General features: G+C 49.5%; 56 protein-coding genes, 1 tRNA gene, 1 pseudogene and 1 other annotated feature (1 of these 59 cut by a window edge). Of the genes and pseudogenes, 21 read left to right on the forward strand and 37 right to left on the reverse strand.

Annotation, left to right across the window (positions count from 1 at the left end):
* From ACX1DY_RS19425 to ACX1DY_RS19435, 3 genes are all read right to left on the reverse strand, one after another.
* Nucleotides 1–312, reverse strand: partial view of an aminopeptidase gene (locus tag ACX1DY_RS19425; protein WP_458965845.1) — the 5' end (the start) only. The gene continues 804 nt to the left of window position 1, outside the view; only the first 312 of its 1,116 coding nucleotides appear in the window; it begins with the start codon at nt 310–312; its stop codon lies off the left edge, out of view.
* Nucleotides 313–404: 92 nt separating this feature from the next.
* Entirely contained in the window at nt 405–1,262 is an 858-nt protein-coding gene (locus tag ACX1DY_RS19430; RefSeq protein ID WP_458965846.1) for a hypothetical protein, read from the reverse strand.
* A 109-nt stretch (nt 1,263–1,371) separates the two neighbouring features.
* Nucleotides 1,372–3,372 carry a sensor domain-containing diguanylate cyclase gene (locus ACX1DY_RS19435; protein ID WP_458965847.1) on the reverse strand — a complete coding sequence of 667 codons (2,001 nt, stop codon included), beginning with the start codon at nt 3,370–3,372 and terminating at the stop codon, nt 1,372–1,374.
* Nucleotides 3,373–3,765: 393 nt separating this feature from the next.
* Between ACX1DY_RS19435 and rpsD the strand changes: the two genes are divergently transcribed.
* On the forward strand, nt 3,766–4,365 hold the full coding sequence (gene rpsD / locus ACX1DY_RS19440) for a 30S ribosomal protein S4 (RefSeq protein ID WP_458965848.1): 600 nt from the start codon (nt 3,766–3,768) through the stop codon (nt 4,363–4,365).
* Between the two features lie 82 nt (nt 4,366–4,447).
* Here the strand turns inward: rpsD and tyrS are convergent, their stop codons facing one another.
* Nucleotides 4,448–5,710, reverse strand: coding sequence for a tyrosine--tRNA ligase (gene tyrS / locus ACX1DY_RS19445; RefSeq protein ID WP_458965849.1), 1,263 nt, complete (start codon nt 5,708–5,710; stop codon nt 4,448–4,450).
* A gap of 51 nt (nt 5,711–5,761) precedes the next feature.
* Nucleotides 5,762–6,020 (reverse strand) — a binding site (T-box leader).
* Between the two features lie 139 nt (nt 6,021–6,159).
* Here tyrS and ACX1DY_RS19450 point away from each other — a divergent pair.
* Complete coding sequence (locus tag ACX1DY_RS19450) at nt 6,160–9,171, forward strand: transglycosylase domain-containing protein (RefSeq protein WP_458965850.1); 3,012 nt, start codon at nt 6,160–6,162, stop codon at nt 9,169–9,171.
* 106 nt (nt 9,172–9,277) lie between these two features.
* Here the strand turns inward: ACX1DY_RS19450 and acsA are convergent, their stop codons facing one another.
* Nucleotides 9,278–11,002: an acetate--CoA ligase gene (gene acsA, locus ACX1DY_RS19455; protein WP_458965851.1), complete on the reverse strand. Its 1,725-nt coding sequence runs from the start codon at nt 11,000–11,002 to the stop codon at nt 9,278–9,280.
* Nucleotides 11,003–11,163: 161 nt separating this feature from the next.
* On the opposite strand from acsA, the gene ACX1DY_RS19460 reads away from it, so the two are divergent.
* Nucleotides 11,164–11,796: a GNAT family N-acetyltransferase gene (locus ACX1DY_RS19460; RefSeq protein WP_458965852.1), complete on the forward strand. Its 633-nt coding sequence runs from the start codon at nt 11,164–11,166 to the stop codon at nt 11,794–11,796.
* On the opposite strand, the gene ACX1DY_RS19465 is transcribed toward ACX1DY_RS19460, so the two are convergent.
* The 3 genes from ACX1DY_RS19465 to ACX1DY_RS19475 form a co-directional block, all read right to left on the reverse strand.
* The gene (locus ACX1DY_RS19465) at nt 11,797–12,492 is read right to left on the reverse strand and encodes a 5'-methylthioadenosine/adenosylhomocysteine nucleosidase (protein ID WP_458965853.1); all 696 of its coding nucleotides are present in this window, start codon (nt 12,490–12,492) and stop codon (nt 11,797–11,799) included.
* Nucleotides 12,493–12,585: 93 nt separating this feature from the next.
* On the reverse strand, nt 12,586–13,596 hold the full coding sequence (gene ccpA, locus ACX1DY_RS19470) for a catabolite control protein A (protein WP_028530825.1): 1,011 nt from the start codon (nt 13,594–13,596) through the stop codon (nt 12,586–12,588).
* A gap of 221 nt (nt 13,597–13,817) precedes the next feature.
* Nucleotides 13,818–14,270, reverse strand: coding sequence for a hypothetical protein (locus ACX1DY_RS19475; RefSeq protein ID WP_458965854.1), 453 nt, complete (start codon nt 14,268–14,270; stop codon nt 13,818–13,820).
* 206 nt (nt 14,271–14,476) lie between these two features.
* On the opposite strand from ACX1DY_RS19475, the gene ACX1DY_RS19480 reads away from it, so the two are divergent.
* A complete protein-coding gene (locus ACX1DY_RS19480; RefSeq protein ID WP_458965855.1) occupies nt 14,477–15,004 on the forward strand; it encodes a type 1 glutamine amidotransferase domain-containing protein in 528 nt (175 codons plus the stop codon).
* 74 nt (nt 15,005–15,078) lie between these two features.
* Here the strand turns inward: ACX1DY_RS19480 and ACX1DY_RS19485 are convergent, their stop codons facing one another.
* From ACX1DY_RS19485 to aroA, 15 genes are all read right to left on the reverse strand, one after another.
* Nucleotides 15,079–16,488, reverse strand: a complete 1,410-nt coding sequence (locus ACX1DY_RS19485; RefSeq protein WP_458965856.1) for a DUF4179 domain-containing protein — start codon at nt 16,486–16,488, stop codon at nt 15,079–15,081.
* The gene (locus tag ACX1DY_RS19490) at nt 16,475–17,014 is read right to left on the reverse strand and encodes a sigma-70 family RNA polymerase sigma factor (RefSeq protein ID WP_458965857.1); all 540 of its coding nucleotides are present in this window, start codon (nt 17,012–17,014) and stop codon (nt 16,475–16,477) included. Before ACX1DY_RS19490 ends, ACX1DY_RS19485 begins: the two co-directional genes overlap by 14 nt.
* 166 nt (nt 17,015–17,180) lie before the next feature.
* Nucleotides 17,181–17,399 (reverse strand): helix-turn-helix domain-containing protein, encoded by a 219-nt coding sequence (locus ACX1DY_RS19495; RefSeq protein WP_458965858.1) that lies wholly within the window; start codon nt 17,397–17,399, stop codon nt 17,181–17,183.
* Nucleotides 17,400–17,409: 10 nt separating this feature from the next.
* Nucleotides 17,410–17,895 carry a DUF2975 domain-containing protein gene (locus tag ACX1DY_RS19500; RefSeq protein ID WP_458965859.1) on the reverse strand — a complete coding sequence of 162 codons (486 nt, stop codon included), beginning with the start codon at nt 17,893–17,895 and terminating at the stop codon, nt 17,410–17,412.
* 169 nt (nt 17,896–18,064) lie between these two features.
* Nucleotides 18,065–19,828: a phosphoenolpyruvate--protein phosphotransferase gene (gene ptsP / locus ACX1DY_RS19505; RefSeq protein ID WP_458965860.1), complete on the reverse strand. Its 1,764-nt coding sequence runs from the start codon at nt 19,826–19,828 to the stop codon at nt 18,065–18,067.
* A complete protein-coding gene (locus ACX1DY_RS19510) occupies nt 19,825–21,711 on the reverse strand; it encodes a glucose PTS transporter subunit IIA (RefSeq protein ID WP_458965861.1) in 1,887 nt (628 codons plus the stop codon). The genes ptsP and ACX1DY_RS19510 overlap by 4 nt, the downstream gene beginning before the upstream one ends.
* A 415-nt stretch (nt 21,712–22,126) precedes the next feature.
* A complete protein-coding gene (locus tag ACX1DY_RS19515; protein WP_458965862.1) occupies nt 22,127–22,795 on the reverse strand; it encodes a hypothetical protein in 669 nt (222 codons plus the stop codon).
* Nucleotides 22,796–22,920: 125 nt separating this feature from the next.
* Entirely contained in the window at nt 22,921–23,355 is a 435-nt protein-coding gene (locus ACX1DY_RS19520) for a CoA-binding protein (protein WP_458965863.1), read from the reverse strand.
* Between the two features lie 121 nt (nt 23,356–23,476).
* Complete coding sequence (locus ACX1DY_RS19525; protein ID WP_458965864.1) at nt 23,477–24,349, reverse strand: DUF4097 family beta strand repeat-containing protein; 873 nt, start codon at nt 24,347–24,349, stop codon at nt 23,477–23,479.
* Between the two features lie 3 nt (nt 24,350–24,352).
* Entirely contained in the window at nt 24,353–25,057 is a 705-nt protein-coding gene (locus tag ACX1DY_RS19530) for an ABC transporter permease (RefSeq protein WP_458965865.1), read from the reverse strand.
* A 1-nt stretch (nt 25,058) separates the two neighbouring features.
* A complete protein-coding gene (locus ACX1DY_RS19535) occupies nt 25,059–25,973 on the reverse strand; it encodes an ABC transporter ATP-binding protein (RefSeq protein WP_458965866.1) in 915 nt (304 codons plus the stop codon).
* A 182-nt stretch (nt 25,974–26,155) separates the two neighbouring features.
* Complete coding sequence (locus tag ACX1DY_RS19540) at nt 26,156–26,899, reverse strand: response regulator transcription factor (RefSeq protein WP_458965867.1); 744 nt, start codon at nt 26,897–26,899, stop codon at nt 26,156–26,158.
* Nucleotides 26,896–28,221, reverse strand: a complete 1,326-nt coding sequence (locus ACX1DY_RS19545; protein ID WP_458965868.1) for a sensor histidine kinase — start codon at nt 28,219–28,221, stop codon at nt 26,896–26,898. The genes ACX1DY_RS19540 and ACX1DY_RS19545 overlap by 4 nt, the downstream gene beginning before the upstream one ends.
* 13 nt (nt 28,222–28,234) lie before the next feature.
* The gene (locus ACX1DY_RS19550; RefSeq protein WP_458965869.1) at nt 28,235–28,789 is read right to left on the reverse strand and encodes a GNAT family N-acetyltransferase; all 555 of its coding nucleotides are present in this window, start codon (nt 28,787–28,789) and stop codon (nt 28,235–28,237) included.
* Between the two features lie 123 nt (nt 28,790–28,912).
* Complete coding sequence (gene aroA, locus ACX1DY_RS19555) at nt 28,913–30,205, reverse strand: 3-phosphoshikimate 1-carboxyvinyltransferase (RefSeq protein ID WP_458965870.1); 1,293 nt, start codon at nt 30,203–30,205, stop codon at nt 28,913–28,915.
* A 116-nt stretch (nt 30,206–30,321) separates the two neighbouring features.
* On the opposite strand from aroA, the gene ACX1DY_RS19560 reads away from it, so the two are divergent.
* Nucleotides 30,322–30,636, forward strand: a complete 315-nt coding sequence (locus ACX1DY_RS19560) for a rhodanese-like domain-containing protein (protein ID WP_458965871.1) — start codon at nt 30,322–30,324, stop codon at nt 30,634–30,636.
* A gap of 25 nt (nt 30,637–30,661) precedes the next feature.
* Here ACX1DY_RS19560 and ACX1DY_RS19565 read toward each other — a convergent pair whose 3' ends face one another.
* The 3 genes from ACX1DY_RS19565 to ACX1DY_RS19575 all read right to left on the reverse strand — a co-directional run bounded on the left by ACX1DY_RS19565 (nt 30,662) and on the right by ACX1DY_RS19575 (nt 33,599).
* Nucleotides 30,662–31,174: a shikimate kinase gene (locus ACX1DY_RS19565; protein ID WP_458965872.1), complete on the reverse strand. Its 513-nt coding sequence runs from the start codon at nt 31,172–31,174 to the stop codon at nt 30,662–30,664.
* Nucleotides 31,175–31,324: 150 nt separating this feature from the next.
* Nucleotides 31,325–32,737: an NADP-dependent phosphogluconate dehydrogenase gene (gene gndA / locus ACX1DY_RS19570; protein ID WP_458965873.1), complete on the reverse strand. Its 1,413-nt coding sequence runs from the start codon at nt 32,735–32,737 to the stop codon at nt 31,325–31,327.
* Between the two features lie 265 nt (nt 32,738–33,002).
* Nucleotides 33,003–33,599: a hypothetical protein gene (locus ACX1DY_RS19575; protein WP_458965874.1), complete on the reverse strand. Its 597-nt coding sequence runs from the start codon at nt 33,597–33,599 to the stop codon at nt 33,003–33,005.
* 259 nt (nt 33,600–33,858) lie between these two features.
* On the opposite strand from ACX1DY_RS19575, the gene ACX1DY_RS19580 reads away from it, so the two are divergent.
* Complete coding sequence (locus tag ACX1DY_RS19580; protein ID WP_458965875.1) at nt 33,859–34,482, forward strand: DUF1054 domain-containing protein; 624 nt, start codon at nt 33,859–33,861, stop codon at nt 34,480–34,482.
* 86 nt (nt 34,483–34,568) lie between these two features.
* Here ACX1DY_RS19580 and ACX1DY_RS19585 read toward each other — a convergent pair whose 3' ends face one another.
* Nucleotides 34,569–35,864, reverse strand: coding sequence for an MFS transporter (locus ACX1DY_RS19585; RefSeq protein WP_458965876.1), 1,296 nt, complete (start codon nt 35,862–35,864; stop codon nt 34,569–34,571).
* Between the two features lie 91 nt (nt 35,865–35,955).
* Between ACX1DY_RS19585 and ACX1DY_RS19590 the strand changes: the two genes are divergently transcribed.
* Nucleotides 35,956–37,431: an aminotransferase class I/II-fold pyridoxal phosphate-dependent enzyme gene (locus ACX1DY_RS19590; RefSeq protein WP_458965877.1), complete on the forward strand. Its 1,476-nt coding sequence runs from the start codon at nt 35,956–35,958 to the stop codon at nt 37,429–37,431.
* 127 nt (nt 37,432–37,558) lie between these two features.
* On the opposite strand, the gene ACX1DY_RS19595 is transcribed toward ACX1DY_RS19590, so the two are convergent.
* The 6 genes from ACX1DY_RS19595 to ACX1DY_RS19620 all read right to left on the reverse strand — a co-directional run bounded on the left by ACX1DY_RS19595 (nt 37,559) and on the right by ACX1DY_RS19620 (nt 40,936).
* Nucleotides 37,559–37,882, reverse strand: coding sequence for a DUF1292 domain-containing protein (locus ACX1DY_RS19595; RefSeq protein WP_019911532.1), 324 nt, complete (start codon nt 37,880–37,882; stop codon nt 37,559–37,561).
* Nucleotides 37,883–37,973: 91 nt separating this feature from the next.
* Nucleotides 37,974–38,525 carry a copper amine oxidase gene (locus ACX1DY_RS19600; protein WP_458965878.1) on the reverse strand — a complete coding sequence of 184 codons (552 nt, stop codon included), beginning with the start codon at nt 38,523–38,525 and terminating at the stop codon, nt 37,974–37,976.
* A 154-nt stretch (nt 38,526–38,679) separates the two neighbouring features.
* Complete coding sequence (locus ACX1DY_RS19605; protein ID WP_458965931.1) at nt 38,680–38,913, reverse strand: DUF3892 domain-containing protein; 234 nt, start codon at nt 38,911–38,913, stop codon at nt 38,680–38,682.
* A gap of 98 nt (nt 38,914–39,011) precedes the next feature.
* Complete coding sequence (locus tag ACX1DY_RS19610; RefSeq protein ID WP_458965879.1) at nt 39,012–39,455, reverse strand: GNAT family N-acetyltransferase; 444 nt, start codon at nt 39,453–39,455, stop codon at nt 39,012–39,014.
* Between the two features lie 117 nt (nt 39,456–39,572).
* On the reverse strand, nt 39,573–39,788 hold the full coding sequence (locus ACX1DY_RS19615; protein WP_458965880.1) for a hypothetical protein: 216 nt from the start codon (nt 39,786–39,788) through the stop codon (nt 39,573–39,575).
* A gap of 68 nt (nt 39,789–39,856) precedes the next feature.
* Complete coding sequence (locus ACX1DY_RS19620; protein ID WP_458965881.1) at nt 39,857–40,936, reverse strand: site-2 protease family protein; 1,080 nt, start codon at nt 40,934–40,936, stop codon at nt 39,857–39,859.
* Between the two features lie 465 nt (nt 40,937–41,401).
* On the opposite strand from ACX1DY_RS19620, the gene ACX1DY_RS19625 reads away from it, so the two are divergent.
* Nucleotides 41,402–42,457 carry a glycosyltransferase WbsX family protein gene (locus ACX1DY_RS19625; RefSeq protein WP_458965882.1) on the forward strand — a complete coding sequence of 352 codons (1,056 nt, stop codon included), beginning with the start codon at nt 41,402–41,404 and terminating at the stop codon, nt 42,455–42,457.
* A gap of 76 nt (nt 42,458–42,533) precedes the next feature.
* Nucleotides 42,534–43,052: a class I SAM-dependent methyltransferase gene (locus ACX1DY_RS19630; protein WP_458965883.1), complete on the forward strand. Its 519-nt coding sequence runs from the start codon at nt 42,534–42,536 to the stop codon at nt 43,050–43,052.
* Between the two features lie 52 nt (nt 43,053–43,104).
* On the opposite strand, the gene ACX1DY_RS19635 is transcribed toward ACX1DY_RS19630, so the two are convergent.
* Nucleotides 43,105–43,176, reverse strand: a tRNA-Val gene (locus tag ACX1DY_RS19635).
* A 212-nt stretch (nt 43,177–43,388) separates the two neighbouring features.
* Between ACX1DY_RS19635 and ACX1DY_RS19640 the strand changes: the two genes are divergently transcribed.
* Together ACX1DY_RS19640 and ACX1DY_RS19645 are read left to right on the forward strand one after the other, a co-directional pair.
* Nucleotides 43,389–43,727, forward strand: coding sequence for a MazG nucleotide pyrophosphohydrolase domain-containing protein (locus tag ACX1DY_RS19640; protein ID WP_458965884.1), 339 nt, complete (start codon nt 43,389–43,391; stop codon nt 43,725–43,727).
* Nucleotides 43,724–43,884 (forward strand): annotated as a pseudogene (locus tag ACX1DY_RS19645) (TIGR00730 family Rossman fold protein); the annotation flags it as partial. The gene ACX1DY_RS19640 and the pseudogene ACX1DY_RS19645, both read left to right, overlap by 4 nt.
* A gap of 178 nt (nt 43,885–44,062) precedes the next feature.
* On the opposite strand, the gene ACX1DY_RS19650 reads toward ACX1DY_RS19645, so the two are convergent.
* Nucleotides 44,063–44,296: a DUF6199 family natural product biosynthesis protein gene (locus tag ACX1DY_RS19650; RefSeq protein ID WP_458965885.1), complete on the reverse strand. Its 234-nt coding sequence runs from the start codon at nt 44,294–44,296 to the stop codon at nt 44,063–44,065.
* A 263-nt stretch (nt 44,297–44,559) separates the two neighbouring features.
* Here ACX1DY_RS19650 and ACX1DY_RS19655 point away from each other — a divergent pair, with 263 nt between their 5' ends.
* Both ACX1DY_RS19655 and ACX1DY_RS19660 read left to right on the forward strand, forming a co-directional pair.
* A complete protein-coding gene (locus ACX1DY_RS19655; RefSeq protein ID WP_458965886.1) occupies nt 44,560–45,669 on the forward strand; it encodes a LacI family DNA-binding transcriptional regulator in 1,110 nt (369 codons plus the stop codon).
* 178 nt (nt 45,670–45,847) lie between these two features.
* Nucleotides 45,848–48,283, forward strand: a complete 2,436-nt coding sequence (locus ACX1DY_RS19660) for a GH36-type glycosyl hydrolase domain-containing protein (RefSeq protein ID WP_458965887.1) — start codon at nt 45,848–45,850, stop codon at nt 48,281–48,283.
* Nucleotides 48,284–48,498: 215 nt separating this feature from the next.
* Here the strand turns inward: ACX1DY_RS19660 and ACX1DY_RS19665 are convergent, their stop codons facing one another.
* Complete coding sequence (locus tag ACX1DY_RS19665) at nt 48,499–50,472, reverse strand: glycoside hydrolase family 127 protein (protein ID WP_458965888.1); 1,974 nt, start codon at nt 50,470–50,472, stop codon at nt 48,499–48,501.
* Nucleotides 50,473–50,602: 130 nt separating this feature from the next.
* Here ACX1DY_RS19665 and ACX1DY_RS19670 point away from each other — a divergent pair, with 130 nt between their 5' ends.
* Nucleotides 50,603–51,475 carry a helix-turn-helix transcriptional regulator gene (locus ACX1DY_RS19670; protein ID WP_458965889.1) on the forward strand — a complete coding sequence of 291 codons (873 nt, stop codon included), beginning with the start codon at nt 50,603–50,605 and terminating at the stop codon, nt 51,473–51,475.
* Nucleotides 51,476–51,510: 35 nt separating this feature from the next.
* On the opposite strand, the gene ACX1DY_RS19675 is transcribed toward ACX1DY_RS19670, so the two are convergent.
* Nucleotides 51,511–51,723, reverse strand: coding sequence for a hypothetical protein (locus ACX1DY_RS19675; protein ID WP_458965890.1), 213 nt, complete (start codon nt 51,721–51,723; stop codon nt 51,511–51,513).
* A 138-nt stretch (nt 51,724–51,861) separates the two neighbouring features.
* Between ACX1DY_RS19675 and ACX1DY_RS19680 the strand changes: the two genes are divergently transcribed.
* The 7 genes from ACX1DY_RS19680 (at nt 51,862) to ACX1DY_RS19710 (ending at nt 56,879) form a co-directional block, all read left to right on the forward strand.
* Nucleotides 51,862–52,443: a YitT family protein gene (locus ACX1DY_RS19680; RefSeq protein WP_458965891.1), complete on the forward strand. Its 582-nt coding sequence runs from the start codon at nt 51,862–51,864 to the stop codon at nt 52,441–52,443.
* A gap of 147 nt (nt 52,444–52,590) precedes the next feature.
* Nucleotides 52,591–53,844, forward strand: a complete 1,254-nt coding sequence (locus tag ACX1DY_RS19685; protein WP_458965892.1) for a DNA polymerase IV — start codon at nt 52,591–52,593, stop codon at nt 53,842–53,844.
* Entirely contained in the window at nt 53,841–54,317 is a 477-nt protein-coding gene (locus ACX1DY_RS19690; RefSeq protein WP_458965893.1) for a hypothetical protein, read from the forward strand. The genes ACX1DY_RS19685 and ACX1DY_RS19690 overlap by 4 nt, the downstream gene beginning before the upstream one ends.
* A 137-nt stretch (nt 54,318–54,454) precedes the next feature.
* A complete protein-coding gene (locus ACX1DY_RS19695; protein ID WP_458965894.1) occupies nt 54,455–54,796 on the forward strand; it encodes an ArsR/SmtB family transcription factor in 342 nt (113 codons plus the stop codon).
* A gap of 57 nt (nt 54,797–54,853) precedes the next feature.
* The gene (gene arsB, locus ACX1DY_RS19700; protein ID WP_458965895.1) at nt 54,854–55,912 is read left to right on the forward strand and encodes an ACR3 family arsenite efflux transporter; all 1,059 of its coding nucleotides are present in this window, start codon (nt 54,854–54,856) and stop codon (nt 55,910–55,912) included.
* 55 nt (nt 55,913–55,967) lie between these two features.
* A complete protein-coding gene (gene arsC / locus ACX1DY_RS19705) occupies nt 55,968–56,372 on the forward strand; it encodes an arsenate reductase (thioredoxin) (RefSeq protein ID WP_458965932.1) in 405 nt (134 codons plus the stop codon).
* Between the two features lie 69 nt (nt 56,373–56,441).
* The gene (locus tag ACX1DY_RS19710) at nt 56,442–56,879 is read left to right on the forward strand and encodes a protein-tyrosine phosphatase family protein (RefSeq protein WP_458965896.1); all 438 of its coding nucleotides are present in this window, start codon (nt 56,442–56,444) and stop codon (nt 56,877–56,879) included.
* Nucleotides 56,880–56,966: the final 87 nt, after the last annotated feature.

Consider the following 56,966-nt stretch of genomic DNA (forward strand, 5'->3'; position numbering starts at 1 on the left):
AGCCAGATCGTTGACATTCTCTCCGGCGCGGATTCCGATGTAGCAATCCATTTGCTTCATCCGGTTCAAATCAATCTCCGCCCAGGCTTCAAGACCCTCGCGGGTTGCATATTTAAGCATGCTGCGCAGAACAGTCCGGTCGGTAAGCTGCACAAATGCACGGCCTCCGGCTTTGCCCACTTCCTCCACCACAGCTTTGATCAAATCTCTTTCGCTGCCGATCATTTCAACAAGCACATTCTCGCCAGGCTGGACGTTTACGGAATAGCCGACAAGGTTTTCCGCAAGCTTTTGAATCCTTGGGTCCTTCATTTCTCTCTCTTCCTTCCTCATACTGAAAATGAACATACCGTTCTATTGTAGCACGCCCGCTATAGAGCGCAAGGCATTCGGCATACTAAAAGTCAGCGGTACCCATAAAAATTGACCTGTGTTAGATAAGTTTCATCCGCGGGTGTACGGAGTGTACCCTTTGTTCCGGGATAGCTGATCGTCCGGGCCCATGTTAATTGTTTCGGCAAATTGCTTTTCGTATCTACCTTCAGATAATATACCGCCTTGACGGACACCTGTTTCAGCTTCTGCTGCAGCTCATGGTCCTTCTGCTCCCATAATGACAGCATGGCTGCCGAGACCTTACCAGTCTTGTCAGCGGTCTTCCCGGCCGAACTGGACACGGCAGGACGAATCGCCTGCATCTCCTGTGCAAGCTCTCTGGACAGTTGGCTGCGGGCCTCATCGTTTGTAAGCTCAATACGCAGTACCCTGGTCCCTTTCACGGCCCCTGCTTCCTCAGTAACCGTTTTCTCCAGGCGCTCCAGCTCTTCCAGTTGGCGAATGGGGTTTAAGGCGGGCAGCGGGTTATTCTCACGGGTGGGCACAGACTGCGGCAGCAGCATCCACTCACCGTCTTTTTTCTCCAGACTTGCATGGTACGCAGGAGCGGCTGCACGTTCCGCTGCGGTCTCCGCCGCCGCTTTTGGCTGGCTTCCATCCGGTAAAAGGCTGTAGAGACTCACCTTGTTGTGGTCTGCCACATTCCCGCCGAAGTAAAGTGCGGATTCCTTAGCCGCCTTTCCTCCAAGCTGCAGGGACGACGCCCCTTCAAAGGATACCGCATCGCTTCCGTCCATTCCGGCCAGGGCCAGATTCAGGTCTTTGGCAGCCGGTCTGTCAGCGATGGCGGCACATCCGCTGCCAAGCACAGAATATAGCAGCAGGCCTGCTGTTATCATCATTTCACGCAGTTTAACTATCCTCATGGCCTTCAAATCCTTCCCAGTCGATAGATTGAATATTTATTTTAGGGTAACCCATCGGCCTGGGCTTATACGCATATATGTAAGCAAAAAGAACCCTCACGGCTTAGGCCTAAGGATTCTTTACGCTGGCTTCGTCTTTTTTATGATCAATCACGACCTGGTTACGGCCGTTGTTCTTCGCTTCATAGAGGGCCATGTCTGCCCGGTAGAACAGCGATTCTACGCTGACCCGCTCATCTGTCCAGCTCCACTCCGCGATGCCGCAAGAGACGGTAACACAGGGCTCTGTCTCCCCCATTACCCGCTTGCGAATACGTTCAGCTACATAAATAGCCTGCTGCACTCCAAGCTGCGGCAAGTATACCGCCAGCTCCTCCCCGCCCCATCTGGCTGCGATGTCCCCCTGCCGGATAGAAGCTTTCACAATCTCGCTTACCTGCTTCAGAATTATATCACCTTGCTGGTGGCCGTACGTATCGTTGACCATCTTGAACTGATCAATATCCACAACGATTAAAGAACCGCAGAAATCCGTGGACTGCCTCTCTTTAATCTCTTCATCCAGATAGTGGCGCGCATACAGGCCTGTCAGACTGTCCCGGTTCGCGAGCCGCCGCACTTCCGCATGCAGCCTGGCATTGCCCACAGCCAATCCGATATGGCCGGCCATCGCCTGCAGCAGCCTGTAGCTGTCGTAAGAGAAGAAATGAGGGACCCGGTGGGCGAGCATAATTGCTCCGCGAACCTCCCCGCCCACACTAAGCGGAGTAGCGATCAGTGAGAGCGACTGCGTAGCTTCCATCAGCCTCGACTTCTCTCCGGCAGCATTCCGGTAATCCGACAGAATAACCGGCTCTCCCGAGCTATAGATCTTGCCGCCAATCCCTTGACTTGCATCCATAATTTCACCCAGCAGCGGAGTATGGTTGCAGGCAATCGCCTCAAGCCCGCCTTTTTCTTCATTCAAATGCAGGATGCAGCAATAATCGGCATCGAACATCTCCAGCAGCTCTTCAAAGGCAAATTGAAAAATATCGCCAAGGCGCAAGCTTTGATTTAGCCGCTGTGTAAGCTCATTGCTCATCCTCAGCTCACGGATCAGTTGATTGGACCGGTCGTAGAGCTTCGCATTCTCAAAAGCCGTTCCGGCGGTGTCAGCCACCATAGAGAGAAAACGCAAATCCACCTCATGGAAGATGAGCTTGTCGATAATCATATGAAACACACCGTATACCCCCTGCTTGCCGCCAAGCGGAAGTCCTATTTCCACAAAAGGGAAGTCTTCGCGTCCGGCATGGAGTGCAACCTGTCCATCCTTAAAGGCTTTGGCGCAAACATCATCGTTCCCCCAGTGCAGCGGAAGCGCCTTAACCTGCGGATGGGTGCTGCGGTGATCCTGCGACATAAACAGCTCCAGCCGCGCTCCCGGATACATTGCGGAGATGCTGTCGATGACCTCAGTTAAGACGGCATCCACATCTATATTGTCGTGCATCCGCTGGACGATCTGAAAGAGCAGCGAACGGCGGCTGCTCTCACGCTCCGCATGCAAATGCACTCCCGCCAAGTCAGACACAAACACATGCTCAAATCTGCGGTAAAAACAGGTCTGAAAATGCATGGACATAGCTTCTGCCGTATGCCGGCCGCCCTGTTCGTACTGATCTTGCGGCATAGCACAGCCAAGCACGGCAAAAATCTCCCCGTGCCCGCGCGTAAATACCGGTATAGTAATAATGGACATAGCCTGTCCGTCATTCTGCTCGAAAGCTGCATATAGCTCCCTTGTTTGCAGGCTGCAGGCCGCAGCCAGTTCCCAATGGCTCTTCCAGCGTTTCCGACTTCTTTCATTTTCATCTATAGTGTTAATCCATTTACCTTCGTAATTAAGCACACACCAGTCCCAGGATTCCGCAAAGGCAGGAACACTCAGAGCACGCCATTCCCTGAAGCTATCCGCGATCAAATGGGCAGCATAGGGAAAATCATAGGAGACAATATCCGTTTCCTTAAGCCATGCGGCGGGATCTTGGCTATCTCCGCTTGATTGTATGGTATCCTGCAACAGCACACGGCTGTCCTTGCGTCCGTATGCTTCCTGATCTGACATAGAGAGGAACCCCTTTGCATCTCAAATTAAATATTTTTCGGACAGCATCTTATTAGTTATATTTTACTCCCTTTCTTTGTGTATTGCATTATATTTTCCTCAAAACCGGGATTTTTTTTAGGACCAAAGAACTAACGACAAAGATAGACAAAATCTCTTTAAAAGATGCCCTTGACTTTATCATCCATATTCATATAATATTTATTGTTGAACAAGACTGTAACAAGTCTTAATTGGGCGTAACGTTGTGTCACCCTCACGCATCTCGTTACTGCAAGGGCAGCGGCTGAACTTCCCCGGCAGTGTGAAACCACTGAATGCTTTCACGTATACGTTTTGCGGCGCAAATAGGCCCTACCATGAAATTTCAATTATAAAGGAGTCTACTATAACATGGCACGTTACACCGGACCTAAATTCAAACTCAGCCGCCGTCTGGGCATTTCCCTTAGCGGTACAGGCAAAGACCTGAAACGCCCTTTCCCTCCAGGACAGCACGGCGCTAACCAACGCAGAAAAGTAAGTAACTACGGAATGCAGCTTTTGGAAAAACAAAAACTGCGCCACATGTACGGCTTGGGTGAAAAACAGTTCAAAACTCTCTTCACTAAAGCGCAAAAGCTCCAAGGTATCGCGGGCGAAAACTTCATGTTCTTGCTTGAAAGCCGTTTGGACAACTTGGTTTACCGTCTTGGCTTCGCTAACTCCCGCGCTGGTGCGCGTCAGTTGGTATCCCATGGACACGTTACCGTTAACGGTAAAAAAGTCGACATCGCTTCTTACCGCGTAAGCGTGGGCGACGTTATCGGACTTCGCGAAAGAAGCCGCGCTATGACTTCTATCAAAGAAGCTCTTGAAAACCGCACCCACCTTCCAGCTTATCTGGAATATGCTGACGGCTCTTTCGAAGGCAAATACATCCGTTTGCCAGAACGTGCCGAGCTGTCCCAGGATATCGATGAAAAGCAAATCGTCGAGTTCTACAACCGTTAAGATTTTCGCTTACTGCGAAAGCGATCAAAGCCCCCGGAGCAATCCGGAGGCTTTTTTTGTACACATATACCGGTGTAGCTGCCTATTCCATTAAGGATACAGACAGCTTGGCGAATTTCCGCTTACCCATCTGGATAATGTCTCCGTCCTGCGGGATGTATTTCCCGTTTGGGTCCTCCAGCTTCACTTCATTCAGCTTCACGGAGCCTTGCTGGATACTGCGCCTCGCTTCACTGTTCGAATCTGCAAAGCCAAGCAGCGTCAGCAGCCTAACCAGCTTGATCGCACCATTCTCCAGTTCGGCTTCCGGTACGGTAAACGTTGCAATGTCACTTGGCAAAGTACGCTTCTGGAAGACAGTGATGAAATGCTGCTGCGCAGCATCCGCTGCCCCGGGGCCATGGTACATTCTCACGAAAGTGTGAGCCAGCCCCATTTTGACATCTCTGGGGTGAATCGTTCCCTCTTCAAGCTTTTCCTTTAGTAGCGCAATTTCTTCATTGCTGGCATCTGTAGCCATTTCGTAATATTTCAGCATCTTCTCATCCGGTATCGACATCGCTTTGCCGTAGATTTCATTCGGTTCTTCATCAATGCCGATGTAATTCCCCAGACTTTTGCTCATTTTCAATACACCGTCCAGCCCTTCGAGCAACGGCATTAAAAGAACAGCCTGCGTATCTTCCCCATATTCCTTCTGCAGCGCGCGGCCCATCAGCACATTGAACTTCTGATCCGTGCCGCCAAGCTCCACATCGCTTCTGAGCGCAACCGAATCCATCGCCTGCATCAAAGGATAGAAAAATTCATGAACACTGATCGCCTGTCCGCTCTGGAAGCGGTTCTTAAAATCATCGCGCTCCATCATCCGCGCCACTGTTACCTTGGATGCGAGATTCACAACATCCGCAAAGGACATCGGGCTGAGCCACTCCGAATTGTAAAATATCTTTGTTTTCTCAGGGTCAAGAATTTTGAAAACCTGCTTCTTGTAGGTTTCGGCATTGCGCTTCACATCGTCCTCACTAAGCTGCTTGCGTGTCTCGGATTTGCCCGTAGGGTCACCAATGCGTCCGGTAAAATCCCCGATAATGATCTGCACCTGATGTCCAAGCTCCTGGAACTGCCGCAGCTTATGGATGACTACAGTATGCCCGATATGAACGTCCGGCGCCGATGGATCGAGGCCCAGCTTCACGTTAAGCGGAACGCCGGTAACTACGGAAGTCATAACCTTCCGCTTCATGTCCTCTTCCGGTACAATCTCTGCTGCTCCGCGCCAGATGATTTCGAGCTGGCGCTCTACCTCCTGCTGCTGGGCAATGGTGAGTTCTTCCCATTTCATTTTTGTCCCTCCCTTAAGTTATAAACGCAAAAAAAGCCTCTTCTCTCCTCCCAAAGGGACGAGCAAGAGACTCGCGGTACCACCCTAATTAAAGATTATCCGTGACGGATCACCGGATGAATCTTCCACTTCATTGCCATAACGGGCTTGCACCCGGTCCCGGACTACTGAACAAGCCTCAAGCTCAGCCTGCCGTTCCTCCGGACAGCTCCAGACTGTAATTCAAAGGGGCCTGCTGCCGGTTCGCACCACCCACCGGCTCTCTGGAACACATGGCTTGCCTTCTACTGATGTCTTTCCCAGCTTTTTCCGATATCCAATTTTATGTATTTATAACATGACCGCTTTTCAAAAGTCAACCCGGCCGCTCAAAAGCCGTTCAGCCAGAAGCGCATTCAAAATCGCCAAATTGTGCTATAATAGTTCCGTTAAAAGGAGGATTAACGTTGATGGTTGAGGAGAACAAAAAGAAAGCCGTAAAACGGCGTCCACCCCGTAGATCCTGGCTCCGCAGGTTCGGTTCCGTCGTAAAGTGGATGTTTATACTCGGCATTATGGGCATTCTGTTTGCCGGCGGTGCTGTAGCAGGCTACGTGACTTCCATAGTGAAAGACGACCCTGTCCGTTCCGAGGAAATGATTCAACAGCAAGTCAGCCAGAACGCCGTCACCGGCTTTGCCTATTTCCGCGACGGTCAGCCGATCGGCCAGCTTCGAACTGAAGAGGACCGCAGACTTATTCAATTTAACGATATCCCGCAGCTTGTGATTGATGCCGTCCTCGCTATAGAGGACAATAACTTCTATAATCATCACGGAGTGGATTACAGCGGCACCCTCCGCGCCGTTAAGCAGAAGCTGCTGAACGAATCTGTTCAGACCGGGGGCAGCACGCTGACCCAGCAGCTGGCAAGACGCGTGTTCCTTAACCTGGACCGCACAGAGGACCGCAAAATCAAGGAAATTCTGCTGTCGCTGCGGCTGGAGCGCTTTTTGTCCAAGCAGGAAATTTTAACAGCCTATCTGAACAAGGTTCCGTTTGGCAACGGGTCGAACGGTTACAATCTGTTCGGAATCAAAGCCGCCGCCAAAGGCATCTTTGGACTAGACGATCTGGATAAACTGAACGTAGCCCAAGCCGCCTATCTGGCCGGATTACCTCAGCTTCCATCCAAGTATTCCGCGTTCAACGGAGTTGGCGAATTTAATGAAAAGGCTTTTAACAGAGCCCTGGAGCGCCAGCGGCTGGTACTGCGCCGGATGCTGGAGGAGAACAAGATCACTTCCTCCCAGTATGATGAAGCACTTCGCTTCAATATTAAAGGCTCTCTCGCCCCGCATACGAAAAAGGCTTACGCCACATATCCGTATCTCATGCTTGAGACCGAACGTAAGGCAGCCGAGATTCTATTGTCGATCAATCAAGGCAACCATGGTGCTGTCGATCCTACTGCCCCCGCAGGCAGTGATAACACTGTGCTCCTTGAGGAAGCCCGCCAGCAGCTTATGACCGGCGGCTACCGGGTATACACCACAATCGACAAAAAGGTATACAGTGCGATGCACAGCATCTCGGAGGACAGCAACAATTTTACGAAGGACAGCAAGACAAAAGGCAAGGAACAAACCGCAGGAATGATGATCGACAACAAAACCGGAGCCATCCTCGGGATGATCGAAGGGCGCGACTTCAATATTGAGCAGATGAACTACGCTACCCAAATGGTCCGTCAGCCTGGTTCGACCATGAAGCCGATAGCCGCCTATCTGCCTGCTCTGGATGCGGGACTTATTCAGCCTGCAGGCATCCTTGACGATGCGCCAATCATTCTGAAGGACGGCGGCAAGGGGTTTCACATTCCTAAGAATGCCAATAACCGCTATCAGGGGCTGGTCACTGCCCGCTATGCGCTTAACAAATCTTTGAATCTGCCTGCCCTTAAACTGTTTAATTATTCGGTTGGCATCGAGAAAGCCTGGGCTTTCACCAAGAAGCTGGGCATTACCACGATTCAAGATAATGATTATAGTGCACAGACCGGTGTAATCGGGGGGCTGCGCTATGGAGTAACCGTTGAGGATTTGACCAATGCCTATTCTGCAATCGGAAATCATGGAGCTTTTACAGATGCTTACATGATCGAGAAGATCGTCGATTCACAAGGCAAAATCATCTACCAGCATAAAGTTAATCCGGAGCAGGTTTTCTCTAAGCAGACTGCCTATCTTATGACGGATATGCTGCGCACGGTTATTACCGAAGGAACGGCAAGCACGGTCAGAAAAAATTATAAACATTTCAAGGACGTGCCAATTGTCGGCAAAACCGGTTCTACGCAAAACTATGGAGATGTGTGGTTCATGGGCTACACTCCTGATGTGACTCTGGGCATGTGGGTCGGTTATAAGGAACAGATCAATACGCTTCAGGGCGATACCCAGAAACGGCAGGCCCAGACACTATGGACTAAGGTCATGAATACCGTTATTGAAAAACGGCCTGAGCTGTTTGTGACGAAGGAATTCGCCAAGCCTGACGGCATCGTCAGAAAGACCGTTTCAGCTTACAGCGGCAAGCTGCCAACCAGCTTGACCGACAGATATACCACAGACCTGTTCAACGTCAAATTTGTTCCAACCAAAAGCGATGACGGGATTTCCAAAGCCAAATATATTACGTACAATGGTGTGAATTATCTGCCGCTTGAAGGCACACCGGAGGATTTCCTGAAGGAGAAAATCGTTGTTAAGCGCGATAAACCGATCCAGGAACTGGTCAAGGAATTGCTGGCCGCCTTTCCAAGGATGAAACAGCATGAGTCTCTGGGATATTACATGCCTGAGGATGCCAAGTCCGATTTTCCAACCGAGGTTGATCCAAGGGTGGATGATGGTACTGCTCCAACACCTCCAGGCAGGGTGAACGTGTCCTACAGCACAGGAAAAGCGGTTATTACCTTTACTCCTAGCGGCTCGCCCGATGTTGTGGGTTACCGTTTATACCGTTCGCTGAACGGAGGCTCGTTCCAGAAGCAGGCTGTACTCTCCGTTGGTGAAGGCACCACCTTCAGCCCAGGTACTCCAGCCGGGACAAGTGCCACCTTCTATGTGGCTGCTGTGGACGTTGCCGGACATGAGTCAGCCTCAGGCAGCGTAACAAGCGGAGCAACGCCAACGCCGGAGCCAACGGCACAGCCGGAAGCATCACCTGGCGCAGAGGCTACGCCGGACCCGGCAGTTCAGCCTGGGGGCACGGAAGGCCCCGGAGCGATTATAGATCAGACTCCGTCAGAAACTGAAGTGCCAACGGGTAGCGGCAATGCTGCTGCTGGCAACCCCCCTGCTTCCGGCAACGCCGCTGGCAATAACGCTGCTAACGGTAATACTGCTGGCGGAAATGCCTCTAACGGTAACACCGCTGGAGGAACCAAGGCAGGAAATACCGCAGGAAACACTCAGTAAGGCAGATACCTTTCAGCTTCCGGTCCATAGATCCTAATATTCACAATAAAAAACCGTTCCCGAGAATTACCCGGGAACGGTTTTTTGCATGGACTCTGCAGATGAACTATTCCTCAATGGTAGACAGATCACCAGTGGGAAGATGCAGCTCCCATGCTTTCAGCACGCGGCGCATGATTTTTCCTGAACGGGTCTTGGGCAATTTATCCTTGAATTCAATTTCCCGCGGCGCAGCATGGGCGGATAATCCGGCTTTGACAAATGCGGCGATTTCTTCCTTCAACTGAGCTGTCGGAAGATAGCCGTCCCGCAAAGAGATAAACGCCTTGATAATCTCGCCGCGCAGCACATCCGGTTTGCCTATGACCCCCGCCTCAGCCACCGCCGGATGCTCAACCAGCTTGCTCTCCACCTCGAACGGACCGATCCGCTCACCGGAGGAATTGATCACATCATCAATACGGCCCTGGAACCAGAAATATCCGTCCTCGTCCATGTATGCAGAATCTCCGGAAATGTACCAGCCGGGAATGCGGAAATACTCTTCATATTTCGCCGGATTGTTCCAGATCTTGCCCATCATGGAGGGCCAGGGTGTTCTTATAGCCAGATTGCCCATAGAATAGGGCGGCAGCAAATTGCCTCTATCGTCCAGAATCGCAGCTTCGATGCCCGGAATCGGACGCCCCATAGAGCCGGGCTTAATGTCCATTCCCGGATAATTGCAAATCAGCTGCGCACCGGTCTCTGTCATCCACCAGGTATCGTGAATGCGCTGCTGGTATATTTTATCGCCCCAGCGTACGACCTCAGGATTCAGCGGCTCGCCGACAGACAACACATGGCGCAGGCTGCTAAGATTGATTCCCTGCAGACTGGCCTCCCCCGCTCCCATCAGCATACGGAATGCAGTAGGCGCGCTGTACCATACCGTAACCGCAAACCGCTCAATGGTCTTATACCAGTCCTGCGGACTGAAGCGGCCTCCGCGTACCACATTGGTTACTCCATTCAGCCAAGGCGCAAAAATTCCATAGGAGGTTCCCGTTACCCAGCCGGGATCTGCCGTACACCAATAGACATCATCAGGACGCAAATCGAGCACAATTCTGCCTGTATAATAATGCTGGATCATTGCTCTCTGCACATGGTAGACGCCTTTGGGCTTGCCCGTTGAGCCTGAGGTGTAATGCATGATCAGCCCATCGTCCAGACTCAGCCACTCCGGCTCCAGCTCTGCCGATGCCGCTGCGGTCTCCTCCTCATAGCTCACAAGCCCCTGCTCTCCGTCCGTGCTGCCGCCTATGACAAAAATATGCCGCAGTGCAGGCAATTCAGCGCGGTTCACCCGGGGAAGCAGCTCCGGCGTAGTTATCAGCGCTACCGCCCCGCTGTCCTCCAGCCGGTCCTTCACCGCCGTTTCCATAAAAGCCTCGAACAGCGGTCCTGCCACTGCTCCCACTTTGAGAATGCCCAGCAGACTAAAGTACAGCTCCGGCCTACGCGGCATAAAAATAAACACACGGTCCCCCTTGCCAATCCCATACTCACGCAGCACATTTCCGAACCGGTTCGACCGGTCCCGCAAATCGGAGAACGTGTACATCTCTTCCCGCAAGGAATCACTGTAGATTAAGGCTGTGGCAGATCCACGGCCTTCCAGCACATGCCGGTCTATGGCTTCATGAGCCATATTCACTCTGCCGCTCTCATGCCAGGAGAAGCTTTTCTCAATATCCTCCCACCGGAATTCGCTGACTGCCCGGGAATAATCCGCCATATTCGAGTGCTTCACGCGGCCCGGCAAAATTTCGCTGTGGACTTGCCCCATTACTCTTGCCTCCCTCACTTGTTTGATTTAAGCTTTAAGGGCGAGATTCTTCTCTTAAGCAAATCTGTCAATGGAATAAATGTGAATATTTTATGTCGGAATCAGTATATCATAGGAAACGGTTACAATCCATATTATAGTGAACCGAAAGGAGCCCGATCATGGAGCACCGCAAAATCCCCGTCTCTCACACCCTGGTTCACAATGGCGAAGTCATAACCGTTGCCGGTCCCATGCCATCAGAGGCGCTGGAAGGGCTGACAATGCATCCCGGACTGGATGCGTTCCGTAAGCCGCACGAGCAATTGGAAGCGCTCATAGAGATCGCTGGGCTGCCTGAGGGACGTGTTATTGCCGCTGTTGCTGGCAGCACCATCATTGGTTATGTTACATTCCATTATCCCGATGAGCTGGAGCTTTGGTCGCAAGGCGGGATGGCCGATCTAATAGAGCTGGGCGCTATAGAAGTCGCGGATAATTACAGGGGGAGCGGGCTTGCGAAGCTGCTGATTGCCAGCGCTTTTGAGAGGGAGCAGCTCGAGAATTGTATCGTGTTCACAACCGAATATTATTGGCATTGGGACCTGAAGGGCAGCGGGCTTGATGTATGGGCGTACCGCCAGATGATGGAAAAGCTGATGCAAACCGTAAACATGGTGTGGTATGCCACAGATGATCCGGAGATTTGCTCTCACCCTGCCAACTGCCTTATGGTCCGTATCGGCCGCGAAGTACCGATGTCCTCGCAGGAAACCTTTGATCGAGTGCGTTTCCGACAGCGTTTTATGTATTAGCTATATCGCCTTTAACATATATTCAAGTATGGCATGAGAGCGTTCGGAAGCCGCTACAGTGAAATCACGGTAATTCACATGCGCTGACCCGTCAGCCTTATCTGACATCGAGCGGATAATCACGAAAGGCACAGCATTCATGAAACATACCTGGGCGACAGCAGCCCCTTCCATTTCAGCACATGCCCCATCCAGTTGTTCCCGCAGCTCAGCCACAAGCGGCGCGCTGGCAATGAACTGGTCACCGGACAGTACAATCCCGGTTACCGCCTTCTGCTTCAGCTCACGGCAGGCCTGCTCCGCAAGTACCACCAATGCCGGATCTGCCAGAAACACTGATGTTTCCTGATACGGAATGACTCCACGCGGATACCCAAGAGCTGTAGCATCCATGTCATGCTGAATACACTTTGATGAAATCACAATATCCCCTATGCCAAGATCAGGATGGACCGCTCCGGCAACGCCCGTGAACAATACACGCGACACCCCGAAGGCATCAACCAGAATCTGTGTCGTCACCGCCGCATTCACTTTGCCAACCCCTGATTTGCAGAGTACAGCCTTTTTGCCGAATATAGTCCCCGAATAGTAATGAATGCCTGCCTTGACCGTGGTCACCTTATCTTCCATACTTTCCAGCAGCAGCCTGATCTCCTCATCCATCGCTCCAATCAATCCGATCACTTCACTCATATGTACCCTCCCGCTAAAATAGGCTGTATAAAACATAAAAAGCTCCAAGCAGGAGCTTTCTACGTAACTTATGTTCAATGCTGAAGCCAAAGCTTACTTGTTCACATGGTTTACGGACAAGCGGAGAATTGTCTCATGCGGCAAAATAACGCGCGGATTCTCAACCGTTTCCTTCTTCATCAGCTTGGTCAAAAGTCTCATCGCTACCGCGCCGAGATCATACATAGGCTGCGCTACGGTTGTCAGTGTAGGACGAACCATTGACGCCATGCGGATGTTATCGACACTGATAATCGAGAAGTCGTCCGGCACCTTAAGACCTTCGTCCTGAATGCTGTGAATGGCGCCAATCGCCATTTCATCCGTTGCGGCAAATACAGCCGTTGGTTTCTTCTTGAGGCCCAGGAAGTATTTCATAGCTTCGACACCGGATTCGTAACGATAATTCCCGATGCGTACCAGATCCTCCTGATACTCGATGCCTGCCGCTTCCAGCGCTTTCTTATAGCCTTGGAAACGGGCATAGCCGTTGGCTGGGTCTTGCAGCGTGCCGCTGATCATAGCAATCTCACGGTGTCCGTGACGGATAAGCGTATTCACTGCATCAAATGCAGCCGTCTCGTGGTCAATATCAACCGACGGGTACGTACCGTTCTCGTCACGTGTGGCGCACAGCACAATTGGAACTGCAGACGTCTGGAAGGCCTGGATATGTTCATCCGTCACCGTTCCGCCCATGAAGAGCAGCCCGTCCACTTGTTTCTCGAGCAGCGTGTTAATTACACGAATTTCCTTCTCTTTGCGCTTATCCGCATTACACAAAATAATGTTGTAATGATACATATTGGCGATATCTTCGATCCCGCGCGCAATTTCTGCAAAAATCGAGTTCGAAATATCAGGAATGACAACCCCGACGGTTGTCGTCTTCTTGCTGGCGAGACCTCTCGCCACGGCATTTGGACGATAGCCCAAACGCTCAATCGCTTCAAAAACCTTCTTCCGGGTCTGCGGCTTCACGTTTGGGTTATTATTCACAACCCGTGATACCGTAGCCATAGATACGCCTGCTTCTCGAGCTACATCGTAAATGGTTACCGTCAAATTACTCTCTCCATTGCGATAAATTTTATCGTTCGACTAATTAAAATTATGATACGACACTTTGTACAATTGTGCAATGATAACGCTTCATTTTCCTTTCAAAATTTCTTTCAAAGGAAGAGAAAGCTATCTTTGTTTCTATCGTATCAAAAAGCGCGTGAAAAATCCAACATTCTTGAAAGATTTTCATTGATTTTGCAGAAAAAACTTTCATTTTCGGTTTATTTGGCACATTCAGAGGACTGAACCGTCAATTGTGCAAGCCTGAGACCTGTATCCTCCATCCAGCTGCGGTCGGCAATATCCGCCGAAAAACGATAAACATCCAGCAATAAATCAATCCGCGCCTGGACCGCACTACGGATGGCCTCCTCCATTTCAGACAAACTTCCGGTAAAAAAGCCAGAGGCAAAAATATCCTTGAGCACACTCGCCCACTCATTTCTCTCCGCAAAGGAAAGGTGCTGCTTGGGCTGAATTTCTCCGAGTTCACTGATCAGACTGCCCAGATCGCGTTTGATGAAAGGCAGCGGTTCATAACGGGCGCACTGCCCGCAGGTGTAAACAGGAACATGGGTGATTTTGATCTTGGCGCTGTAGATCAGCGTATGCATATGTATGGTCATGATGCCGCCGCAGCCGCATGCCTTCTTCATTAAATTATTTTTATACATCTTCCACACCTCAGGCTTCATATTAAAAAAACACCAGAATCCGCCGTTTCAATTGCTATATTCGACTTGCCTCCTCCGAATCCCTGCCTATTTGCATATAATGATTTATTTGGCAATTCACCTAAGGTTTGCATCCCGGTAAGATGACTTCATATTTCAAATTTGATAGAATATACGGAGTCGATCATTCAGGAAGGAGCTGCTAGATGATGAGATTATCCGGTAAAAAGGTCATCGCACTTGTAGACGACGAATTTGAAGATTTGGAGCTGTGGTACCCTGTGTACCGCGTGAGGGAGGAAGGGGCCGAGGTCCATTTGGCCGGATTGGAAAAAGACAAAACCTATGTCGGCAAATACGGTGTGCCCGCCAAAGCCGAATATTCCTGGGACGAGCTAAGCGCCGCCGATTATGACGGCATCCTTGTTCCCGGAGGCTGGGCTCCCGACAAAATCCGCCGCTACAGCGCTGTACTTAAGCTGATACAGGATTTCAATGCAGCCAGGAAGCCAATCGGGCAAATCTGCCATGCCGGCTGGGTGCTCATTTCAGCGAAAATTTTGAATGGCGTGACGGTTACGTCCACTCCGGGCATCCGCGATGATATGGAAAATGCGGGAGCCATCTGGAAGGATGAAGCCGTCGTAACCGACGGGCATATCATCTCCGCCCGCCGCCCGCCGGACCTGCCGCCTTACGGCAAAGCATTCTGCGATGCACTCGCGGGCGAATAAACGGCCGCAATATAACGAAGCCCTGCTCCTTCAGCGATGTTGAAGGGCAGGGCTTTTGACCTGTGCGCATGCGGCTACTCCCGGATAGTGAGAGAGGCCTTTTCTTTTATAGAATTGGGGTAGCTGATTATTCTGAAGGTTAGGGGCTGCGGCAAATCTTCTGTGCCCAAATTATAGTAATGCTGGTACGGCGGAATTTTCTGATCCGCATAATCCGGATTAATTAATGGGAACGAGAGGTCCGGCACACCCATTGTATGAATCTTGCCCGTTCCATCCTTGAACGTTTCATCAAGGATGACATTTACCGAATCTTCACTGCCCTTTTTAGCGGATCTGTAATATTCCAGAACCATACTATGAGCTTTTGCAGCAGCGGAAATTCCCAGCCGTTCATCCGGACCCTTAATAATTTGCTTTTTGTCAGTGTCAACAATTAGCTCCTGTGCACTTTTATCTATTGCAATAATCCCGTTAATCTGGAGCTTTAGCGAATCACTCACAGTATTGTCGTTGGGAAACACCAAGGTTTCTCCACCGTCCTGAGTCAAGGTCATCTTGGAATATAGACCCGACAGATCATTACCGCTGCCAAGTAAAATATAGGGCTTAATCAGTCCAAAGATTTGCTTCGAATTACCCGGGCTATAGGCGGTCTCCAGATAAATGCCTGTCGTTGAAATATACACATTCTTAAATTCCACGCTCTGGCCTGCTACGGAGAGAGTTTTATTAATTTGGAGGGTTTCTCCTGTATTGGCCAAGTCCTGAGGATTCAGTGTCAGCGGTACGGATATCTCAGCCGCATAGCTCACTCTTTGAACGTTAGGGCTTTCTTGCCATACCTTATCTTGAATCGCGGCTTTTACAGCCAGCTCCTTGGGGAGCTCCGAATAGTTCCGGCCCCATGCCCAAATGGCATAACCACGTGTGACACCTGACCTGGCTTTCTGATCATTCCAATAATCATTTTTCCTTGCCGCATATTCAGTGTTGTTGCCAGTAAGTGATATCATATACGATTGCGATTGCCGATTGTTGTTCTGCAATGAATATAAAACAATGATCCCCTTCTGATCGGCAGCAATGCCGTCTACAGTCAATGTATATCCGTTTTTCTCTGCCGAAATGCCGTTAATCCGCTGCACCAGACCCGCATCAAGAGCCGAGGATACCGTAAGATTGCTGCCCACAACAGTGCGGAACACCTCGAATTCACCCCAATTATGGCTTTGAGCTAGCGAACTCTGTGTGTTTTGCGGCTTAACCCGCTCACCGATCCAGGGAAATGCAAACAGCAGGACGATGGCCAGCAAAGCCAATACGCCTAGTGAGTACCGTCTGCCTGCCGGCATCCTGGCGTGCCGTAGATTGAACACACCACCGCGGATGGCCGCATTCAGCTTCACCTCCGACACCTCCTCCGCCTCCAGGGACAGCCCGTGAAAATAATCCTTCAGCAGCCTTTCTTCATTTTGGTCCATCCTGCAGTCCTCCCTTCAATTTCATTTTGTCTCTTAGCTGCTTCAGCCCTTTATTCAGCCAGGTCTTGACCGTCCCCTCCGGGCGGCCCAGCACTTCGGCGATTTCGACCACAGTCATATCCCGGTAATATTTCAGCACAAGCACCTGCCGGTATTTCAGCTTCACCCCATCCAGCGCCTGCTCCATATCCAGCTTGCGGTCACTGGTCATCTCCATGATTCCGCTGCCTGCACCATCAGCTTCTGCTGCAACGATTCTTTTTCTGCGTTTCAGTTCATCCTTGCAGCAATTGATCAGAATTCGCGTCAGCCAGGGTGCGAACCGCTCCGGGTCCTTAAGGCTTTTGCGTTTAACCCAGGCCCGGTATGTAGCTTCCTGCAATACTTCGAGCGCATCCGCTTCCCTTCGCAGGTAGCTGTATGCTATCCCGTAGAGTACTTTTTTCTGCTGCGATACAAGCGCTATAAAAATCTGCTCTTCTTCACCCGCAGCCTGCACCCGCTCACCTTCCCAAAGATTCTCCATGCTTCGTTTTTGCCCCCTTCCTGCTTTTTTTGAACTTCTATATGTACTGACTGGATTTACGGCAAAACGGTTTTACTTTTTTTCTATTTGGCTATGTTAAATTCTAATGTTGATATTTGACCATAAGAAAACCGCCTTAATGAAGAGGCGGTTCATTTGTCTATTTTTATTGTGTGTCTTCGTCTCTTTTGTACTCCAAAATATCACCCGGCTGACAATCCAAAGTCTTACATATCGCTTCTAATGTTGAAAAACGAACCGCTTTTGCTTTTCCATTTTTCAGAATAGAAAGATTCGCCATAGTAATTCCAACCCTCTCCGAAAGCTCCGTTACGCTCATTTTTCGTTTTGCCAACATCACATCAATGTTAACAATAATTGTCATATTCTCCACCTCAGACCGTCAAATCGTTTTCTGATTTTATGTTAATCGCTTCTTGTAGAAGTCGTTGGAGGATAGCAGCAAAAACGGCGATAACCAACGAAGCAAAAATGATGATGAGTCCCATTAACCCAATAGGAGGATCAACTTTCTTCGCTATAAAATGAAAGAGTGGCAAACCTAATACATACAAACCACTGATTGTAATCGCACAGCACTTTATGTTCTTTAGCGTCTTTACAGATAATTCTGAGAACGCTGTGTTCTCGTCAATGTACCGTAAAAGATTGAAAGCCTGATAGAGAGCAAAGTAAAAGGGCACAGCCGCTCCATACATCACGATGAAAACGAGATATTTCATTGCAGCAATATTTGGATACAATTTTACTGCGAAATTCGCCATATGAGGCACTAAAAATATACACAAAGCAAGCACAGCAATTCCAGCCAGAAAAATTATTGCCTTTAAGAAAGTAGTTGAACCTCGTTTACCATTCATTTAAAACACCTCACTTATTTAACGACAACATGATTTTAGCATATTATTTATCGTTTTACAATAAATTTATATTGTATTTCAATAGTTTATGACTGTAAAAAATAGTAAAAAAGCCCGGCGAAATCGCCGGGCTCTCTGCGGATCAACTGATATATGCTCTCTCGCAGCTTCAAGAGGTTTTTTCCTTGGACTCTCCGGTTCCTAGCGAAATTCCGCTGCGCTTAACAAAAGCACTGAGCTGCTCCTCCGTCTCTAAGCTTGTCCGGTTACGGAAGCATACCTTGGCCGTCTCTCTGGCTGTGGAAGCCAGTGTGTTCAGCGCACGGTGCTTCACCTTCAGCAGCGCCTGCGGCGACATGCTAAGATCGCTGATTCCCAGCTCCAGCCACAGCGGCAGGGAACGCTCATCCCCGGCCATTTCCCCGCATACGCTGATATCAATGCCTACCCTCCGCGCCGCCTCCACCGTCATGCGGATCATCCGCAGCACCGCCGGATGGTACGGATGGTACATATGGGCGATCTGTTCGTTCATCCGGTCAACCGCCAGCACATACTGCACCAGGTCGTTAGTGCCGATACTGAAAAAGTCCACTTCCTCTGCCAGCAGATCGGCGATCATAACGGCAGCCGGAACCTCAATCATAATGCCTACTGGTATATTGCGGTTATATGGAATTCCCCGCTGATCCAGTTCTTCCTTGACCTCGTTCAGCACGGCCTTGGCTGCCTGCACTTCCTCAACGGAGGAAATCATGGGGAACATCAATTTCATATTTCCGTAATGGCTGGCCCGCAAAATAGCGGTAATCTGGGTTTTGAACATATCCTTGCGGTCCAGGCTGATGCGGATCGCCCGGTAGCCGAGAAACGGATTCTGCTCTTCAGGCAACTGGAAATAATCCAGATGCTTATCCCCCCCGATATCGAGCGTGCGGATTACAACCGTCTCATTCCCTACTTTTTCCGCTACAAGCTTGTAGACTTCGAACTGCTCTTCTTCTGTTGGGAAGGAGCTGCGGTCCATATATAAAAATTCCGTACGGAACAGCCCGACACCCTGCGCCCCGTACTTCAGCGCCATGTCCAGCTCCTTCACAGAGCTGATATTGCCGGCCAGCCGCAGCGGCACGCCATCCTTCGTGACGGCTTCCACTGTGGCCAGCAGCTCCAGCTGTTCTTTTTTGCGCTGTTGCTTTGCACGTCTGGAGGTATAATCCTTCAGCGTCAGCTCATCCGGGGTCAGCAGCACCAGTCCGGCATCGCCGTCTATGACCAGCAGGTCTCCGGTCTGAATCGGGGTCGACATCTTGTTCTCCAGGCCTGCTACCAGCGGAATGCCTAGCGCACGGGCCATAATCGAGGAATGTGAAGTTTTGCCGCCCATCATGGTAACAATGCCAAGCACATAGGTTGGATTCAAATGGGCTAACTGGGATGGAGACAGCTCCTTGGCTACAAGAATATAAGGCTGCGTATCGGACGGCAAAGTAACCTCCGGCGCGCCCAGCAAATGCTTCAGCAGACGGTTGCCGACATCCTTGATATCGACCGCCCGCTCCTTCATATATTCATCGTCCAGCAAATCAAACATCGCTACAAAATGATCAATGGCCTCTTTGACCGCCACCTCAGCCGCTTTGTACTGACGCTCGATAATGCCGCGGATTTCGCTCATGAACACCGGATCATCCAGAATCGCCAGATGGGCGTCGAAAATACTGGATTCCTCCGGCCCGACGACCTCCCTGAATTCTTTTTTGATGAACTCGATCTCATCTTTAGAGGTGCGGATGCCTTCGTACAAACGTTCAAACTCCTTGGCCAGATCTACCGGATTCACCTGCGTATCCGGGAGGCTCCATTCCCAGTTCGGCAAGACAAAGGCCTTCCCGATGGCTACACCTGTTGCGGCGCCTATGCCTTGTATCATGCTTCAATCCCTCCAACATTGCTTTCATGTAACACCACGGACATCACGGAAGACTGTCCTTTTTTCACATTTTTAAATGGACCATAGCTCCATGATTTTACACGGTCCGGGTTCGTAATCACCATTGGCGTTGCAAGTGAGGCTGCATGATCACGCAAAAAGTTCAAGTCGAACCGTACCAAAAGCTGCCCTGGCTCCACACTGTCCCCTTCCTTCACAAGCGCTTCAAACGGCCCTTTAAGCTGCGAAGTGTCGATCCCTATATGCATAAGCACCTCCAGCCCCTCGGGCGTAGAAATGCCCACTGCGTGCATTGTAGGGTACACGTGCATGACCTTACCGAATACCGGCGAGACAAGCTCTCCCTTTTCCGGGAAAAAAGCCACCCCGTCGCCCACCAGCTTCGCCGCAAAAATATGGTCCGGCACCTCTTCAATCGGCAGCATCCGGCCCTGCATCGGCGAGCTGAACAGCACCTGAGGCAAATCGCGGAGCAGCAGCTTGTTGATCTCCTCCCGGATCAGCTCCGAATACGTGCCGAATACCACCTGCACATTCCCGCCGCCGAGCTTGATAATGCCCGCCGAACCGAGGCCCTTGAGCGCCCCTGTATCTATGTCCCGATCGTTATGAACCGTTAATCTCAACCTGGTGATGCAGGCTTGCACCTGCACAATATTTTCCTTGCCTCCCAGCGCTTCAAGGATCAGCGGAGCCTGATAAGGAATGTTTCCCGCCCAATCGCCCAGCTCCGAGCCCTCCTCGCGTCCGGGGGTCGGAATCTGGAAGCGGCGGATCGCCCAGCGGAATATATTATAGTAGACAATGCCATAGCCGATGCCAATCGGAATCAGCAGCCAGGCCCGCTGGGACAGGTGCATATTAAGGAAAAAGTCAATCGCCCCCGCCGAATAGGAGAAGCCGTGATGGATGCCCAGCGCATAGGTCAGCACCATCGCCAGACCGGACATGACCACATGCAGCGCGAACAAATAAGGCGAAGCGAACAGAAAAGCGAACTCAATCTGCTCTGAGACACCGGTCAGGAAGCAGACCAAAGCGGCGCGCAAAAACGTCTTTTTGATCTTAGGCTTCAAATCCTCGCGCGCTTCCTGAATAATAGCAAACGCAATTGCTGGAAGAGCGAACATCATAATCGGGAACAGTCCGGCCATAAAGATACCCGCTGTAGGATCTCCGGCAAAAAAACGCGGCAAATCCCCCTGCACAACCGCGCTGCCGTCAGGTGTCGTAAAGGTTCCCAATTGGAACCAGAACACATTGTTAAGAATATGATGCAGGCCGAACGCCGTAAGCACCCTGTACAGGACCCCGTATATAAAAACCCCGTAGCCGCCTGTCGCCTGTATATCGCGGAACAGGATGTCGAGGCCATGCTGAAGCACGGGCGACAGCCCGAGCATTACCCAGGCGAACAGGGCGGAGAACAGCCCCATAAACAGCAAAACAAAACGCGACCCTCCAAAAAACTGGATCGCCTCCGGAAGCTTGATATTTTTGAACCGGTTATGCGCCACACCGGCGACAATCCCCAGTATAATTCCGATTAGTGTTGCAGGCTGTACCGCCCCGTCCCCCATATTGGAGACAATCCGGTCATAAGTGAACATCCCTGCGAGCGCCGCCATCCCCGCCGGTCCGGCCTGATTGGACAGCCCCCACGCCACACCGACAGCAAACAAATAAGGCATGAAATAAAAAATCCCCTGCCCCGCGTAAGTAGCCACTTCGGATACCGAAGAAAGTCCCCATGCAGACCACGGCAAGCTGCCGAGACTCAGCAAAATAGCCGCCGCCGGAAGCACCATGGTAGGAAGCATAATGGCTCTGCCCAACTGCTGCAAAGATCCGAGCCAATTCAAGGTGACCCTCTCCTTTCATTCTATATTGAATGGTAAGCGCTGCAGTGCTTTTTGTCAAAAGGATTAGGGTAATTATTTGGGCATTACGGCTCAGGCTGCTTAGAACTCGGGGGCACTGCTCTTTCGTATGATGCAGCTCTATGTACGTCACTTACCCCCAAGTCCCTGTTTATCTTGCTCAACTGCGCCTAAGTGTACTTCGTACAACTAAAACAGGCCTTAAAGACAATAATATTAGTTTAACTGCACTTCATACATCTATAAATACCGGATTAAGCGATATTGTGGAATGTGGCAATTTTTAACTGCACCAAATACAGTTATAACATAAATATTGCTATTTATGGATGTTTTAATTGCACGAAATACAGTTACAGGGGCCATACATGGCGAAAAAGATAGCCTGCCATCATACTCACCAGATTTGATCGGGCTGCATTGCTTTTACATTGTAGAATCGTACCCGCTGCTCTGATGTCACCGGCTCCAGAAACCCCTTATCACTAAGAGATTGCAGCAGCCTCCGTGCGGTCCGAAAGTTGATTTCGAAATGGTCGCACACATCCTTGGGGCGGAGCGGCTTACCTTGACGCCAGGCAAGACGGAGCACTTCCTTTTCCTCTGACAATATGTCCTTTACGACTGTCTTTCTGGATAAATATGGCGCGAGTGCAAGCTGCAGCAGCATCCGGCATACCTCAGGGCGCTGCTGAATATCATCAAAGGAAAAGTGGAGCATCCTCCACCCCATTCCTGTCAGAAAGGTGTCACGGTTCAGGGCATAGCTGAATTTCTCACGGTCCATGTCCTTAATATGGCTCTGGAAGCCATCGCATTCGATCCCGAAACGGCCGCCGCTTGCAGGCAGGAACGCAAAATCCAAGAATTGCGACTTCCGGTTCCAATCCAATACTTCGTATTCCGGGTGTACATGCTCCAGCGACTCAAACAACGGCCACCACACATTTTGCAAAAATAGCTTCTCGGCATAATTATGCCCCCTCAGCAGCCTTCCTCTCCGCTCACCTGCCCGCTCGCTGGTATGATGTTCGATGAATATGCTGTGCGCTTTTTCAAATTCCATCTGTATTCCCTCCCGGGTAAAATAAAAAGAACGCCCCTGCCCGAGTAGAATTCGGGAATAGGACGTTCTTCGTCTGTGTTAAGTATAACAAGGGCTCGGGGCAAAATCCATATTTGTCTAACCCCTTACCCCCGGCTGCGGCCCTTCATCGTGATCGCTTCCTCGACCTTGATGCAGCGGTCCATGATCGCGATCATGCCGTGCCGGGCGGCGATATCGGCAGCCTCCTGGCTGACGATGCCCTGCTGGAGCCAAAGGACGCGTGCGCCGATATCGGCGGCCTCCTGGGCAACCGCTGCGCAGTATTCACTGCGGCGGAACACATTAACAATGTCCACCGGCTCAGGAATTTCCGCGAGCGTGTGGTAGCATTTTTCACCCAGAATCTCACCGTCCACCGAAGGATTGACCGGAATAATCCGGTAGCCCCGGCTCTGCATGGCACCTGCTACCATATAAGAGGTGCGGTCTGTTTTGTCGGAAAGTCCGACCACTGCTATATTGCCTGCAGCAGCTAGGATGTCACCTATCTGCTCCCGGCTCGGGTTTTCAAAGCTCATGTGTATTTCCCCTTTCCGTGTAATGCCATATAATCATTTACTACTACATCATACAGCGGAGCGCAAGAAGTTCCAAATCCATGAGCTTATCTCTACCCAATGGGCCACGACTCACGATTCTTTACTTAACGCCGATGCTTCCTGATTGACTTTTGACATATAAGGAATTCTCACCGGCACCAATGGTTCCATTTACATTCTCGTCGGTATTCTCCGTGGCCCTGAGATTCGCCAAGTGAACCTTTGTATCGCCTTTGGTATTTTCCACTGCTACTTTCAAGCTTGATGGCGCTGTTTGATAATGAACCTGGATATCCCCGGATTTGGTTTCAACCCTCATTTCACCTTTTTCTTCTACCCCGTTAAGCACGATTTCGCCGCTTTTAGAATAGAGATTCATGACTGGACTGGTTACATTTTTAAAATAAAGATCATTGCCTCTGGCTGCTACGTCTATGCGATCAAATGAGCTATCCTTTACATTCAGGTCCCCTTCTATCAGATTTAAGTCCCCCGAATCTGCTTCAACCTGATTTAATTTCATACTGCCTGCTTTATTTTCAATGATTAAATTACGGGTTGCCAGCGCCCGAATATTGATGTCTCCTTCATTGTTGACCATTCTGACTTGTTCTACTGTATTTTTGGGAATGAAGACCGTGATGGTTCCCTGTTTATGAAAAGAAAAAGCTGAGAAGGCCCCGCCAATTTGCTTATCTTGTTGAATCACTAAGTTATTAGATGTGCGTGTCACTTCAACAGGAGTTTTCTTTTTATCCGTCTGATTCCCCTCAATATTTACATGGACCTGATTGTCTGTTGATTCCTTCACTACAAGATCCCATGAATCGTTGTTGATTTCAATGCTCTGAATTTCTTGCGCCGGGAAGTCTTTTGTCAGCTCAAAATCTTGAGATCCGTCCTGCAGGACAAAAACAAGGATTCCCACCAGAATAACCGCCATTGATATCCAGATCCACTTATTTGTTTTCATGGCTTATGCAACGTCCTTTGTGTCAATTTTTCGATACGATAGATAAGCTACAGCCAAACCCAGCAAGCAGAAAACTATAGGTACGCCGATAAATTGAAACATGGATACCGAACTGCTTCCGTCAGAAACCATAGAATTCAGCAGGATTCCTAAGATTACTGAGCTGGTAATTGTTGTGGCTGTAGATTTTTTACGCATACCGAAGGACAAAGGAATAAGGCTTAAGCCTGCTGTCATTACTGAAGCAATAAGAATTGATGGAATCGTAGCCGCCACGTCTTCCTTTGATGCTGCCGTCTCGAAAAAATGCGCTGCCGGATTTAATAAGACGGTCAACACTTCAATGAAGAAGGTGGAAATCACTATACTGAAGAAACAGAAAGCAAGCACAATCATTAGCTTTGCTTGCATTACTTTTTTGCGCTGCAGGGGGTACGTAAATAACAATTGAATGGTTTTATTCTTATATTCATCAATCACCAGCCTGGAAATAATGATAGCTGAAAAAACAACAAAGGTAATGCGGACAAAAATATTAGCCAGTGACATGAAGGCTGTAAAATCTGTAAACATCGGCTCATCCTGCGCATTTGACATTACAGCCATCCCGGCTACCAATCCAAATATAACCACCATACAAATTACAGCCCTTATGCCATATCCCGCCAGATTATTTCTCTTCCATTCGATCTTCATTAATCTGAACATGTTATTTGCCTCCATGAATAAGATTCAGGAAATATTCTTCCAGGTTGCTTTGCTGTGTTTCGATACGATTTACAACGATATCATTCAGCACCAGCTCTTTATTAATGACCGATTGAGATACGTCCTGCTGATAGACCCGAATGGTCTCCGGATCAACCGCTTCATAGTCATGAATGTTCAATTTTCTCTCCAGCACAAGTGAAGCCATCTTACTGTCAGCTACCTTTATTTCCAGGAATTCAACATTTTCTCTTCTGATTTCACTCATCTTGACTTCCTTTATTAATTGTCCGTGATTAATGATTCCGATCGTATCCGCAATGGATTCAATCTCTGACACAATATGACTGGAGACCAGAATGGTCATCCCGTAGTCATTCTTCAGTTCCAGCAGAAGCATACGGATATCCTTGATCCCCACAGGATCCAAACCGTTAATCGGCTCATCCAAAATCAAAATTTCCGGCTTGGTAAGAATGGCTCTGGCAATTCCCAGCCGCTGCTTCATCCCAAGAGAAAACTCATGCACTTTTTTGTCTCCTGCTCCCTTTAAGCCAACCGTTTCCAGCACTTCATGAATGCGATCCTCACCATGATACCGGGTGTACTCACAATGGTATTTCAAGTTTTCAGCGGCCGTTATCCGGTCATAAAAAACGGGATATTCGATAATACTGCCGATATGCTGCAAGTATTGAAAAGACGTCTGTGTTACAGGCTGATTCAGCACAACAATCTCGCCCGAGGTCGGCTTCACCAAATTTAGAATCATTTTCATAATCGTTGTTTTTCCCGCACCATTGGGTCCCAGGAACCCGTAGATTTCACCTTTTTCAATATGCATGGTTACATCTGAAACGATTTCGTTTCCTTTATACGCTTTTAACAAGTGATTGATTTGGATCATTGTTTCCATGACTCTCGCTCCTTATGAGGTGTGGTCTATCTGTCTGCTACGTTTCCAACATAAGGCTTTTGTCCTCAAATCAAGATAGCAATATCACCAACTGTCCGTTAACCTTCATAGACGGTACTCATTTTACCAACAAAAAAAGTGCCGGCAGCCATTTTAAAAAAATAGCTTCCAGCACTTCATAGTTATTGTTGTCTTAAAGCCTCCATCTTTTCAATGGTTTCCTTCTGCAGCCGTCTTGAGACCGGACAGCTTTCATTATGATCAAACAAGACTAATTTGTTCTTCTTATCGACGGATCGGATATTGGCCAAGTTCACTACAAACGCCCGGTGGCAACGGAACAGGCGTTCATCATAACCTGCAATTTCATTTAATTCAGCATAGAAATCAAGAACCTTGGACTTCGTAATTAATCTTATTTTATGTGCGATTTCCATGGTCTCAAAATAAAGAATATCTGAAAACGGGATTTGAAAGCTGGTGTATTTATTCTCAAAAGAAAAAGTATCAGGACTTACCGGAATACTCCGGCGCGAATCGGCAATCAACAGACACTCTTCAACCTTTTGAATAAATTCTTCTTCCGGTAACTCTTTTTCAATAAAATCCAAAGCAGCCACACGATATTCGAACGTTATTGGTGCAAGCTCAGAGTGTGTGGTCACAAAAACAATCGTGCCGTAGGGATCTTTTGTTCTAATCTCCTTAGCGACAGCCAGCCCTTTATGCTCCTCATGTTTGATCTCCAAATCAAGAAAATACAATTGATGGTCGGCCACATGTTCAATTTGCGCTAATAAATGATCAGGTTTTGCGGTTGAAAATAGATTCCGGTAACGAATCTGGTGCTTTAGCGCTAGTGTTTTGATGATTCGTTCCAAGCGCTGCTGCTGGATCAGGTTATCCTCTAATATAAAAATGTTCATTTCCGTTCTCCAGTCTTTCTTAAAATAAGCGTTTGTGAAAACAAGCCAGATTGGACCTCTGTTTCCAGTGAGGCGAAGTTATCTTCTTTTATCATCTGCTGCACGTTATATAGACCGAGGCCGCGCCCCTTGCCTTTGGACGAATATCCGCGTTCCCCCAGCCGCCGTAAGCTGACTTCCTCACCGCTGCTATTTTCAATTTTGATTCGTTGAACGGCAGGGTCCTCAAGTAACACAATCCAAAGCTTCGCTTCTTCCGTATTAGCCGCTGCTTCAATCGCATTATCTAATAAAATGGAGAGAATCCGGGTAAAAGAGATCAATTCCATCTGGATCATATGAATCGGCTCTTCAATCTCTAACGTGACGTCAATTTTCATTTGTTGGGCCATTATAATTTTGGCAGCCAGGATGCTTTTGACCTCTGATACATGCAGGTTTCGCAGCTTAACGAAGCTATACTCATTCTTGCGCATTAATTGCCCGGTTGGCTTGACGGTTTGCTCATACACCTGTTTGACCTGCTCCCAATCCTCCCGGTAGATTCCTTCCTCCAGCGTCAACAGGATATTGGCATAGTCATGGCGGAAACCTCTGAATTCATCGTATATTTTTTCGAGCTGGGCCGCATAATCCTTAAGCTGTACCAATTGCTCATTTTTAGATTTTTCAACTTCTCTTTTTTGAATATGATTATACTGAAGCTGCATATACAGCAAAGCAATTACAAAAAGCAGCCACATTCCTACAAGCAAGGTTCTATGGAAGGAACTGAAATCACCAGTTTTATTGCCAATGGTCAGAATCGGATACACCGAGATAATGATGATGATTAAAAGAACAATCACCGGAAAAAGAATGACTTTACTAGATTCCTGCAGGATATCTTTGTTGAGCTGCGGAACATAGTGGCGCACCAGTCTAAGACCGATTTCATTGATAATGGGCGGCGCCATAGCAGTACAAAGATACGGAAGATAATCAATATTCGCTGATGATTGTTTAAAGATAATTTCAACCATACGTGTAATCGGATCTGCTGCGAGATAACCGATAAAGGAGTTCATAACCAAGGCATAAGCTCCGTAAAAAATACCTAAAGCGGTAAACGTTCTCTGATTTTTAAAGTAGGAGATGCCCACAAAACAAAAAAACAGCGTAATCGCGCCCCATACTCCAATAAAATAGGTAGAGACAAATCCAATCATTAAAAATACCGCCAGCCAGGCTGTTATTTCTTTGAATGTAAAGTGATAACGTGAAATGGATTGAAAGATAAAAAAGAAGCTTAAGATTTGAATCATCATAATTAAATTGATCATATTTGGGCCTTTCTCAAGCTATGTAATCACTCACCTTGCACAGCCAAACCATATGAACGGAATCCGGTCCCCAATAATCCTTAACCACCGCATAAGGCTCGCCAAATTTCCGCAGCCATCTTGTCTGCGCACGCCGGTAGCCGCTGTCCAGGCAAAACTGGTCAATGCCCTGCTCCCTTAAGTACGCCATCAGTGCCTTAATCAATGCCGAGCCTACACCGTTCCCCTGATGGCTTGGCAAAACGTATAAGCTCCCAAGCTCACCCACATCATCGAGCTGATTTGCGGTGCATTCGCGAATTTCCTTACCACAGGGCGCAAATGAAATCGTGCCGACAACCGCCCCATCTATTTTGGCAACCAGGAAGTGTGTATCCGAATTCGCCGGGCTTAGAAAGGCATCAACCATTTGTTTTTTATGGTCAACCTCATGCTGAATGTCCTCCTGCAAATGCCCCAGCCCTTCCTTGTCGAAGGCATCTGCGATGGAAGCTTTAAAAAGCTGATTTACAGCTTGTCTGTCGCCTTGAGTGAGCGTATGTACGGTTAACTGATTAGTTTTTGTCATGGTTTGGACCCCTCTTTAATAAATTAACACTTCTATGTTACAAAAAATACCCAAAAGAAAAAAGGGCACAAGTTACATGCCCTTTCATAGCTTCCAATATTAGCTCTGCAAAATGCCTAATTTCTATTCTACCCACTCCACATCCGCGCCAAGCACGCGCAGGTGGTCGAAGTACTGCGGGTACGATTTGGCGACATGGTGGGCATCCTTAATCCGCAGCGGCTGGCGGGCACGAAGGCCCACTACCGTCAGCGCCATAATCACCCGGTGATCGTAGTGCGCATTGATGGTCACGCCGCCTTCAACCCCCTCAGGCATCCCGTGAACGATGATCTCATCGCGCCGCTCCTCCACCTTCGCTCCGGCACGGGTCAGCTCGGCCAAATAATCGGTAATCCGGTCGCATTCCTTGTATCTCAGGTTCTCCACATTGTAGAAACGCGAGGTTCCTTCGGCAAATACTGCGGCAGCCACCATTGCCAGCACAGCATCGGTTGCCGCGTCGCCGTCAAACTCCACTGCCTTCAAGATGCCATTGCCCTGTACATGCACTGTACCCTCTTCATGCGTGAGCGGCACTTCCATCATCCGCAGCACATCGACAATCGCTCTTTCCCCTTGCTTGCTCTGCTCGGCAAGCCGGTGAATCTTCACATCCGACTTCGTAACAGCCGCAGCCGCAAGCACCGCAGCTGAGCCCGGGTAGTCGCCCTGCACGATGTAGGACTTGGCCGCATACGACTGGCCGCCCGGCACCTTGAACGACATATAATCGTTCGCCGCGTGTACAACGATGCCCGCCTGCTCCAGCACCTCCAGCGTCTGGCCGACAACCACCTTCGATTTCAGGTCATCCAGCACGATGATCTCACTATCCTCCGCAAGCAGCGGGGTCAGGAACAGCAAGGCGCTGAGATATTGCGAGCTAACCGCACCCGACACGGTGATCCGTCCGCCTACCGGTTTGCCGCCGCGAATTGTGATCGGCAACCGGCCGTTGTTGTGCTCGACCTCTACCCCAAGCTGGCCAAGCGCCGTAATCAGATCGTCATGAGGCCGCTTGCCGAGCGAGTCCGGGTACGTATTCACAAAGGTTACCTCAGGGCTGAGTGCAGCCACCGCCATCAGGAAACGCAAGACCGCTCCGGCATTCCCCACATTCAGCTCCTTCACATCCCGGGGATGGCGGCCAAAGCCCTTGATCACAATCTTCTCCTCATCCTCTGTAAGCTCCGCTCCAAGATCGGCGATACATCTGCGGATCGCATCACTGTCTTCGCTATGCGCAGGATGGTAGATCGTGCTTACGCCTTCGGACAAGGCGGCGACCAGCAGGTAGCGTGTCGTGTAATTTTTGGAGGACATGGCTCCGAATTCCCCTTGCAGTGTTGGTGTAGGCCTAACAATAACGTCCATGATAAAAGCTCTCCTTATGATATGGGATATATATTAGTGCATTGCTCAGTTTGACAGGCTAATCCGCTATTATGTTATCATGGAAGCATTCTTCTACATGAAAAGAGGTCACAACCATGAATGAGATTCCCCAAATCACAGCACAGCAATTGCGGCAGCGTCTGGAGTCAGGTGAAGACCTTGTACTGATTGACGTCCGTGAAGACGAGGAAGTCGCCTTCGGAATGATTCCCGGTGCGCAGCATATTCCAATGGGTGAGATTCCGCAGCATGCCGAAGACGAGCAGCTTCCGAAGGATACGGAGATCATCTTCATTTGCCGTTCAGGTGCCCGCAGCCAGCGTGTCTGTGAATATTTGCAGCAGTTCGACTACAAGGCATCCAACCTCAGCGGCGGGATGATTGACTGGAATGAAACGGCAGACGCTTAAGTCTACCACACATATGCTTAAAAGCTCAAACGCGGTAGTGCATTAAAATCAGCTCCGACACCTCTGCCACACTCAGCTCCGTTGTATCGACCGTGCAATGCGCGAAACGGTAAGCATTCCGGCGCTGCTCCAAAATGGCGCGAACCCGTTCCTGTGCATTGCCGGCGAGCAGCGGCCGGTTCTGATCTCCGCTGACACGGGCGACAATGGCTTCCTCAGTGGCGGTGAGCGCCACTACAAGCCCTTTTTCCAGCATAACCTCGGCATTCCCCGGTGCCAGCACCGCTCCGCCGCCTGTGGAAATAATCCGCCCTTCGCCTTCCAGCATTTCCTTCAGCACTGCCGATTCGATCTTCCGGAAGTGTTCTTCTCCGCCTTCGGCGAATATCTCCGCAATGCTCCGGCCTTCCTTCTGTATAATCACCTGATCCAGGTCAATCAGCTCATAGCCCAGTTCTTCCGCCAGCAGAGCGCCGACCGTAGACTTCCCTGTAGCCATCATCCCGACCAGAATGATGTTGTTATTGGCGTAATTCATAACGACCCTCCAACCGCGACATTTGTCATATCATAACACAGACAAGTAGAAACGGCTACGCCGTCCTACATAGGACAGGAAAAAAGCCCGAAAGCCCCTCCAGAAGCGGAAGAGCCTTTCGGGCTATGGTGTACAGCTTGCCGCCTGAGCTTATTCAGACAACCAGTTGTGGTGGAAGATGCCTTCCTTGTCCACACGTTTGAAGGTATGGGCGCCGAAGTAGTCGCGCTGCGCCTGAAGCAGATTCGCAGGCAGGCGTTCCGTACGGTAGCTGTCATAGTAAGCCAGCGCGCTGGAGAAGCCAGGAACCGGAATCCCTTGTGCCACTGCTGCGGAAATGACCTTACGCCATGCGGATTGATACGTATCCATGATGTTCTTGAAGAACGGATCGAGCAGCAGATTCTTCAGCTCCGGATTGTTCTCGTAAGCATCGGTGATGTTTTGCAGGAAACGGGAACGGATAATGCAGCCGCCGCGCCAGATTTTGGCCAGATTGCCGTATTTCAGATCCCAATTATATTCGTCGGAAGCTACGCGAAGCTGTGCAAAGCCTTGGGCATACGATACAATTTTGCTGGCGAACAAAGCTTTGCGCACATTTTCGATGAACTCGGCTTTGTCGCCCTGGAATGGCTCTGTCACTGGACCGCTCAGCACTTTGCTGGCTGCCACACGTTCTTCCTTCATAGCGGACAGGAAGCGGGAGAATACGGATTCGGTAATCATGGACAGCGGCACACCAAGATCAAGCGAGCTTTGGCTTGTCCATTTGCCTGTACCCTTTTGGCCGGCGGCATCAAGAATAACGTCTACCATCGGTTTGCCTGTCTCTTCATCGTACTGGGCAAAGATATCAGTAGTGATCTCAATCAGATAGCTGTCAAGCTCTCCGCTGTTCCACTCCTTAAAGATGCTGTGCAGCTCTTTGGCATCCAGGCCAAGCACATCCTTGAGCAAATGATACGCTTCACCGATCAGCTGCATGTCGCCGTATTCAATGCCGTTATGCACCATTTTCACATAATGTCCCGCACCGTCCGGTCCGATATATGTACAACAAGGCTCTCCGTCCACTTTGGCCGAAATTGCCGTAAGAATTGGTTCTACTAGCTTATACGCGCTTTCTTGACCGCCAGGCATAATGGAAGGTCCCTTCAGTGCGCCCTCTTCGCCGCCGGAAACACCGGTTCCGATGAAGCGGAAGCCTTTTGCCTCCAGATCCTTGCTGCGGCGGACCGTGTCAGGGAAATACGCGTTGCCCCCGTCGATAATGATGTCGCCCTGATCCAGATGCGGCAACAGCTGCTCGATTGTAGCGTCAGTTGCTGAGCCTGCCTGAACCATGATCAGAATTCTGCGCGGCACTTCCAGCGATGCTACAAATTCCTCAATGGAAAAAGTGCCCACCAGGTTCTTGCCTGCCGCTTCGTTGATGAGATCATTTGTCTTCTCTGGAGAACGGTTGTACACCGATACTGTGAAGCCTCTGCTCTCGATGTTAAGAGCCAAATTTTTACCCATTACTGCCAAGCCAATAACGCCGATTTGTTGTTTTGCCATCTGGTCCTCCACCTTTTGCATCTTATATTTTTGTGAAATCCATTTCTCGCAGTATTAGAATACCATCCTTTGTCAGGGACAGCAAAGTTCCGCCTGGGAAAAAGAGATCAAATTCATTGACAAATCCCTGCGGTAGCATGGAATTGCCCACAACGATTATTTTAACGTTTTTGCCGCCAGAAGTGAACCCCCGTGCGCAAGTTGAGAAGCAAAGTTCAGGGCACCCCGACCTGCGGGATGCCCTGGAATTCATAAACCTCTGCCTTCACCATTCAAGCATATTCAGTTCCTTAGTAAGTGAAAGGAGCCTCGCTTTGCACTGCTCGATCAGCTCCGTATCTTTAGCCTTGATGGCTTCATTCAACAGGTCGAGCTGCTCATCCACCTCTATTTTGCGGTCACGAATCCGCTCTTCCCCTTCAATGGAGTAGAACAGCTTTGTCAGCTCCTGATCGGTCAGCAGGGGGCCCTTCTGATACAGTACTCGCTGCTGATAACCGGATATTTCCACCAGACGGATCACTTCGCCGAATAATATATTCTCGATAATAATCTGGCGGTCACGGAACCGCTTCACGACGGCGTGCCCCCGCAAATCACCGATCAGCTTCTCCATCCATTCAGACAGGCGGGCATCACGGATCATATAATCTCCCACCAGCTTGTAGCCCTCTTTAATCCGCTGAAAGCGCAGCTTCACAAGCTTGCGGCCGGTGCGCACCGAAATAAGAAAAACCGTCTCATTCTCGCTCCAATAAAGGGAATAGCCTTCCTTAATCAAGTCCTTTATCAGATCCTGAATATGTTGTCTGTCAAAGCGCAGCTCCAGATTGCAATACTCGACTTCGTCGTTTTTGTTCACGGCACTCCCCCCTAACTGCTTTGCTTACGCAAGCAAGCTTCATTAGCTTAACTCAAGAAGCAGAACCGACTGCCGGACCTCCACCTGCCATATTTAATTTTGCGTTCGTCTTACACTTATTTTATACTTCATTTTATGTAGCGGTAACTTGGTTTATTGACTATTTTTACCCGTTTCACGCCACTCCCAAACGCTCTAAGCAGCTTTTACTTCAATTTTATGATTTCCATTATTATTATTTACATGAGGAGATACTGTAATGCCAATTCAAGGATTTGCCGCAGAAGATTTTGATGTATTTCAAATTGAAGGCCTGGAGCCGCGGATGGAGGCCTTGATCGCAAAAGTTCGCCCGAAGCTGCATGAGCTTGGCAGCGAGGTTGCTCCCATTCTTTCCGCGCTCACAGGAGAAGAGATGTTTGCCCATGTAGCCAAGCACGCCCGGCGCACTGTTCACGCACCTAACGATACATGGGTCGCCTGGGGACCGAACAAAAGAGGGTATAAGGCGCTGCCGCACTTTCAGGTCGGCATGTTCCACAGCCATCTGTTTATTGTCTTCGCCATCATTTATGAGAGCGCGAATAAAGTGATTTTCGCCGAGGCGCTGGACAGAAATACGGCCGACATCCAGGCGGGGCTGCCGGGTGATTTCTTCTGGTCCACAGACCATTTGGACCCACGGGGAACGCCGCATTCGGACATGGATGAGCAGGCGTTCGCCGAGCTGTCGCGCAGACTCAAGGAGGTTAAGAAGGCCGAGGTTACCTGCGGTCTGCGTATTGATAAGGATGATCCGCTGGTGTCTGATGGCGGCAGGCTCCTTGAGGTTATCCGGCAGACCTTCGGCACCTTGCTTCCGCTCTACCGCATGTCCTTCTAAGCTCCAGCAATAAAAGCCGCTGGCTTCCGGTGCAATCCCGGTTGCCGGCGGCTTCTTTTATCCTCGAATCATTCCTATCCTTAGAATCAGCTTGTCCCCGTCTTCAGCTTGGTTCTGTGGACAATCAGCAAATGCAGGCCGAAGAGCAGCACCATTACAAATGCGCTGAGCAGAAAAGGCGTGCTGTGCCCTACTGAATCCCACAGCTTCCCGGAAAGTACCGGTCCGGCTACCATACCCGAGCCCTGCAGGGTCAGGAACAGTCCCCACACCGTGCCCCGTTCTCCCTTGGGCACCTGCTTGGCCAGAAAAGCGTTCCACGCCGGCAGAATAAGCGCATAGCTGATGCCCACCAGCGCTACTACACAGAAGGCCAAAGGTAGCGAGCGTATTTGCGAGAACAAGGTCAGTGAGACGGCGGCGAGCAGAAAGCCGATATTCAGGAAGACTGTTGTACCGATACGGTCCACTAACCGGCCGGCTGGAATCAGCGCCAGTACGGTAATGCCTCCCCCGGCAATCAGCAGCAGGCTGAATTGATTGGGCGTTACATGCAGCTCTGTACGGGCAAACAAAGTCACTACCGGAGTCATGAGGCCAATGGCAAAGGCCTGCAGGAACAATGCCGGAAACAGCCAGCGGCTGACCTTCAGGGAGGTTCTAACCTGATGCAGCGTTCGCTTAAGGCTCTCAAGCGGCTTCATCCGTCTACGCACGCTCACTTGGCCCGCTTCCCCGGCCTCCTCGCCCCGCACAATCGCATGCGGCGCATGATTGCCAATTCTTGAAGGCAGCAGCAGCGCAACAGCCGCTACGACTGCGGCACAGCCCATGAGCACCAGGAACACGGCACGGTAGCTCTGTCCGCCGTGATCCATTAGGAAGTTGACCGTTATCGGGCCGACGCCGGTTCCCGCGAGCGAGGCCATCTCCACCGCCCCCATCGCTGCACCACTACTCCCGCTCTGGGTAGAGCCCGCAAGCTCGGTAATCCCGGTCATTGTGCAAGGCCACAGCGGCGACGTCCCAATGCCAAGAATAAGGCAGGCTATTGATAACCAAACCGCATCCTGCGCATAGATTATTATGCCAACAGCAACCAGAATAAGCAGCAGGGACCCTGTCATCGTCCAGCGGTATCCGATACGTTCCATCACCCAGCCTGATGGACTGCGGAAGAGGTTGTCCCCCAAATACTGCATCGCAAAAGAGAAACCGACCACCGTCACAGACAGGCCGAGGTTACTCTCCATGTATACCGGCAGCAGGGCTACCAGCAGCGATCCTTTGACGAACTCCACCAGAAAGATGATTACCCACATTTCCAATATGAACGGTGAAGCCAAATTGATATGCATACGCTGCGCTACTTTGCCAGACATTCCATCACATCCTAGTATTATGGTGATTGATTTGTTATACTGATGCTTGCTTGAAAAAATTACTCTTCACGAAAGGTTGTGACAGCATTAAATGGATCAACACGTAACTCCCCTCTTCACCGCTCTCAAAAAGCATGCCGCCGGAAATCCAGTTCAATTTCATATTCCCGGGCATAAGAAGGGGCTAGGAACCGATGCCGAATTCCGTGAGTTTATCGGCAATAACGCTCTATCCATAGATTTGATCAACATCGCACCGCTTGATGACCTTCATCAGCCTACGGGCGTGATACTGGAGGCTCAGAAGCTGGCTGCGGAGGCTTTCGGCGCCGACTATACGTATTTTAGCGTACAAGGCACGAGCAATGCCATCATGACCATGATCCTCTCTGTCTGCTCGGAAGGAGATAAAATCATTGTGCCGCGCAACATTCACAAATCCGTGATGTCGGCCATTATTTTCTCCGGAGCCAAGCCTATTTTCGTCTCACCTGTTCAGGATGAGAATCTTGGGATAGACCACGGTATAACCACCAGCGCACTCGAGAAGGCCTTAAGGCGCCATCCCGATGCCAAGGGTGTACTTGTTATCAATCCTACGTATTTCGGTGTTTGCGCCGACCTGCGTTCGATTGTCGACCTGGCCCATAGCTACGGGGTTCCCGTACTGGTGGACGAGGCACATGGAGTATTGATTCATTTTCATGAGGATCTCCCGGTATCGGCCATGCAGGCCGGTGCAGATATGGCGGCAACCAGCGTACACAAGCTGGGCGGCTCCATGACGCAGAGCTCGGTGCTCAATCTGAACGCCAAGACCGGCCTCGTCAATCCGCAGCGGGTTCAGACGATTCTCAGTATGCTGACTACAACTTCTACATCATACATTCTGCTGGCCTCTCTGGATACCTCCAGACGCAATCTGGCCCTGAACGGCCACGAGATGGCTGCAAGAACGATTGCCCTGTCCAATTATGCCCGCGATGCGATCAACGGCATTGATGGCCTGTACAGCTTCGGCAAAGACATTCTCGGCACTGAAGCCACCTTTAATTTTGACCCGACCAAGCTTAGCATTCATGTGCGCCACCTCGGTATCACCGGCTACGAAACGGAGAACTGGCTGCGCCAGAAGTACAACATCGAAGTTGAGCTTAGTGACATGTATAACATTCTTTGCCTGATTACGCCTGGAGATACACAGGAATCTGTAGATAAGCTGATCGCTGCGCTGAGAGTCCTCTCCGCCATTCATTACAGCAAGGGTGAAATCTATGAGCTCAAGGTGCAGGTTCCGGAAATTCCGCAGCTCGCACTGATTCCGCGCGATGCGTTCTATGCCGATACTCAGCTCGTTCCCTTCCGCGAGTCTGCAGGCTATATTATCGCAGAATTTATTTATGTCTATCCTCCAGGCATTCCGATACTGCTGCCTGGCGAGGTTATTACCCAGGATAACATCGACTATATCATTGATCATGTGGAAATCGGCCTGCCGGTCAAAGGCCCCGAGGACCGCAGCGTTACGAACATCAAGGTCATTGTGGAAGCCGAGCCGATCTCTTGATCGGCAATCCTTCCTTTACACAGGCAATCATACAAAAACCCGATACTGCTATAGTATCGGGTTTTGTGCATATGAGCCTCACTGCCTTGTCCAAAACAGCGCCGGCATCACTTACCTTCACTGAAATCTATTCTTGCTGGGCCAGCAGCTCATTATAAGCTTCTTCAACAGCCTTCCATTCAGCTTCATCTTCAATGTTGTACAGTACCATTTCTTCGTCCTCTTCTTCCATACGAAGAATGATGCCGTCCGCTTCAGGGTTTTCGCGTTCCAGCAGCAGGGCGTACAGTTTCTCACCTACGTCGAACGTTTCCACCAGTACCATTTCCACATCTTCGCCCTGCTCGTTCGTCAAGGTCAGCACAAACTCCTCGTGCTCATGGTCGTGATCATGTCCGCAACCGCATGCTTCCCCATGTTCATGGCCATGCTCATGTTTGTGATCGCTCATTGTAATACCTCACTTTAGATTGAATTATCCTACATTTGGTATCGTACCACGTAAGATAAGTTCAGGTCAATTTGAGGGCAGGCTGAAACGGCTATTCCAGCGCAGTGATTACTTTCTCTGACACAAGTACGTAATCGGAGCCCTTAGTTGCTTTGATATAGAAACCCACCCGGTATTTACCCGATTCTTTGAAATCGTAGGTGAATTCAGAGGTAGGGAACCAGAAATCCTCTTTCTTGGAGTTACCGAGCTCCTGGGACTGGATATCCTTCACATTGCCCGAAGGGTCCGTAATCGCGACCTTCACCGCCGCAACCTCCTCCGTTAAGCTGTCCACCTGGGTCAAGACCTTAATTTTGAGCTTGCCTACGTTCACATTTCCAAAGACGTTATCGCCCTTGAACAGAACGATATGCACATTGGGCTTAAGGATGTTCACTTTGCCTGAACCGTCCCAGCTGACAACTCCCCCCGCCTCTCTCGCCGGGATATAGGCTTTGCCGTCAATCAAATAGCCGCCATCCGCTATTTCCTTTCCGTTGCTCCATACTCTAATTTTCTGATTTACAGCGTCGGCGAACAACAATGAGCCTCCCATTAAGGAAAACACAGCCACGCAGAGAGCAATCTTTTTCCATCTCATAGCTAGAGACCCTCCAAATAATTCATGCTGTTAATATATACTACCAACTCTTTGACAAGTTGCGCAGGTGCAGGCAATTATTTCATTCCTTACACAAAAAAGACCGGACAACAGCGTCAATCTGACGCCTGTCCGGCCTTACCCTATGCCAATATCAGAATAGCGGAAGCTGATCCAGATTGTTGGTTGGATCACCATCAGCATCACCGCGAATGTGCATTTCGCCGTCCTTGCCTTTGAATACATTAACACCGGCAATTGCGCCGGCCTGGACCTCCCTCAGCGCCTGCTGGTAATCGAGCACCCGGCCCGATGAGGTCTGGAAGCGGGTCAAGTCGCCGTCACCGTTCTTTTGGACTGCTATAAACCGTTCACGTGCACTGTTCATCACTTAGGATCTACTCCTTCGCGCTTTGGATTGGCCATGATTGGCTCATTTCTAGCTTGTCCTCAGAGACGATAGAGTATGTACAGAGCACCATTATATTACAGCGCTTTCTCCATACGCACATGCAAAATACCCGCGTCATAGAACGGCTCTGTTGAAATCACTTTATAACCCAGCTTGCTGTAAAAATTCTCAGCCTGGCATTGCGCGTCAAGAATAGACGCTTCAAGGCCAAGCTCACGGGCAAGCTCCTCCAGCGCCAGCAGCAGGATTCGTCCGTACCCCTTGCTGCGGTATTCTTTGTGCACGGCAATCCGCTGCATTTTGGCCGTCCCGGCTTTATAATAAATCAGTCGTCCGGCAGCAACCGGAACACCTTCATCCAGAAGCAGAACATGATGCACATTGTCGCCAAGAACATCATATTCGTCAATCTCCTCTTCCGCCGGTACCTTCTGCTCTTCAACAAAGACCTTCATGCGGATATCCAGTCCCCACCGGAGCTGTTCCTCTGTAGTTACACGTACAATTTCAGCCGCCATTCCCCTTCGTCCCCTCTCTCTGCTATACAAAAAAAGCGATAGTTGACCCATTATACAGAACTTTCATTTTTTTGTACATAGACTGCGGGACAGCTCGGCAACCGATCTGGGAATGCTCTATTCAGCCGAGTAGACCTCTTCAGGAATAGACCTGTCGTATACATCCTGCATTACCGGTGACAGCAGGCTGCCGCTCCGATCCATTGGGGCATCCAGCCCCGTCATCCGATGGGTTTCCATATACCCCGGAGCTTGATCCTCCGCCGTGCACCCGGCTATGCCCAGAAGCAGCAGCAGACAAACTCCCGCTTCCCATAGTGATATCCTGCGCATACGCACACTCCTCCTATTTATCCAGCTTTTCACAGCTTTGACGGTTTGGAGCGTTGCTAAACGAAGGATTACAGATTTACGTTCCCCACTACATGTACTAGATACATCAGGATTCCAATACATCCCGCTAATGCAAAATAGGCTATACCGTATTTCCAGCGGGAGCTTGCCGGTACATCATAATATTTGTCGTTCTCAAATGCGGTAAATTGAACCTCACATTGCGCATTTAAGTGCAGGCCCGTTTCCGTCGTGAGGTGTTCAAGCTGAGTCAGCTTCACTTTCCCGATGATACTCTGCATAGGAAGTCTCGCTGTGCCGTAATAATCCAGGCTTTCATAATGAATACCGATATACTGCTGCCGGTCCAAATCGCTGTAGGTCGTAAAAGGCAGCTCTCTCTTGTGCTCAGGTCCCGGAATCAGATACCCTTGTTCTTTCAGATGCTCTACAGGGATCAGGAACTTAAGCAGCACCGTTCTGATCTGGCTGCTCTTGCGCCGGCTGATATATTTCTTGTACAGATCATAGGCAAACAGCAGCCAGATAATCAGGAACAGGACCGATTTCAGGAAGATGATCACTGCCAAACCGCCAATTAACCCCGCCAGCCACAGCCAGCGTGTGACCGCCGTCGCAATACGGCCCCCATCCAGCGGGTGAATCGGCAGCAAGTTCAGCAGGTTGAGCAGAAATCCGACGTAGGCCAGCGAATATAGCAGCGGGCTATGATAATAATAGGCAAACGCAAATACAACCGCCGAGCCTGCGCTCCCCAAAAGCGGACCGCCAAAAGCTACATAAGCTTCCATCTTGGCGTCGAGCGGCTGTTTTTTCATCGTGATTAAGGCCCCCAAAAAAGGGATAAACAATGGTGCGCTCACCGGAAGTCCGATCCTTTTGGCGGCAAGCACATGTCCAAGCTCATGGATAAACAGCAGCAGTACAAATCCGATTGCGAACTGCCAGGGATAGATCAGCGCATAAGCCCATACGGAAACCAGCATGGATATCAGCGGCCCCGCTATTTTTCCCAGCTTTAAGAGAGACAGAAGCGCCTTCCCCTTCAGGAGCAGCATAACCACCCCGCCGCCCAGCCATGTCAGCCCGGTTGAAGTCTTTTTCTTCTGATCATTTTGTTGCTCCAAAGTCTTAACTCCTTTATTTTTGCTTATTTATATAACTACTATATCTTCCTATTCAGTGTCACTGCAAATTCGGGTCTGTTCTCGCATTTCAAGCATTGATAAAAGCATTTACCCTCTCAAGAAACGCAGGATAAAACAACGAATAGGTTACAGCCTCCGGCAGCTCAGTAAAGGCTCTGATTTCCTCCATTTCATACTTAGGCATGGGACCGAACCTGTTAATGGTAGCCAGATAGAGCTTCCCGAAGCTTTCCGGCATGTCCTCACGGACGACCGAATAGATGCATATGGGATATAACATTTCCCATTATATAACAAAGATCATTTTGCGTCGTTATGTCGTCATCTTCAAATGCCTTATACCCCGGTTCCAATTCTTGAACACTCACATAATATATACAAATAACTACTTAACGAAGACCCCGTGCAATCCGAGGTAAGCCCTTCTTTAAAGGAGAGATATTTTTGAAACTTATCGCCTTCTATTTGCCTCAATTTCATGAGACCGATGAAAATAATCATTGGTGGGGACAAGGATTTACCGAATGGACCAATACCAGAAAAGCAAAGCCTCTATTTCCTGGGCATTATCAGCCGAAAGAGCCCTACCAGGACTATTACTACAATTTGAAAGACGAATCTGCAAGGGAGTGGCAAGCGCAAATTGCTAAGGAATATGGCATCTACGGATTTTGTTATTATCATTACTGGTTTAAGGGAAAAAGGTTTCTTCATGAACCCTTTGATGCAGTTCTTCAAAAAGGGACGCCCGATTTCCCTTTCTGTCTTTCCTGGGCAAACGACCCGTGGACAAGAACATGGACCGGTGCAAATCATGAGGTATTGGTGGGTCAGGATTACGGAGAAGAAACCGATTGGAAAGAGCATTTCGAATTTCTCCTAACAGCATTTAAAGATAAAAGGTATATCCGGGTAGAAAACAAACCTTCATTTCTTATTTATCGTCCTAACGATATTCCCGAATGCGAAGGAATGCTGGAATACTGGCAAAAATTAGCTGTGGAGAATGGGCTTGATGGGATCCATTTTGTCCAGACTTTAAATAGATTCAGCAACCCTGAGCTTAAAGGTTTCGATGCTCGTGTCCAGTTTGAGCCTGGATATACAATGTATCTAACAAATGGCATCCGTTCTATAAGAGGCGTTGATGGATATAACCAAAAATTCACTCTAATGGATTACGATAAATACTGGTCCACTATCCTGGAAAGGGAGGCCGGCAAGGATAGTGTTAAAACTTATCTAGGAGCCTTCGTCGATTGGGATAACTCCGCCCGGGTTGGAGGAAATATGCCCCTCATCTTCACCGGCGCGTCTCCAGAGAGATTTTCCTTGTATCTGACACAGCAAATAAAAAGATCTCTAGAAATAAACAGTGACCTTTTGTTTATTAATGCCTGGAATGAATGGGGCGAAGGAACATATTTAGAACCAGATAAAAAATACGGATTCCAATATTTGGAGGCCACAAAAAAAGCATTAGAAAATAACGGGTTATGAGAGGTGACCTAAAATTACTGAACATCTGCTTCCAATTAGCCAATTGTATCAGTTTATTGATTCGGTCAGCGGGTGGTTGACAACTACAGAGCAAACTGCACTTCTTCATCTGCCGGCTCTCGTTGATCATCTGGATGGGGAAATTGTTGAGATTGGTTCCTTTAAAGGGAAAAGTACTCTTGCACTCGGTTTCGGGAGCAAATGGATAAGTGAAAGGAAACGAACAATTATTTCTATTGATCCTTTTATTTCTAATGGATATTATACCGATTACTTTGATGAATTCATGACTAATATTCTGAATTTCCAGCTTGCAAACTATGTATTACCCATAAAAAAATTCAGCCATGAAGCAATACAAGATTGTCCTGAGAGTATAGCTGCCCTTTTTATAGATGGAGACCATAGTTATTCAGGCATAAAAAGAGATATGGAGTTATATGCCCCAAGAGTTGTCCGCGGAGGATTCATAGCGTTTCACGACTACACTGTATATGCTGATATTAAAAGAGCTGTTGATGAACTATGTGAGAGCAGAGAATATGTTCTTGTTTGTGATTACGATAGTTTGCGCCTCATACGGAAATTGAAATAAAAAGTATCCATAAACAAACAAAAAACCCTTGAATATCAAGGGTTTTTCTCTATAGGACGGATGGGGTTCGAACCCATGACCCCTACCCTGTCAAGATAGTGCTCTCCCGCTGAGCTACCGTCCTGCAACGAAATTCATAATACCATAGGATGTAAGGTGAACGCAATATTTTTTTGAGCAGGCTTAACAGTTCTTTTACATCCAGAAAATAAAACTTGACCAAAACAGTTAAAACACATAATCAACTGCCCCCGCCTTCACATCTAAATGGTTCTATGATAAGCTCACAGAGCAAACACGTGTTCTCTTATTGATCAGTATTATTGGAGGGTTATCATGGATATTAATGAGTTTCAGTTGTGGGTCAAGCAATATTATCAAGAGCGGGGCTGGTCTGATTTAGACATTTTTGTCCGGATTGGTTTCTTGGCAGAAGAAACGGGTGAGGTGGCAAGGGCCATTCGTGCCTTGGAAATTGGCAGGGATCGGCCGGATGAAGTTGAAGGCTCTTTTGCGGATAACAAAAATAACTTAACAGAAGAGCTTGGAGATGTGCTTGGCAATCTCATTGTTATCGCTAACAAATATGATATCTCCCTTGAGGAAATATTCCATACCCACCAGAAGAAGCTGGCTGCAAGATATTTGTCATCAAAGGAGAAATCAGGTTTATGAAGAATATAGCAGTATTTTGCGGCTCCAGTGATGGAGCACCCCCAATATATAAGGAAAGTGCCTATGCATTAGGAAAAGAACTCGCAGAACCGAATTAATTATTGTGGACTCGATGCACGAACGAAAAGCAAAAATGGCAGAGCTAGGAACCAAATACTGAAATAAAAAAAGGACCCTGCCGTTATCCGGCAAGGCCAAGTGCATACAACAGGTGTTGTGTCTACTATAACTGACAATTATTAAGGGAGTGTATGAACATCTTCATCATTTTTGATGTATAGTAAAGATATTCGTAAACGGAGGCAATGATAATGCGCCGAATCCGCCAAACAAAGCTATTTATCAAGCATAGACATCACAGAAGGCAGGATTAAGAGTGTGAGTCCGATTGCAGCTAAAATGGCTGCGCCAATTGCAGAAGCTACAAAGTAGGCTCTGGGCGGCTCCTTCACCGCTTTCCAGCCTTGGGTAATCTGCCAAAAGGAATATGGCCGGATTGCAGCATAGGCTGCTGCCGCTGTCCAAAGCACAAGAAATGCTGTGAAGACCCATGAAATAACGTTTGGCATAATTACTCCTCCTACATGTTCCTTGCAATGTAATCTCAATATAACCTCAATGGAACAATTTGTAAATCAATAATCACCCTTCCATTTTCCTGATAGTTCTTTTGTAACGCAAGCCCTGTGCTTCAGCAAGCAAATTTCTTTGCTCCGGGTAATTGATTTCTGCGAACTTTTATTTTACAATAGGCTCATAAACGCGCGTTTACAATTAGGAACGGCTACGCCGGCCTTAAAGCACGGCAACCGTTTCTGGGAGAAATATAAGGATGCTTGATGGCGTGAGCCCTATGAAGCCTTATATTTTGAAAAAAGGGGGCATTATGCGCAGCGAAGATATAGCAAAGCTCGCCGGGGTGTCCCGAAGCACGGTATCCCGCGTGATCAACAATTATTCCAACGTCCCTGAGGAGACCCGGGCCAAGGTGCTGAAGGTAATTGAGCAGCATCAATACGAGCCGAACAGCTTCGCCCGGGCTCTGGCCGGCAAGAAGACCGATACTATCGGGCTTTTCGCTATCAGCATGAACGAGAAGGAGAACACCACCCGGATCTATCAGAACAATTACTTCGCGCCTTTCGTCGATGCCGTTGTCGACACGTCGAATGCCCGCGGCTGTTATGTGCTGATCCATACCGTCTACTCTCCCGACGATTTCCTGAAGGTGAAGCAGGCTTTTCTGCAGAAACGGATTGACGGCGGCATCATCGTCGGTACCCAGAAGGATATTGATATCGTACGGGAAATGGTCAGTCTCGATTTTCCGCTCGTGCTGATTGATTACGACATTTCGGAGATTATGTCTGAGCATCTGGACCGCAATCATCTCGCTATTGTGAATTCCAAGGACTATGAAGGCACAACTGAGGCCATTGAGTATCTGATTGGCCTGGGCCATCAGGAGATCGGCATGATTTGCGGAAGAATGAATACGTACTCTGGACGGGAACGCTACATGGCATACGTGGATACGCTGAAGAAGCATGGACTGGCGCTGAATGAAAGATTCATCCTGAAGGGAGAATTCCTGAAGGATGCCGCCTATGAAGAGGTTCAGAAGCTGATTGCTTCCGGCGGACCTTTGCCGACCGCCTTCTTCTCTTCCAATGATGACATGGCTATCTCTGCAATGGAAGCGTTCTCTGAACACGGTATCTCCGTGCCTGAGGATATCTCCATTGCCGGATTCGATGATGTGCAGCTTGCTTCACGCATTCATCCCAAGCTGACCTCAGTACGTCTGCCAATTTACGAAATGTCCAAGGCCGCGGTCGAGAAAGTGATCGAGCTGTGCGATTCATCGCAGCCGACCTTCAGTACCATCAGCTTCCCGGCTCAACTGGTTGAGAGAGATTCCTGCCAGCCGCCGAAGAAGTAAAGGCTTCCTGCAAAAGATGCCGCATGCTCACCTTAGCGCTGCGCGCTTGAAGGAGCATGTGTGCTTCTCTTGGGGGAGCGGCAATTATTTATCATACCCGAGAGGCTCCCTTTTCCCCGGGGGATTTTTTCTCTGTTCTGTAAACGCGCGTTCACAATTGAAAGGAGACTATTCTCTTATGAAATTCGGAACTTTTGACGATACTCGCAAAGAGTATGTAATCAACACTCCTAAAACACCTTACCCATGGATCAACTACCTCGGCAACGAGCAGTTTTTCGGCCTGATCTCCAATACTGCCGGCGGCTACACCTTCTACCGGGATGCCCGCATGAGAAGACTTACCCGTTACCGGTATAACAATATTCCGCTGGATACCGGCGGACGCTACTACTATCTGTATGACGGCGGTGATTTCTGGACCCCGGGCTGGATGCCGGTCAAACGTGACCTTGATTTCTATGAGTGCCGTCACGGTCTCGGCTATACCTCCATTACCGGCGAGCGCAATGGCATTTCCGTGAACCAGCTTGCTTTTGTACCGATGGGCCACAATGCCGAAGTGCATCGTCTGGTGGTTAAGAACACCGGCTCCGCGAAGAAATCCGTGAAGCTGTTCTCTTTTGCCGAATTCTGTCTGTGGAACGCCCAGGATGATATGACCAACTTCCAGCGCAATCTCAGCACCGGCGAAGTTGAAGTGAAGGATTCCGTTATTTATCACAAAACCGAATACCGCGAGCGCAGAAACCACTACGCCTTCTATTCTGTAAACAAAGCTATCGACGGCTTCGACACCGACCGCGAATCGTTCCTCGGCATGTACAATGGTCTGGACCACCCGCAGGCAGTTGCTGCAGGAGAGGCCACCAATTCCGTAGCGAGCGGCTGGTCGCCGATTGGCTCCCATGCTCTGAACATCACGCTGGAACCGGGCGAAGAGCAAAGCTTCATCTTCGTACTCGGCTATATCGAAAATCCGGAAGATGAGAAATGGGAAGCGCTGAACGTTATCAACAAAAAACCGGCGCTTGCTGTTATCGAACAATTCGCTACAGACGCTCAAGTGGATGCTGCCCTGGCTGTTCTGGCTGCACACTGGGATAATCTGCTGTCCAAATACCAGATTCAAAGCGGCGACGAAAAGCTTAACCGCATGGTTAACATCTGGAATCCATACCAGTGTATGGTTACCTTCAACATGTCCCGTTCCGCTTCTTACTTCGAATCCGGTATTGGCCGCGGTATGGGCTTCCGCGACTCCAACCAGGACTTGCTCGGCTTCGTGCACCAAATCCCAGAGCGCGCCAGAGAACGTATTCTGGATATCGCTGCTACCCAGTTCGAAGATGGCAGCGCGTATCACCAGTACCAGCCGCTCACCAAAAAAGGCAACAACGAAGTCGGCTCCGGCTTCAACGATGACCCGCTCTGGCTGATCTCGGGAACGGCTGCCTATATTAAGGAAACTGGCGATTATTCGATCCTGGATGAGCAGGTTCCGTTCGACAGCAACCCGGATAACACTGCTACCCTGTTCGAGCACTTGAAGCGCTCCTTCGAGCATGTTACCAATAACCTCGGACCTCACGGCCTGCCGCTGATCGGACGCGCGGACTGGAATGACTGCCTTAACCTGAACTGCTTCTCCACTGAGCCGGGCGAATCGTTCCAGACTACTGAGAATATCGCAGGCGGCGTAGCGGAATCCGTATTTATCGCAGGTCTGTTCGTCTTCGTTGGACCGGACTATGCGGAAATCTGCCGCATGCGCGGACTTGACGATGTGGCAGCAGATGCTGTAGCCAAAATCGACAACATGCGTGAAATCACACTGACCCATGGCTTCGACGGCGACTGGTTCTTGCGCGCTTACGACCACTACGGCGACAAGATCGGCAGCAAGGAAAACGAGGAAGGCCAAATCTTCATCGAGCCGCAAGGTATGTGCGTAATGGCCGGTATCGGTGTTGAAGATGGTCAGGCCGCTAAAGCGCTGACTTCCGTACAGGAACGTCTGGATACTAAATACGGTATCGTATTGCAGCAGCCTCCTTATTCCAAGTACTATCTGAACCTCGGTGAAATTTCCACGTACCCTCCGGGCTACAAGGAAAATGCTGGTATTTTCTGCCACAACAACCCTTGGATCATGATCGCCGAAACCGTGCTGGGCCATGGCGACAGAGCCTTCGAAGTGTACTCCAAGATCGCTCCTGCTTACCTGGAGGATATCAGCGAAGTGCACCGCATGGAACCTTACGTCTACTCGCAGATGATCGCCGGTAAAGATGCCGTGCGCCACGGGGAAGCGAAAAACTCCTGGCTCACCGGTACAGCCGCTTGGAACTACGTGGCTATTACCCAGTCCATTCTGGGCATCCAGGCTGACTTCGGCGGCTTGAAGGTTGATCCTTGTATCCCTGCCGCATGGGACGGCTTCGAGATCACCCGCGTCTTCCGCGGCGACACTTATGTCATCCAGATCAAGAACCCGAACCATGTCTCCAAGGGCGTGGCCAGCCTGACACTCGACGGCGCTGCTGTAGATGGCAATGTCATCGCTCCTGTCGGCGACGGCGCTGTGCACCATGTCGTTGTGGAACTGGGCTAAACTGCTGCTACGTAAGCACTGTGTATAGAACGGCTGATTAAGCAATAAAGCATCGGGTCTCGTCTTTGTAAAAGGACGGGGCCCGTTTTTGTAAATAGCATTTGGCATTCTCGCAAAAAAGCCACCCGGTCGTCCGCTGCTGCAACGGTGACGGGTGGCTCTATTTAATATTATGGCTGCTCAACCTCACAGGGTCCAAGGAAAGGCACTACAGCTTATCCCCTGCCCTCCGGTATCCACACCTTCATCTCACCGCTGCCCCGGTTGCCCCATAGATAATAAGGCACGGCAGTCACCTTGACAGCTTCCAGCGGCGCCTTCTCCCTGCTGTAGAGCTGCTCTCCGTTCCAGCCCTCCTGATTCACACGGAAGCCCGTTCCTTCAACCACAACGGCTCCGCCAAGCATGGACCTGTCAAAGATCTCTGTGAACGCCCCTGCTTCACTCAGCGTAATCGAGCTCAGCGGCGTGCCGTTGTCCACACCCTCCAGGCAGTAGACCAGCGGTCCACGCTGGATAGCCGTCTTCTGGGCATCCGCCCGCAGATTCGGATGGGCATACACGCGGTGCGCTTCCATCGGCATAGACACTTCGATGATATCTCCGGCATTCCAGACTCTGCGGATCACACGATAGCCCTGCTCCACCCCTTCAGACAGCTTCAGCACTTCACCGTTGACTCTGATCTCCATACCCTGGCTCCAGGAAGGAATGCGCAAAGCGATGCCGAACTCCCCTGCCTGAGCCGGATTAACCTTAAATGTGACCGTACCTTCCCACGGATAGCTGCTCTGCTGGCTGACGGAAACCTCCGCCCCTCCCAGTGTTGTCTTCAATTCACTGCCGATATACAGGTTAGTGTAAAGCGTGTCACCGTGAACCGTATAGATATACTGGTTCAGCGAGGTAAGCAGCCGCGCCACATTCGGCGGGCAGCAGGCGCAGCCGAACCAGCCCTGGCGCTCGGACTTCACATGATGCTTATCCGGATTGCAGGTGCAGGCCTGCGGCCATACTTCCAGCGGATTCACATAGAAATAGTGTTTGCCGTCCTGCGCCATAGAGCCCAGCACATTGTTATAGAGCGCCCGCTCCATCACATCCGCATAGCGGGCATCCGGGGCCAGCTCCAGCATCCTCCGGGCAAAAAAGATCAGGCCAATCGAAGCACAGGTCTCCGCATATACCGTATCGTTAGGCAGATCGTAATCGAAGGTGAAGGCTTCGCCCTGGTGAGTGGAACCAATGCCTCCGGTAATGTACATCTGCTTGCCCGTCATATTGTCCCATAATCTTGCGCAAGCCTCGCGCAAGGTTTCATCCCCGGTAAGCGCTGCAAGATCCGCCATCGCTGTATACATGTAGACTGCACGGACGGAATGCCCAACCGCCTCGTTCTGCTCCCGTACCGGAAGATGTGCTTGAAGATATTTCAGTTCAATGCTGTTTGTAGGAATTCCGCTCCAATGCGTGATCCGGCCCCGCGACTCCCATTCCTCCCGCAGATAATTAGGCTCCTGGCCTCTCTGGTTGATGAAAAAGCTGCTGAGCTTCAAATACTTCTCTTCCCCTGTCAGCCGGTACAGCTTAACTAGTGCAAGCTCAATTTCCTGATGTCCGTCATAGCCCTTTAGCTTGCCTTCCTCCGGTCCAAATACGGAATCAATATGGTCCACCATCCGCCGCATGATCTGCAGCAGCTTATCCTTGCCGGTAGCTTCATAATAGGCGACTGCGGCTTCAATGAAATGACCCGTGCAATACATCTCATGGCAGTCCTGCAGATTGGTCCAGCGTTTGCCCGGCTCCTTGATTGTAAAATAAGTGTTCAGATACCCGTCCGGCTGCTGCGCTTCGCCGACCAGATCAATCACCGCGTCGGCCTTGGCTTCCAGATCAGGATCGCGTTTGATGCTCAGCGAGTAACCCACCGCCTCCAGCCACTTAGCTACATCGCTGTCCTGAAACACCCAACCGTGAAACTCCCCTTCTCTCCGGCCTGCGGCGATCTCGAAATTGGCGATTGCGCGGCTTGGCTCCGCTTCAGGCACCCGGTCATGCAGCGCCTCATATTGGTAAGGAATAACCACATCCTGCACCAGCCGGATATAGCGCCCCCAGAATTCATCTTGAATGGTTACGGACGGATGCCCGTCTGCCGCTTGCTTAAGTTCGCTTATTTTATTCATGTTTTACTTCTCCCTTCATGTTCATTTCACCCTCGCTATTTGCAATTATAGACGGTAAAATAAATAAAAAACAGAATCATAAGCAACCCTGTTTTTGTATTATTTCACACTGGCCGGAAAGGAGCAGCCTATGTCATTCATCCCGTCCTATATTCATCTGGCGGCGCCGCCGTTCCCGTATTTCCTGGAAGGCGACCGCACCGTCTATCAGCCTGGAGATCAGCATCCGAGCCGCAACCGCATGGGCAGATTCGATCTGCTTATTGTTGAACAAGGCTGTCTCTTTATCGGTGAGGAGCATAAACAGTGGGCGGTGCCGGCCGGGCATACGCTGCTGCTGCTCCCTAACCGCTACCACTACTCGGTCAAGCCCTGCGAGGAGACGACCTCCTTCATATGGATTCATTTTCACACGGTTGGGGAATGGATTGAGGCGGAGGGAGATCCGGTGTATGCGGACCGCGAAGAGCATTTCAAGCAATTTCTCACACATCCTTATACCATCCGCATTCCGCAATTTGGACCGCTTCCGGACCCTTTCGAGCGGAGCGGCCAGGCGGAGCTGCTGCTGCAGCTCGGCCGGGGCCGGCGCTCCAGTGCGGTATGGCAGCAGCAGCGGATTTTTGAGGAAATGCTGCGGATGATGGATCTTGCGCAGCAGGATGCTGCGGGGAGCCATGCCGTGGAGATTGCCGAGCAGACGGAGGCCTATCTCCGCAATCACTACGCAGAGCCGCTGACCAACAGCATGCTGGCCGATGAGCTGCATTTTCACTACAACTATCTGGCCCGCTGCATGAAACGTGTCTATGGGCTGACCCCAATGGAATATTTGACCGATTACCGTCTGGAGCAGGCCAAGCTGCTGCTGCTCAAGACAGAGATTTCTATCGCAAAAGTTGCCGAGCGGACCGGCTTTGAGAGTACCGCCTATTTCTCTCGGCGTTTTGCCCTCAAGGTTGGCATCTCCCCGCTGCGTTTCCGCAAGCGCTACTCCAGGTGAAGATGCCTCTGAAGCTCTGCGGGGGTTGTACTGCACTAGCCTTGTATCCCGCCAACCCGGAATTCGTGCAACTCCCTATTGTAGGATAACCCCCGGATACGGACGGAATTCGGCGTATAGGCTCTGATCGGTCCTCCAGGCTCCACAATCCCCGCTCCGCTTTTTACGGCCACTGTTACATTGACTTCCGACAGCGCAGCCGCCAGCAGCTCCATGTCGCTCTCCAGCACTTTATAGGTAAAGCTCATTTCTATCACTCCTGCCCGTAAGCATACCAACTTAAATCAGTTTCATTCTGCGCAAGCAGGATTTTTTGCCTTTCAGCTATTTTTTTCCATCCAGTTGCATATTCATTAAGACATGCCTCACTTTTGGAGATGTTGAATATGCGCTCATATCCAAGGTACGCCATTATTCTACTGGCAAGCCTGCTGATTGCTGCAGGAACGAACTTCTTCCTGGTGCCTTACAAAATACTTGATGGGGGAATTATCGGCATCGCTCTCATAATTAATTATATATCCGGGGCAAAAATCGGACTGGCCATTGTCCTCTGCAGCCTTCCGATCTTTCTGCTTGCCTGGCTTAAAGAGCGGGATGTCTTTTACAACAGTGTGCTGGGCCTGATCGTCTCCTCATTCCTGATTGAGTTCCTGGGACCGTTTCAATACCACTTTCTCTACTATGTTGAGCTTGGCTCTATCTCCAGCGCGATTATCGGGGGATTTCTGATGGGAAGCGGTCTTGGGCTCATGCTGCGCTTCAAAGCCAGTACCGGCGGGACGGATCTGCTGGCCAAGTTCATTGGGCGTTACATTCCGCTGAATGTCGGGGTCATTATTTTTCTGACGGATGCCATCATTATCGGCGCAGGCGGGCTGCTGATCTCCAAGGAAACCTTCTTCCATTCCATTCTGACCATTCTCTCCGGCGGTGTGGCAACCGGTCTATGCACCCTTGAAAAATAAAACAATCAATCAAATTACAAAACATTCCTGTATACAGAACATCTGTTCTGTATATATTATTAAATACATCCCTTTACCCATCAAGAATTTTCAACAGAGGGGGCTTCCGTGCCAGGGAATTCAATACTACAAGCTGGTGATTCGGATATGTCAAAAGTCATCTTTCTCGTGGACGGACAATCTTTTTACGCCTCCATTGAAAAAGCAGCTCATCCAGAGTATCAAAACAAACCGGTAGCCGTTGGCGATCCGGCGCGTAAATCAGGGATTATTTTGGCTGCCTGTCCTCTAGCCAAAGCCAAAGGTGTTACAACCGCTTCGCGGGTAGGAGAAGCCTTGGCTCTCTGTCCTGATCTAGTGGTCATACGCCCTAGAATGCAGCGGTATATCACGATTTCCATATTAATTACGCAGATATTTGAATCAATAACTGATCAAGTTGAGCCCTACAGCATTGATGAACAATTCCTGGATGTAACAGGTTCTGCCGCTTTATTTGGGTCCGTTGATGAAATTGCCCATTTGATTCAGTCACACGTGAAATTATCTACTGGTGTATGGTCCAGAGTCGGGATTGGTCCTACAAAAATTTTAGCCAAAATGGCGACCGATAATTTTGCAAAAAAAAGAAATGACGGTGTGTTTAAGCTGGGATTTGAGAATATGGAAAGGGATCTATGGCCGTTACCCGTTCACCAAATGTTTATGGTTGGCTCCCGCATGACTATGCATTTTCTCCGGATGGGTCTGACGACCATAGGTGACGTGGCCCGCTTGGAGTTAGGCGAGTTTAAGCAACGAATGCGCAGAGAGTTTCGAAAGCAATCAGATATTCAGTCGGAATACTACTGGCAGATCGCGAACGGAATTGACTCCAGTCCCGTAGTCTCCTCCATTCGGGGCGCTCTCAAATCCATAAGCCATGGGAAAGCCTTAAGAAGCAGCTTATATGGACGGTTGGAGGATATTGAAGTTGTCTTGCTTGAATTAGTCGTGGAGGTCTGCCGGCGGGCACGCAGGCACGGTTATCAAGGCCGGGTGGTGTCTGTAGGAGCTGTGGAAACGGATGGAGAAAAAGCCTCGTCGTTTGGCCGCCAGATGACGCTGCAACAGCCTACATCCTTAACACATGAAGTTGCCCAGGCAGCCCGAAAGCTTTTTATTGATCACTGGAAAGGGTTGCCGATAAGTCATTTGCATATTTCGTTAACGCAGCTCTCGGACGACAGTATTTATCAGCTGACCTTGTTCGAAGACAGAAATGCTGCCTATGCGCTTGAGCGGGCTACTGACTATATTACGGAACGATACGGCAGCGATGCCATTATGCGGGCCTCTTCTTTGCTGGAGGCCGGCGTAGCGCGGGAACGGGCAGGCCAGATTGGAGGGCATTATAAATGAGCAAACTCGACGGGAATGAGAGATGGAAATCAAAGATGCTTTTAACGGATCATCAGGAGCAATATGAGAACAGAAATAAAAGTCTGCAGACAGGGAGAATAACGACGGAAGAACTGACCATGATTCGGGATGCCATTATGTTCCCCTATATGCTGACCATGTGCGATAAAAGTTTACAGGACCTTCGGAACTCAACACATTTGTTTAAGCAACTTTTTGAACAAATCATTCAATTCATAATGAATTGCATCACTAAAGATTTATCCAAGGTCAATCGGGAACTACGGCAACGGAATATCAAAATTTTCAGCGATGAAATGAATGACGGGATTATTTATCATCGTTATGTTTGCCGCGGCTATGAAGACCGGTTTGGCATTGTCAGAGAAGTACTACGGTCTGAGATTAGTATCCAATTTACAAAATACGCAGCGCGTATTCTTTCGCAATTAAAAAGCGGGCAGTCTATTTAGCTAGGTGTGCAAGAGTTCGGTACTCCGTAGCCGCTGAGCTAGGTAATACGAAATATCGGCATTATCTCTGCCTACCGAATTTACCGTTGCATATATAAGCGTATCATTATATATTTATATTGCGAGGAGGGTATGTGATGACGATTAACTCAATACCGACCATTGAGGATGTTTCCCAAATTTTAAAGTTGCTTGGAGACAAAACCCGGCTGACCGTAATCAAACTATTGGAGATACGGGAGTGCTGCGTGTGTGAGCTAGTAGAAGTCCTTAAAATCAGCCAACCTGCTGTAAGTCAGCATTTACGGAAGCTGAAAGATGCGGGTTTGATTAAAGAAAATCGGAAAGGTCAGTGGATATACTATTCGCTGAATCCAGTGTATACGCACTGGGAATTGGTGCAGGATTTGTTTAAGCATGTCCCTTCCCAGGAACAAGAATTGAAGGCGCTGGAGAAGAACGGAATTTGCTGTGATTGAGGGTTACAGAACCCAGGTGGTTCAATGATTGAAGTAAGTTAATAAGGAGAGAATGCTGTGGATCATCCGAGAAAAAGATTATCGTTTCTTGATCGCTACCTGACCCTTTGGATTTTTGCTGCCATGGCATTAGGAATTGTTTTAGGTTACTGGATTCCTGGGTTTGCTGAAGGGCTGTCGGACATGCAGATTGGAACCACATCCGTTCCCATTGCTGTGGGGCTCATCTTGATGATGTATCCTCCACTGGCCAAAGTTAAGTATGAGAAACTGGGCCGGGTATTTAAAGACTGGAAAGTGTTATTGTTGTCCTTATTTCAAAACTGGGTGATTGGCCCGGTGCTCATGTTTGTATTGGCAATCCTGTTTCTAAGCGATATGCCGGAATACATGATCGGCTTGATTATGATCGGGCTGGCAAGATGTATTGCAATGGTATTGGTTTGGAGTGATTTGGCCAAAGGAGATCCTGAATACACGGCAGGTTTGGTTGCCTTTAATTCTATTTTTCAAATCGTGTTTTACTCCGTATTCGCCTATGTGTTTGTCACGGTTTTGCCCGGATGGTTTGGGGTCCAGGGTGCAGTTGTGAACATTTCAATGGGAGAGATCGCAGAAAGCGTGCTGATCTATCTCGGAATTCCATTTGCTGCCGGCATACTTACCCGCATCGTTGCACTAAAAACAAAAGGCGAGGTTTGGTTCGAAAAAGCGTTTCTGCCTAAAATCGGTCCTCTGACATTGGTCGCCCTGCTCTTCACCATCGTCCTGATGTTCTCTTTAAAAGCCGGTTTAATGGTTCAATTGCCGATGGATGTGGTTCGTATCGCCATTCCACTACTCATTTACTTTGTTATCATGTTCTTCTTGTCTTTTTATCTTTCACGGAAAACGGGAACCAGCTATCCCGTAGCTGCTTCACTTTCCTTTACGGCAGCAAGCAATAACTTCGAGCTTGCCATCGCTGTTGCCATTGGTGTTTTCGGAATAAATTCTGGCGCCGCCTTCGCTGCAGTCATCGGCCCGTTGGTAGAAGTGCCGGTGCTTATCGGGTTGGTAAACGTCGCCCTATGGTTTCAGCAAAAATACTTTGGAAGAACATCCACCATTGCTTAAAGCATATCCCCCTACTTTAATCATAAGGAGCAATCACTAATGACGAAAAAAAACAATTTATTTTCTCTGTACCGGAAACTCTTGCCGGAGCCAGATGGCGGAAGGTTGGGCAAAAAAATGGTTAGCAGACCAATGGAATATTTATAGCGCAGGCATTGAGGCACATGGACTGAACCCGAATGCAGTAAAAGCGATGAATGAAGTCCAGATTGATATTTCCAATCAGACGTCAGATATCATTGATCCGGAACTGTTGAGCAATGCTGATTTGGTTATAACACTTTGTGGAGACGCAGCAGATAAATGCCCGATTACTCCTCCAAAGGTTAAACGCGAGCATTGGGGATTCGATGACCCTGCGAAAGCTACGGGAACCGATGAGGAGAAATGGGCCGTATTCCAGCGTGTCCGGGATGAGATCGGCGCACGTATTCAGCGTTTTGCGGAAACGGGCGAATAATCCACAGAAGCAGCGGTGAGGAGCACACCTCCGTCATGAAACGTTTGATTTGCAAAGGAGAAGATTAGGGTGAAATCGTATCATTGTTTGGTTGAGGATAAAATTTATTTTGGCGGCGCCAATGATGTAGAGCAAATGGTAAATGATGAAGGCGTTGAGGTCGTTGTAGACCTCCGGGAAGAAGCAGAACACTGTGCTTCCACATCACAAACAGTAAAGTGGATCAAAATCCCTCTGGGGGATCATGCAGAAGCACCAGAGCCAGAACTCTTCCACACAGCTATTCAAGAAGTGGTTAAAGCCTATCGGGAGGGCAAGCGAGTTGCTTTTCACTGCGGCGGAGGAAGAGGCCGTACCGGCACCGTGGCGGTGGGCACCTTGAAAGAACTAGGGCTTGCTCAAACGCTGGAAGAAGCCGAACAGCAAGCGAAAGCGATCCGCCCTACCATTGCAGTCAAGCCGAACCAGTGGGCTGCACTGAAGAGCATTTACGATCACTCCTCATAAGAAAATCCTGAACAACAATATAAACGGCAACCTTGGATATGGACCAGGTTGCCGTTTTTTCTTCTATTGACGCTTGTTTATTTCAAT

The sequence above is a fragment of the Paenibacillus sp. BAC0078 genome, from assembly GCF_054483875.1.

What these genes read in the sequence shown, in the direction of transcription:
- ACX1DY_RS19430 (WP_458965846.1), bottom strand. Translation starts at nt 1,262, where the DNA reads ATGAGGATAGTTAAACTGCGTGAAATGATGATAACAGCAGGCCTGCTG.
- ACX1DY_RS19435 (WP_458965847.1), bottom strand. Translation starts at nt 3,372, where the DNA reads ATGTCAGATCAGGAAGCATACGGACGCAAGGACAGCCGTGTGCTGTTG.
- rpsD (WP_458965848.1), top strand. Translation starts at nt 3,766, where the DNA reads ATGGCACGTTACACCGGACCTAAATTCAAACTCAGCCGCCGTCTGGGC.
- tyrS (WP_458965849.1), bottom strand. Translation starts at nt 5,710, where the DNA reads ATGAAATGGGAAGAACTCACCATTGCCCAGCAGCAGGAGGTAGAGCGC.
- ACX1DY_RS19450 (WP_458965850.1), top strand. Translation starts at nt 6,160, where the DNA reads ATGGTTGAGGAGAACAAAAAGAAAGCCGTAAAACGGCGTCCACCCCGT.
- acsA (WP_458965851.1), bottom strand. Translation starts at nt 11,002, where the DNA reads ATGGGGCAAGTCCACAGCGAAATTTTGCCGGGCCGCGTGAAGCACTCG.
- ACX1DY_RS19460 (WP_458965852.1), top strand. Translation starts at nt 11,164, where the DNA reads ATGGAGCACCGCAAAATCCCCGTCTCTCACACCCTGGTTCACAATGGC.
- ACX1DY_RS19465 (WP_458965853.1), bottom strand. Translation starts at nt 12,492, where the DNA reads ATGAGTGAAGTGATCGGATTGATTGGAGCGATGGATGAGGAGATCAGG.
- ACX1DY_RS19475 (WP_458965854.1), bottom strand. Translation starts at nt 14,270, where the DNA reads ATGTATAAAAATAATTTAATGAAGAAGGCATGCGGCTGCGGCGGCATC.
- ACX1DY_RS19480 (WP_458965855.1), top strand. Translation starts at nt 14,477, where the DNA reads ATGATGAGATTATCCGGTAAAAAGGTCATCGCACTTGTAGACGACGAA.
- ACX1DY_RS19485 (WP_458965856.1), bottom strand. Translation starts at nt 16,488, where the DNA reads ATGGACCAAAATGAAGAAAGGCTGCTGAAGGATTATTTTCACGGGCTG.
- ACX1DY_RS19490 (WP_458965857.1), bottom strand. Translation starts at nt 17,014, where the DNA reads ATGGAGAATCTTTGGGAAGGTGAGCGGGTGCAGGCTGCGGGTGAAGAA.
- ACX1DY_RS19495 (WP_458965858.1), bottom strand. Translation starts at nt 17,399, where the DNA reads ATGACAATTATTGTTAACATTGATGTGATGTTGGCAAAACGAAAAATG.
- ACX1DY_RS19500 (WP_458965859.1), bottom strand. Translation starts at nt 17,895, where the DNA reads ATGAATGGTAAACGAGGTTCAACTACTTTCTTAAAGGCAATAATTTTT.
- ptsP (WP_458965860.1), bottom strand. Translation starts at nt 19,828, where the DNA reads ATGATACAAGGCATAGGCGCCGCAACAGGTGTAGCCATCGGGAAGGCC.
- ACX1DY_RS19515 (WP_458965862.1), bottom strand. Translation starts at nt 22,795, where the DNA reads ATGGAATTTGAAAAAGCGCACAGCATATTCATCGAACATCATACCAGC.
- ACX1DY_RS19520 (WP_458965863.1), bottom strand. Translation starts at nt 23,355, where the DNA reads ATGAGCTTTGAAAACCCGAGCCGGGAGCAGATAGGTGACATCCTAGCT.
- ACX1DY_RS19525 (WP_458965864.1), bottom strand. Translation starts at nt 24,349, where the DNA reads ATGAAAACAAATAAGTGGATCTGGATATCAATGGCGGTTATTCTGGTG.
- ACX1DY_RS19530 (WP_458965865.1), bottom strand. Translation starts at nt 25,057, where the DNA reads ATGTTCAGATTAATGAAGATCGAATGGAAGAGAAATAATCTGGCGGGA.
- ACX1DY_RS19535 (WP_458965866.1), bottom strand. Translation starts at nt 25,973, where the DNA reads ATGGAAACAATGATCCAAATCAATCACTTGTTAAAAGCGTATAAAGGA.
- ACX1DY_RS19540 (WP_458965867.1), bottom strand. Translation starts at nt 26,899, where the DNA reads ATGAACATTTTTATATTAGAGGATAACCTGATCCAGCAGCAGCGCTTG.
- ACX1DY_RS19545 (WP_458965868.1), bottom strand. Translation starts at nt 28,221, where the DNA reads ATGATCAATTTAATTATGATGATTCAAATCTTAAGCTTCTTTTTTATC.
- ACX1DY_RS19550 (WP_458965869.1), bottom strand. Translation starts at nt 28,789, where the DNA reads ATGACAAAAACTAATCAGTTAACCGTACATACGCTCACTCAAGGCGAC.
- aroA (WP_458965870.1), bottom strand. Translation starts at nt 30,205, where the DNA reads ATGGACGTTATTGTTAGGCCTACACCAACACTGCAAGGGGAATTCGGA.
- ACX1DY_RS19560 (WP_458965871.1), top strand. Translation starts at nt 30,322, where the DNA reads ATGAATGAGATTCCCCAAATCACAGCACAGCAATTGCGGCAGCGTCTG.
- ACX1DY_RS19565 (WP_458965872.1), bottom strand. Translation starts at nt 31,174, where the DNA reads ATGAATTACGCCAATAACAACATCATTCTGGTCGGGATGATGGCTACA.
- gndA (WP_458965873.1), bottom strand. Translation starts at nt 32,737, where the DNA reads ATGGCAAAACAACAAATCGGCGTTATTGGCTTGGCAGTAATGGGTAAA.
- ACX1DY_RS19580 (WP_458965875.1), top strand. Translation starts at nt 33,859, where the DNA reads ATGCCAATTCAAGGATTTGCCGCAGAAGATTTTGATGTATTTCAAATT.
- ACX1DY_RS19585 (WP_458965876.1), bottom strand. Translation starts at nt 35,864, where the DNA reads ATGTCTGGCAAAGTAGCGCAGCGTATGCATATCAATTTGGCTTCACCG.
- ACX1DY_RS19590 (WP_458965877.1), top strand. Translation starts at nt 35,956, where the DNA reads ATGGATCAACACGTAACTCCCCTCTTCACCGCTCTCAAAAAGCATGCC.
- ACX1DY_RS19595 (WP_019911532.1), bottom strand. Translation starts at nt 37,882, where the DNA reads ATGAGCGATCACAAACATGAGCATGGCCATGAACATGGGGAAGCATGC.
- ACX1DY_RS19600 (WP_458965878.1), bottom strand. Translation starts at nt 38,525, where the DNA reads ATGAGATGGAAAAAGATTGCTCTCTGCGTGGCTGTGTTTTCCTTAATG.
- ACX1DY_RS19605 (WP_458965931.1), bottom strand. Translation starts at nt 38,913, where the DNA reads ATGAACAGTGCACGTGAACGGTTTATAGCAGTCCAAAAGAACGGTGAC.
- ACX1DY_RS19610 (WP_458965879.1), bottom strand. Translation starts at nt 39,455, where the DNA reads ATGGCGGCTGAAATTGTACGTGTAACTACAGAGGAACAGCTCCGGTGG.
- ACX1DY_RS19615 (WP_458965880.1), bottom strand. Translation starts at nt 39,788, where the DNA reads ATGCGCAGGATATCACTATGGGAAGCGGGAGTTTGTCTGCTGCTGCTT.
- ACX1DY_RS19640 (WP_458965884.1), top strand. Translation starts at nt 43,389, where the DNA reads ATGGATATTAATGAGTTTCAGTTGTGGGTCAAGCAATATTATCAAGAG.
- ACX1DY_RS19650 (WP_458965885.1), bottom strand. Translation starts at nt 44,296, where the DNA reads ATGCCAAACGTTATTTCATGGGTCTTCACAGCATTTCTTGTGCTTTGG.
- ACX1DY_RS19655 (WP_458965886.1), top strand. Translation starts at nt 44,560, where the DNA reads ATGCTTGATGGCGTGAGCCCTATGAAGCCTTATATTTTGAAAAAAGGG.
- ACX1DY_RS19660 (WP_458965887.1), top strand. Translation starts at nt 45,848, where the DNA reads ATGAAATTCGGAACTTTTGACGATACTCGCAAAGAGTATGTAATCAAC.
- ACX1DY_RS19665 (WP_458965888.1), bottom strand. Translation starts at nt 50,472, where the DNA reads ATGAATAAAATAAGCGAACTTAAGCAAGCGGCAGACGGGCATCCGTCC.
- ACX1DY_RS19670 (WP_458965889.1), top strand. Translation starts at nt 50,603, where the DNA reads ATGTCATTCATCCCGTCCTATATTCATCTGGCGGCGCCGCCGTTCCCG.
- ACX1DY_RS19675 (WP_458965890.1), bottom strand. Translation starts at nt 51,723, where the DNA reads ATGAGCTTTACCTATAAAGTGCTGGAGAGCGACATGGAGCTGCTGGCG.
- ACX1DY_RS19680 (WP_458965891.1), top strand. Translation starts at nt 51,862, where the DNA reads ATGCGCTCATATCCAAGGTACGCCATTATTCTACTGGCAAGCCTGCTG.
- ACX1DY_RS19685 (WP_458965892.1), top strand. Translation starts at nt 52,591, where the DNA reads ATGTCAAAAGTCATCTTTCTCGTGGACGGACAATCTTTTTACGCCTCC.
- ACX1DY_RS19690 (WP_458965893.1), top strand. Translation starts at nt 53,841, where the DNA reads ATGAGCAAACTCGACGGGAATGAGAGATGGAAATCAAAGATGCTTTTA.
- ACX1DY_RS19695 (WP_458965894.1), top strand. Translation starts at nt 54,455, where the DNA reads ATGACGATTAACTCAATACCGACCATTGAGGATGTTTCCCAAATTTTA.